This window comes from Clostridium pascui, from assembly GCF_016908015.1.
GTDB classification, from domain to species: Bacteria; Bacillota; Clostridia; order Clostridiales; family Clostridiaceae; genus Clostridium_AK; species Clostridium_AK pascui.
On sequence record NZ_JAFBDB010000006.1, the window covers coordinates 1 to 57,671 of the forward strand.

Consider the following 57,671-nt stretch of genomic DNA (forward strand, 5'->3'; position numbering starts at 1 on the left):
GAGTGAAAACAAATTAAAAGAGTGAAAACAAATTAAAAGAGTGAAAACAAATTAAAATAGTGAAAACAAATTAAAAGAGTGAAAACAAATTAAAATAGTGAAAACAAATTAAAAGAGTGAAAACAAATTAAAATAGTGAAAACAAATTAAAATAGTGAAAATAAATTAAAAGAGTGAAAACAAATTAAAAGAGTGAAATCAAATTAAAAGAGTGAAAACAAATTAAAAGAGTGAAAACAAATTAAAATAGTGAAAACAAATTAAAAGAGTGAAAATAGATTAAAAGAATGAAAATAGATTAAAAGAGTGAAAACAAATTAAAAGAGTGAAAACAAATTAAAAAAGTGAAAATAGATTAAAAGAGTGAAGACAAATTAAAAGAGTGAAAACAAATTGGAATATTAAATTATCAGCTAACTCTTTAATGATATTCTCAGTCCTCTCAAAACACGCTCATTAGATAAGAGAGGATTGATAATATGGATATTTTAGTTAATTTTGCAGTGAGTTTTGGCACTGCAATGCTATATGATTTAACAAAGTGGATATTTTTACATGTGAAGATATCTATAAAAATTAATAAATGATGGTAAAATATATAAGGGTATATATCTTGTATATTTATGGGAGAGTAATTTTGTTTCATAAAAAATAATTTCAAACTTTGATTGTAAATAGTTTGAAAAAGGGTATAGCATCTTTAGAGTGACATAATATTGTGTGAGTGTAATATTTACGTATAATAAAGAGCATTCAATTTTAAAAGATTGGGTGCTTTTTATTTTCCATTAAACTCCTTGAATAGATTTCCAGTAAAGATTAAAATAGTATTATGGAAAATTGTGCAGAAATATAAATGATGAGGGTTTATAAAAATAAAACTCTTATTTGCATAATTATTTTTTAAGAGAGATAGATGCTTATTTATAGGGGGGAAGCAAAGTGTTTAATGAAGATACGAGGGTTAAAATACCAGCAACAGTGCAATTTTTAAGGGTAGGGTATAATTATCAGTCACAAAAAGATGCTATAATAGATGAAGATACAAAGATTTTTAAAAATAGACTTAAACCTTCTTTGGAAAAGATAAATAAAAGAAAATTTACAGATGAAGAGATAAATGAAATAGTATCTAAAATATTAAGAGTAACCAAAAATAATGATTTAGGGCAAGAATTTTACAAATGGCTTGTGAATCCTGTAGATAAAGTAAAGTTGATAGACTTTGATCATATAGAAGATAATGACTTTGCGGTTGTGACTGAACTTGTTTTTGGGAAAACATTAAAAGGTTCATTTAGACCAGATATAAATATAATTATAAATGGAATACCATTAGCTTTTCTCGAAGTTAAGCCACCAAATAATGAAGGAGGTATTCAAGAAGAGTTTAAAAGAATGATAAATGATAGGTTGGAAAAGGAAGAACATAAAAAGTACTTTAATATGCTCCAATTAACTGCATTTTCAAATAATATGGAATATGAAACGGATGATACAGATGAAGATCCAAAGGCAGGTTCATTTTATACAACACCTAATGGATCCAAAACTTCTTTTAGCTTTTTTAGGGAAGAGGAAAAAGATATAATAAAATTAAAAGATATAAAAGAAGATTACATAAGATATATTTTGAAAGATAATGGGTATAGTACAACAGAATATGATAAGGAAGAATTTCAAACAAATTTAAGTCCAGAAACTCCTTGTAATAGATTTATAAACTCTGTATTTACACCTGAAAGATTAATGTATTTTTTACATTATGGAATAGTTTATGTAGATGAAACAGTACCAGAAAGGCATATAATGAGATATCCTCAATTTTTTGCAACAAGAAAAATAATAGAGAGATTAGAAGCAGGAGAAAAGGGCGGAATAATTTGGCATACTCAAGGTAGTGGGAAAACAGCATTAGCAGCTTTTAGTAATAGAATAATAAGAGACTATTATGCTAAAAAAAGAATTAATACAAGATTTTTCTTTGTAGTTGATAGATTAGATTTATTAACTCAGGCAAGTAATGAATTTACATTAAGAGGGTATAATGCAATTAATGTATCAGATAGAGAGAGTTTCGCTTCTGAATTAAATAAAGTCCTTTCTACAAATACAGATATGAAATCTTGGGGGGATTTTACAGTAGTAAATATTCACAAGTTTACAGATAAAATGCCTATGGCAAAGAATGATTATAATGCAAAAATTCAAAGAGTATTTTTTGTAGATGAGGCTCACCGTTCTTATGCAAGAACAGGAGAGTTTTTCAAGAATTTAATGTTAGTAGATAGAGATGCAGTTTTTATAGCACTTACTGGTACGCCACTGTTAAATAAAAAAGAAAGAAGTAATTTAAAGTTTGGTGATTACATACATAAGTATTTTTATGATAAAAGTATAGCAGATGGATATACATTAAGGATTAAGAAAGAGACAATTGGTACTTTGGCAAAGACAGAAATAAAAAGGAATTTAGATTTAGAAAACCCTAATGTAGATAAAGACGCAGTGTATCAATCAGATGCTTATATAGTAGCATTATGTAAATTTATTCAAGATGATTTTAAAGATTTTACATATACCAACAATGATAAAACTATTGGTGGAATGATTGTATGCAATAGTAATCCTCAAGCTAAAAAGGTACATGCTTGGTTTCAGAATAACTCAAAAGATTTAACTACTGGATTAGTTATTACTGATGACGAAATATCTACACAAGCAAATAAAGAAACACAACTTGCATTTAAAGAAACATTAGTTCCTGATATATTAGTAGTTCATCAAATGCTTACAACAGGGTATGATGTTAAGCGTTTAAAAAAGATGTACTTATTAAGAAATGCAAAGCAACATACTCTACTTCAAACAATATCAAGAGTAAATAGACCTTATACTAATAAAGAAGGAAAACATTATAAATATGGTTATATAGTGGATTTTGTTGATGTTGAAGCAGAATATGATAGAACGATAAAGCAATATCTTGAAGAATTAGAAGCGGAACTAAGCGAAGAGGGGGAAGAACATACATCATTAGATGGATTAGTTATCGATAAGGAGACAATAAATAATAAGTATCAAAGTTTAAAGAAAGAACTTGATTCTATAATACAAACATCAAATTTAGAGGAAGTATCTAAAGCACTTATAAAAATAGACAAAGAAAAACTATATAAGTTAAGAAGGGTACTAAGTAAAATTAAGGAGTGTCATACAGAATTCTTACTTTCAAGAGCAGAAGAATATGCCAAACAAATTGATACAGGTCATATAAAAAGATTATTGAAGGTGGTTCAGAATAGAATTGATTTTGTAAATCTAACAAATAGAGCAGTAGATACACTAACAATTCTTTCCAATAAAGAAGTAGTTGATATTATTTATCAGTTTATAAAAGTAAAAATTAGTATAATGGATTTAGGCAAATATCAAAATACTCAAGAAGCTGAAGACATCGTAGATAAAATAAAGAAAATACAAAAGGGAATTAAAGATAACAAGCATAAGGAAGATATAAGGATAGTTAAGTTAAATGAGTACTTGCAGAAAATATTTAATATGCTTGAAATAGTTGATTTAAATGATTTAAGTAAAATTAATGAGGAACTACTAAAAGCTTTAGAGGAAATTGAACGTATAAATAAAGAAAACGAAAGATTAGCAGCAATCTATGGAGGAAATTATGCTTTTGTAAAAACCTATAATGATTATTGTAATTTATATCCTAATTATGGTAGAGAGGATATAGAAGCAGTGCTTATATGTGTATATCATAATCTTAAAGATATAATGGAAAAGAATGCTGTTATAATACAAGGAAGAAATAATTTTATAACAAATGTTCAGCAGAAGACGACAAAGGAATTATTAAAAGCAAAGCTATATAAAAAATTAAATTTAAAAGAATGGTATACACAATTAATTGGAGATATTTATGTAAATCTTCAAATTTATAAGTAGAAGGAGAATTAAAGACGTGACAACAATATTTGAAGTTGAAAATAAGATTAAACAGATGATAGATGAATTAAAAGGTCTTTGTACTACTAATGGACTAGGTAATCAGGCATCAGAGGAAAAGGTGATTACCTCAATATTTTTATATAAATTTTTAAACGATAAATTTATGTACAACCTTCAGCAATTTGCAGAAGACCTTGAAATGACAATAGATGAAGTATTAAAAAATGAAAATGATGAATTAGATGCGTTTTATAGTATTCATTCAAAGGATGTAGCCTTTGAATATGAAGACACAATAACAAAGTTATTAGAAAAAGTATCAAGTGAAACCTTTTATCAAGAATTTGATAATGCTTTAATTAGAATCTCAAATTCTGTAAAAAATGAGATATTTGCTGTAGAAACAGCTGATAGAACAAAAAAGCCATTATTTGAGTCAATTACAGAGGTGGTTGAATCATCGGCAAGAAATAATTTTGCAAAAGCAATTTTTAGTATTATATCAAAAGAAAAGTTTGATTTTAGTGGAGCATTCGCTCATAATTTTGATTTTTATTCAGCTATTTTTGAATACTTAATAAAAGATTATAATGTAGCTAGTGGAGTATATGCAGAATATTTTACTCCTCAAGCAGTAAGTAAAATTATTGCTAAAATTCTTGTAGGAAGTACTGAAAGTGTACAAGCAGCTGAAATTTATGACCCTTCAGCTGGTTCTGGTTCACTTGTCTTACATTTAGCACATGAACTTGGAGATGATGATGGAATTAATAGGGCATTAGTTTATACCCAAGATATTTCACAAAAGTCATCAAGATTTTTGAGAATAAATATGTTATTAAATGGATTAACAGAGAGTTTGCAGAATTTAGTACAAGGGGATACATTATTAAATCCTTCTCATTATAATAGAGAGCATGATGCAACAAGTGGATTAAAAAAATTTGATTACATAACTTCAAATCCGCCTTTTAAAATGGATTTCTCAACAACAAGAGATCAAATTGAAAATAAATGGGGAGATTTTGTTGACACAGATGGTAATAAAAGATTTTTTGCTGGAATTCCAACAATACCAGCAAAAAAGAAAGAATCAATGGCAATATATTTATTGTTTTTACAACATATTATTTTCTCATTAAAAGAAAATGGGAAGGCAGCTATAGTAGTTCCAACAGGTTTTATAACTGCACAATCAGGTATTGAGAAGAAAATAAGACAGAAATTAATTGATGAGAAAATGTTAAAAGGTGTAGTTTCAATGCCTTCCAATATATTTGCCAACACAGGAACGAATGTATCTATATTATTTTTAGACAAAGCTAACAAAGATGGTGGAATAGTTCTTATGGATGCTTCTAAATTGGGAGCTAAAGTAAAGGATGGTAAAAATCAGAGAACTTCGCTTTCTCATGATGAAGAACAGAAGATTATTGACACATTTATTAAAAAAGAAGTTGTAGAAGATTTTTCAGTTGTTGTAAGTTATGAAGATATTCAGTCTAAAAACTACTCATTCTCTGCAGGGCAGTATTTTGATGTGAAAATAGAGTATGTAGAGATTACTCAAGAAGAGTTTGAAAATAAGGTTTCAGAAATAAAAGATAACTTAAGAAAATACTTCGCAGAGTCTAACCTATTAGAAGAAGAGATACTAAATGGTTTGGAGGAGTTGAAGTATGAGTAAAGCACTAAAAGATTGTTGCTCCTTTCAAGAAGGTTATGTGAACCCTTCACAAAGTAATAGTGAGTATTTTGATGGGGATATTAAATGGTTAAGAACTGTTGATTTAAATGATAGATATGTTTATGATACATCAAGAAAGCTTACAGAAAAAGGTTATAAAAGTGCTGGTAAGAGTGCTTTTATGTTCCCAAAAGATTCAATTGCTATAAGTAAATCAGGAACTATAGGAACATTGGGCATACTTAAAGATGTAATGTGTGGAAATAGAGCAGTTATAAATATTGATGTTAATAAAGAAAAAGTACCCCTTATGTATATTTTTTATTTACTAAAATATAAAAAAGCAGAGATTATAAAAAAATCAGTTGGAAGTATTCAAAAAAACTTATATGTTTCAGCTCTTGAAACAATAGAATTATGCCATAATGATAAATTTAAACAAGAAAAAATTGCAACTTGTTTAAGTAATATTGATAATAAAATAGAGCTAAATAATAAGATTATTCAAGAACTTGAAGCACTTGTAAAAACAATTTATGATTATTGGTTTCTACAATTTGATTTTCCCAATAAGGAAGGTAAGCCATATAAGTCATCTGGTGGGAAAATGACTTGGAATGAAGATTTAAAGAAACATATACCAGAAGGATGGAAGTTTGAAACATTAGATAGTAATATTGATACAATTATTGACCATAGAGGAAAAACACCAAAAAAAATGGGTGGAGATTGGGTTGAAGATGGCATTATAGCTTTATCTGCTAAGGTGGTTAAGAATGGTAGGTTAATAAATTTGGATCAAGCAAATAAAGTAAGTAGAGAGATGTATGAAAAATGGATGCCAGTTAAACTACAAGATGGGGATATTCTTATGACTTCAGAAGCACCTTTGGGTGAATTTTACTATGTTCTTGTTAAAATAGAATATTGTCTAAGTCAAAGATTGTATGCCATTAGAGCAAATAAAAGTAAGGTTTTATCTTGTTATCTATATTATGAGTTATCAAAAGGAAATGGATATTCACAAATAATAGGTAGTCAAAGTGGAAGTACTGTCTTTGGAATAAGGCAAGATGAACTTAGAAAAATAAAAATACTTGTACCGAATATGAATATTCAAAAGAAATTTGAAAATATAGTAAATCCTATGTTAGCTAATATAAAAAAGCTAGATATTCAAACTCAAGAACTTATTCAATTAAGAGATTGGCTCCTTCCGATGCTTATGAATGGGCAAGTTACATTTAAAACAGTAAATGATATAAAAGAGAAATATTTTAATACAGAACGTGTTGCTGAAACATCATCTGAATATAAAGAGTGAGTTATATCATCTTTACTAATAAAACCTCGTGAATGTATGAAAGTAATAAACAATGAGTAAAAGAGATATTTATGAGCAATTCTATATGCAACACTTTAATTGGTATAAAGTTATAGTATAAAATTAATAATCACCGATTTATTAGATTTGATGATTATATCTATATCTTTTATTAAAGTTAGCCTATAGATAGTTTTATATAGACAATGAATTTTTATGCTTTTTCACATTTTGGAATAAAAAATAATATTACATTGAGTATTGCTCATACATTACCCTTAAATCTATGGAAAGGGATATAAAAAGGTACGGTTCGTCTCCGCAATACATAAACTATAGGGAAAATAAAACTATTTTTAGTTTTATTCTTGATATAACGTAACAAATTGAGAGATTAACACTAAAAAAGATGAGTGATGGAGTAGTTATTATAAATAAAGAATTGAAAAAGATTAAAGAAATATCTATGCATCAGGGTAAGCCCCTGGTGTTTTTTATTTTTAATTTGAAGGTAAATCCCCATCTCCGTAGAATAATGAAACTATAATGGCTAATCATATATACAAACTTAAGATATGAGGTAATATACATGAACAATATAGCAAAAACTGTTATTCATAATAAAACAATTGAAAATGAACCAGCAATTGTAGAACCTAAAAATATTGATAATAATGGATATCTTATAAATAATAAGCTGATAATTAACTCTGAAAGTGGAAATTTATTAAATGAACTAAAAAGATGTTTAAATGAATGTGAAAGGTTTTATTTTAGTGTGGCTTTCATTAATTTTAGCGGGCTTCAGCTTTTGTTAGATACCTTTAAAGAATTAGAGTTAAAAGGTGTAAGGGGAAAAATAATAACTTCAACTTATTTAAACTTTACAGAGCCTAAGGCTTTAGAAAGAATTAAAGTCTTCAGCAATATAGATTTAAAGGTTTTTATTGCAGATAAGGATAAGGGCTTTCATACAAAAGCTTATATATTTGAAAATAAAGATGAATATAAAATCATTATAGGATCTTCAAACATTACTCAAAGGGCACTGAAAAGCAATATTGAATGGAATGTTAGAGTAATTTCTAAAAAGGATGATAACTTCATTGAAGATGTATTAAAAGAATATAATAATCTTTGGAACTGTACGGAAATTGTAGATGAAGAATTTATAGAAAACTATAGTAGGTTTATAAAAGAAATCAAAAAAATAGACACATCTAAAAAGGTGGAATTTGAAAACTATAAGATAATAAAACCTAATTCAATGCAAATAAAAGCTATGGATAATTTAAATAGATTAAGAGTTTCTGGAGAAGATAGAGCACTGGTTATAGCTGCAACGGGAACAGGAAAAACATATATGTCCGCCTTTGATGTTTCAAACTTTAAACCTAAAAAGATGCTGTTTATAGTTCATAGAGAAGACATATTAAAAAGTGCAGAGAGGACATTTAAAAGATTAAGTAAAAATAAATTAAAAATAACAGGTTTCTTAACCGGAGGCCAAAAGGACATTACTGCAGATTATTTATTTTCCACAATACAATCTTTAAATAATAATTTACATGAATTTAGCAGGGAAGAATTTGAATATATAATCATTGATGAAGCACATCACTCCACAAGTCCTAGCTATAAAAGGGTTATAGAATACTTTAAACCAAAGTTTTTACTAGGCATGACTGCTACACCAGAGAGAAGTGACGGGGATGGTATATTTGACTTGTTTAATAATAACATTGCTTTAGAAGTTAGGCTTCGTGAAGCTTTAAACTTGGATTTAGTTATTCCATTTCATTATTTTGGCATAACTGATATAGAAGCCATAGATTTAAGTGATGTTAATTTAAAGGATATTGATGAAGTTGCTAAAAGATTACAGGTAAATCAAAGAGTTGACCTTATAGTTGAAAAGATGAATTTCTATGGATATGATGGAGAAAAATTAAAAGCTGTAGGCTTTTGTGCAAACATAGAACATGCTGAATATATGGCATCAGAATTTAATAAAAGAGGCATAAAAAGTGTATGCTTAACAGGAAATAATTCTGTGCAGGAAAGAGAGAATTACATAAAAAGGTTAGAATCTGATGAGGATGACCTTAAGGTGATTTTTACTGTGGATATTTTTAATGAAGGTGTAGACATACCATCCATTAATCTAGTATTAATGCTTAGACCTACAAACTCACCAATAGTATTTATACAGCAATTAGGTAGAGGCTTAAGAAAACATGAAAGCAAAAGCTTTTTAACTGTACTAGATTTTATAGGAAATCATAATAAAGTTTTTTTAATTGCAATAGCCTTAAATGGTTCTAGATATTATGACAAGGATAGTTTAAGGGTAGCCGTAGCAACGGAATTTGCTAGTCTACCAGGATGCACAAATATTCAAATGGACAGAATTTCTCAAGAAAGAATATTAGAGCAATTAAGTGAAGAAAACTTTAATTCTATGAAATACTTAAAAGAAGAATATACTGAATTTAAAAGAATGAGAAACTGGGAAGTACCATATTTATTAATGGACTATGTAAAATATGATGGTTCTCCAGATCCAACTAAATTTATAAATAAGGAAAAGACCTATTTAGGATTTGTAGCAAAAGTAGAAAAGGACGAAGAGCTTCAGAACCTTCTATTAAATGATAGCTTCTTTAAAATTATTAAAGAGTTATCAAGTAGTATTCCAATAAAAAGAGTTTACGAATTTGCAATAATTAGATATTTACTAAATCATTCTGAAATAAATCTAAAGCAGGGAAAAAATGAAGTATTAAAACATATAAAGTCTGTAGATGATAAAAGTATTGAGCATGCTTTTAAATATTTAAATCAGAATTATTATGATTCATCACAGCTTAAAAGCAATGTTAAGTGTTTTAACTATGTAGATGGAGTATTAAAAAATACAGATGAATTTTTAGCTGTAATTAATAATAAAAAATATAAAGTATACATTGAAGATATTATAAACTATGGCCTTGTAAGATATGAAAAGGAATTTGGAGATACTTATTATGGCGTGCCATTTTTTAAGTTATATGAACAGTATCAAATGATAGATACAGCACTATTATCTAATTATACTAAAATCCATAGTTCTTTTAGAGGTAGCGGACTTATAACTAATGGAAAAGAGTACTTTTTATTTATAGATTTACATAAGGAAGAGGAAATTAAGGAAAGTATAAATTACCAAGATAAGTTTATAAGTAGAAAGTTTTTTCAATGGCAAAGTCCAAATAGCACAGCTCAATCATCTGATAGAGGAAAGAATATTATACGTAATAAGGAAAGGCAAATTAACTTACACTTATTTGTTAGAAAGTATAGAGAAATAGATGGAGCTGTAGAGCCTTACATTTATATAGGAAAAGGAAATACTATTAAATATGAAGGAGAAAAACCTATAACAGTTTTGCTAGAATTAGAAAATGAAATACCAAGTAGCTTGTATGTGGAATTTAATAAGAAGGTGTAGGAGATATAATTATCTTTAATTATAGTACAAAACCCAGTTTATAGAGGAATGAATAATTATAAAAATAGCATATAAGAATGGGAGATTAAAGCTTGATACTTGGTAAGATATATATTTTGTGAATTTGATGGGCCAAGAAATAGGACATTTTATATAAAAGTAATTTAATTAGAAGAGAGTTTTAAATAAAGCTCTCTTTTGTTATATGAATTTTCATTATGTGTTGTTTACGTAATGGGATATTTTATTTAAATAAAGTTATAACTTAAGAAAGAAGTAATTATATATACGAACAAATGTTTGTACAAACTCTTCTTATCTGGAAATAATAAGTAATATAAATAACTAGAAAGAAGAGATGATTATGGATTATAATAAGGTAGAGGATGCCGTCTTAAAAAAGGCAATGGAGTTCTTTAAGGATAATGCTGTGAAATTTTTTGGTATTGATACAAAGATAATTGCTCCAGCAGAAACAGAGATTAAGAATATTGATATTAAAACTAATTATACGGATTATCTATTTTATACAGAAGATGGATCGTATCTTCATTTTGAGTTTCAAACTACAAATAAAAGAGAAGATTTAAAGAGATTTTTATATTACGATGCATCGTTATTTTATAAAGAAAAAAGAAAAGTTAGGACACTTGTTATATATTCTGCTGAAATAGAGGATGTAGAAACTTACATAGATGCAGGAACAATAAAGTATAATATTCAAGCTTTTTACATGAAAAGTTTAAATGGCGATGAAAAACTAGAATATTTGAGAGAAAAGATATCAAAGGGTGGAAAGTTAACTGGAGAAGATATATTAACATTAACTTTTATACCACTTATGAATGGAAGAGATAGTAGAAGCAAGAGGACTTTAGAAAGTATAGAATTAGCAGATAAGATACCTGAAAGTAATGAAAAGTTACAATGCTTAACTTTACTGTATGCATTGTTTGATAAGTTTGGAGATGAAATATCAAAAGAAAAATTTAAGGAGGTAGTGAGCATGACTGAGATAGGTAAGATGATAAGAGATGAGGCAATTAAAGAAGGCATGGAACAATGGATAAAAGAAGGTATAAAGGAAGGAATAAAAGAAGGCAAGGCAGAAGGGAAAGCTGAAATTCTTATAAAGCAACTTATTAAAAAGTTTAAATCTATACCTCATGGATATATAGAAAAAATAAAGAAAATGCCTGAAGAAACTATAGATGTAATAGCTACGGATATTTTTGAATTGGAAAATATCAATGATTTAGAAAAATACTTTTAAATAACATAAAAGAAGCAGTAGGGGTAGTCTACTGCTTCTTTAATTTATATAATGGCAGCAACTCCTAGGGAATGGACTTACTGCCTTGCATAGATTATAAAAGGTTAATATTTTATTTCATTGGTGATAATTATAATGTTATCTCAGTTTTTTCTCTGTCTACTACATAAGCACCGCTTTTGCAGCAGTTACTGCATCTTTTATATTGTTTACTGTGATGCTGGTCTTCTTGCCCCCAACATTCACAAAGGATAAAACTAAACTTTTAGCCATAAATCATTCCTCCTTTTTATTAGCCTAAAACGCTGTCTTCTTGTTTTTTAGTATATAAAACTGGATTTTTAAGTACTGGAGATATTGCCTGTGCAACAGCATTTAAAGCATCATCAGTTGCAGCAGTTTTAATTTTAGGAAATCTTTGACTTCCAATGACATCCTTGCCCTCGTCATCAGTTCCCACTACATATTCAAGAATTAAAGACTTTTTAACCATATCAGCTGTAATAGCCATACTATCAACTCCTTTCACTATTTAATATGCAGAAAGAAGAAAAGTGAGAAAAATTAAATATTATTTTAAAGCTTCTCTAAGCATTTGCAGCACCTTTTGTATTTTGTATCTTCCCTGATGATAAGTAATTCCTTCTAGCTCCGTATATTCTTTTAGGCTTTTCTTATCAAAATACACCCATTTTATTAATTTCTTTTCTTCTTTATTTAGGAGTTTTAAGGTTTCTTTTAACCTTTCTATAGCTTCCTTTTTTACATAATCCTCTTCTAAGTTAAATTTATCTTCTATGCTGTCAGCTAGAGTTAATCCACCACCAGTTTCAAACTCCATACTGTATTCTCCGTTATGTCGAGCTTCTTGCCTTATAAGATAATAAAAGTTTCTTTTGATTGAAGCTAGAGCATAGTAATTAAAGTTTTTATTTAATGGCTTGTACATCTTTATGGCTTTCATAAGACTTACATATCCTATTTGAATTAAATCCTCTATATCATAACCCTTTACATATATGCAGTGGGCCTGCTTTACAATGTAGGGCTTAAAATATATAAATAAATCTTCTAAAGATTTTTTATTTCCTCCTTGGGCTTTAAGAGCTGATTCTTCTAAATCCATATATAAATCTCCTTATATTTATTTATTTTTTATATAAGAAAACACTTCAGGAATTAACTTAGCTTCTTCTGGATGACTTTTCTTCCATAGAAGCATTCTATAGGAGATATGTTCTCTAAATCTAGTTATTCTTTTTTTAGAAGTTTCCTCATCGATTTTTTCAACAGCTGCATAAAATTTTGTTGAAATATCTCCATAACGCAAAATAAAATTTAGTACATCCTTATCAGTACTCGTAAGTTTATTCATTACAGAAGTTGGAATAGGGTTGTAGGATATATAGTCCCATAGAGATTTTGTATAATGAGCCATTTGAGCTATTTTGTCCATATATATTTCCTGTGAATAGGAGCTCTGAAGAGGTTTATATATACGTTTGCATAATCTTAAATACAATGCTCTTTTTTTATTTTTTATAAAGTTATTAACAGCTGCCTTTGAATAGCACAATATTTCTACAAAGCTTTTAGGTTCGGTTTTATTTAGTAAACTATAAACTTTTAAATATATATCAAGTTTTAAATCCTCTTTATCATAATAAGTAAATAAATATTTAGTATATTCCCTATTAACTTTTGCATTAACAAACTCAATCATTTGCTTGGTGTAATCTAAATACTCATTTTCTTCTAATACTACTAATTCTTTTACAATTGATTCAATTTCATCATAATTCATAGTCAGCACCCCTTAGTTATAATTTTACAAATTAAAATAAAATTCTCATATATAACTATATAAGACACTTCAGCGTTAAAAAAGGGGACAGAATTTAAAAAAAAGAATAAAAAAACTTAAAAAAAGTTTTTTTTAAGTTTTTTGTCCCATTTTTTCTAAGTTAAGTGTCATATATATACAAATAGAAACAATTCAAATGGAAAAAAGCGGTGTTCAAAAATTTTAACTTTTCACAGCAATTTTCATATTACTGCATATTAAATATATAGGTAGAAATTTTTTGGAGGTGGATTACTTATGGCACTATATAGACAATTACAATTATCATTTTGGGGAGATGCTTTTGTTATGGATTTAACACCAGAGGAGAAATTTTTTTATGTGTACTTGCTTCAATGTACCAATACTAAACAATGTGGGATTTTTGAACTTCCTAAAAGAACTATTGAATATGAGACAGGCTATAATAGGGAAACTGTGAGCAAGCTTTTAGAGAGATTCATTAGCTACGGCAAAATAGAATACTGTGAGGAAACAAAGGAAATAATGATTTTAAACTGGATAAAATACAATTTTATAAACAGCAGAAACACAATAAAGTGTATAAATAAAGAAATAAAAGAAATTAAACATAGAGAATTTGTAGATAAGCTCTATAACTTATGTGAAAAATTGGGGTACCCTATACCTTTAATTTTTGATGGAGTAGAGGACTTTCAGGAAAAAATAAGGGGCTTAGAAGGGGCTTATAAGGACCTAGGGGAAGAAGAAATTAAAGAAGAAATTAAAGAAGAAATTGAAAAAGAAATTGAGGAAGTAGAAGAAAAAGAAGCAGAAGAAATAATAGGGAACTCGGCTGATGCTTATATAGATGAAGTTCATGAGGCAGAAGATACAGGTATCGGTGAAGTTGTACAGGTGTTTAATAACAATATTCACCCAATAACTCCAATAGAGTTTGAAAGTCTTAAGGATTGGAGTGAGGATATGAGCTGTGATTCTATAGTTTTGGCCATTAAAGAAGCAGCCTATCATAATGCTCGAAGTATGAAATACATAGATTCTATTTTAAATAATTGGTATAGTCTTGGCATTACAACGGGAAGTGGAGTTTTAGCTTATCAAAGGGACTGGAAGGACAAAAATAAAGATAAGTGCAGTGAAATTAAATTCGAAGGTGCTAATGCTGAAGCTTATGTATACGTAGAGTAGGGGTGACTTAGGTGGATATTAATAGATTTTATAATCTAGAGACAGAGGTGAACATTTTAGGTGCTATTCTTAAGGACAATAATGCCCTTTGCAGTGTTATTGACTTTTTAGATAGTGATGATTTTTACAATGCCAGGCATAAACTTATTTATGGGGCTATAGTGAATTTATATGAGAGGGACATTCCTATAGACCTAGTTACTATAAGTGATAAATTAGGTGAAAGTCTTCCAGAAGCAGGTGGAATAAGCTATTTAAGCGAAGTTTATACATCCTATCTGCCAGTATATAATGCAAAATATTATGGGGAAATAATAAAGGAAAAGTCCAATTTAAGAAAGATGATAAATCTCCTTGAACTTAAGAAAAAAGAGCTTCAGGATAAAGATAAAAGCTGTGATGACATTGTGGATTCATTAGAAGATGCATTTTTAAAGCTGAGAACAAAAGATAATGTTCAGGATGGAAACACAGAAGAAGCATTAATTCAAGTTACTGAAATGCTTCAGCGAAGATATGAAAATGGAGGAGATATTCCAGGCATTAGCACAGGCTATAGAGTAATTGATAAAATGCTTGGAGGACTTAACAAGGAAGAGTTTATAATACTGGCTGCAAGGCCATCCATGGGGAAAACAGCTATGTCATTAAACATTGCCTTAAATACAGCAATAAATGAAAATGCAAAGGTAGCCTTTTTTAATTTAGAAATGGGAAAAAAACAAATTATTGAAAGGGCATTATCTGCCTTAGGTGAAATAAACTGCAGCAGCATAAAAACTGGAGCCTTAAAGGATGAAGAATGGGCAAAAATTATGAAAGTATCTAATGATTTATCGAGGTCAAGTCTTTATATATATGATAAGGTGTTTACCCTTAGAAGTATCATAGCTGAATGTAAAAGATTAAAAATACAAAAGGGATTAGATATTGTTATAATAGATTATCTGCAGCTCGTAAACACTGAGGAGAGGTCAGAAAGCAGGAATTTAGATATATCTAAAATTTCAAGACAGTTAAAATTACTAGCTAAAGAGTTAGAAATCACAATAATTGCTTTATCTCAGCTTTCAAGAGCACCAGAAGCAAGAGCTAACCATAGGCCAATGCTCTCTGATCTTAGGGAATCAGGAAGTCTTGAACAGGATGCTGATGTGGTTATGTTTTTGTATAGGGATGCCTACTATAACCCAGATGCGGAGAACAAGGATATTCTTGAAAATATAGTTGCTAAAAATAGAAACGGACAAGTTGGTATTGCAAGACTTGAGTGGAAACCAGAGTACCAGAAGGTGATTTAAAAGTGCCACCCACATGGCAAGTGGCAAGATAAGCTTTTGGGGAAGTATGGTGAGTTTTTCGAATCTCTTGATAATCTTCTTGTCTAAGGTTATGGTGCATGTTACAATTAAAAAAAGTAGAAGATGACTGCGAAAAATTCAGCTATAAAAGCAACTCAAAGGTTAAACATCACCTCAGTTCCTGGCATCAATGCTGGTTAAGGAATAAGAAAAAGTATCTTACCTAAGGAATCCATTTGACCCCAGAACAAGTCAAACATATAGAACAATCTGTAGATTAAATAGCAGCTAATGAAAAGGAGATTTTCATAATGAAGAAAACATTTCTTTTAATCACACTAGTGATTATTTTATCCGGGGCACTGTTATTGATGAATATATTCATGGGAAATCCAATAAGTAAAATGAAAGCGGAAAAGGAAACAATAGAGTATTATGAGAATGCCTATAAAGAAAAATTTAATGTATATAATTCAGAATATAACCCTTTGATTCCAGCATATATATTTGACCTTGGCCCAGTTAATAATAAAAATATTAAGTTCGACACAGGTTTGTTTTGCCAGGGAATATCTGATGAATATGGCGGGATACTTGCTGCATTAAAGATTTCTGAAGATATAGGATCAATACTTCAAAAGGAATATGGGCATCTGAATTATGAAATTAGTGCTGAAGAGGAACCGCTGGCTTCCTACGCTGGAGAATCTCCGGATTATTTTGAAACTAATTCAAAGCTGCGGGTTCTCAAAAATCATTACAATGTTGTCATATCCCTGCCAGATGGCATTATAAGTGACACTGAATTGAGAGAAATATCCCCTGGTATGGTTAAGAAGATTGAAATGAAATTGCCATATCAAACACCAAATTTAAGGGTCTACATTAAATTTAAATCCCAAAAGCTCCCAGGGGAATCAGATACAAAAGTAGGAGGAACAAAGTTTTTTGAACTGTTTCCAACAACTAAGTAAGCAATTAAAAGGTGCCACCCACATGGCAAGTGGCAAGATTTAAAGTAAGGAACTAGCTGGTGGTTATTATTTTATGCCAAAATTACTGACCACACTATAAATAGCTATTTTTGAAAACTTTTGCTTGTATTTATATAAATAACTCCAGCAATTGTAACAAGGATAAATACAATGTTCACACACATTACAATAAGTTTTAAATTATCAGGCTTCAAAAGGGTAGCAATTGGAACGACTAACTGAATTAAGCCTAAAATAAAAAGAAACTTTCCCATAAATTTAGACAGTGCTTTTTCGTCTACCTTATCCTTTTGCTTTTGCGGTGCAGTATTGTATCCTGCAATTAAAAAGTTTGCTTTTCCAGTATTAATTATTAAAGCCAAAATCCATAACACAATTGGAACAATGAACAAAGTTATATTCATAGGTATGATCTCCTTAAAATATTAATATATCATGTGCCTAATATAATTATAATATAGTTCTGATGTTATTTCATTAAATATGGTATATAATATAAGTATTGGAAGAGATAAAGTTTTATTTTGCAAAGGTGATAGGCTATAAGCTTTGCAATAAGTGCTTTTGTCCGATCGCTACCATTGCTAACATCCCCATCTTCTTCAAAGTGGGGAATATTAGAACTCTTTGACTTCAGTCAGCTAGAGTTCTTATGCTGTGCATAAGCACTGATACGCACCTGGATAAGTTCTTCTAAGGTTCAGATGGAGAAGAGGTATTCCTTATAAGCAAACTCCGCCTGAACCTAAGAATCACTTGATGCTATTGAGGGTACATTATTCAAAAGTGGGTGAATTAATAAGTGGATAAAGCATATGATAAAATAGAGATAATAGAAAAGCTAAAGTCAGAAGAGGTATTTAACTTTATAAAAAAATATAATATCACAACCATGCTTATGTTTGGAAGTATTGTTAGTGATGACTTAGATAATGAGTTCAATGAGGAATCAGATGTGGACATAGCTCTTTTAGCTAGTAAATCAATAGAATTAGATAGTATTTTAGAAATAGAGTTGTTTTTCCAAAATCTTTTAAATAGAGAAATAGATGTTTTGGACCTTAGAAGTGAAAGCTTAGATATTTTTGTAAAGATAAGCATTTTAAATACTGGAAAGATTATTTATACCGAAGATAATGGAATGTCTTTAGAGGTTTTGTATAACGAAACTGATAGAATATATAGAGAAAATGAGAACTTTATGTATTTTAGAAAGGTAGATGTATTATCATGAATCAAGAAAGATTAATAAAAATTATAGAAGATATGCAGGAGTGTATTGCAGACATAGATGAGTGTTTAGACGTACTCAAGAATAAAAAAGATGATAACCTAATTATTAAGCTCGCAAAATCAAGCTTAAGACAGTTATTTGTTAGTTTCCATACTATACTAGAAGACTTTTTTTCAATACTTCTCAAAGATATGAAAAAGTATAAGATAGGAATATCAATACATGAAAGTCTAAATATCCTAAAAAAAGATGGAATAATAAACGAAGATATATATCTATTTCTCGAAAAATCAAGACTTATTAGAAATAGAATATCTCATAGGTACAAGGAACCTAAACATGAAGAACTACTTGAACATATTTTGAGATATAGGAATAACTTTGAGGATATAATTAGAATAGCTAAGTTATATATAGAATAAGGAGTTATTTGAAGGAGATTTATTAATTATGATTGATGATAATGATTTGAAACTAATTGAGGAGGCAAAACAAGTTATCAATAAAAACTTTGATGAAGTTGATGAAAATCACACAGTAGGTGCAGCATTACGTTGCAAAAATGGTAACATCTATGTTGGAGTAAACGTATATGCAGTGCATGGTTCATGTGCTGAATATATAGCAATAGGCACAGCAATTACAGCTGGGGAACGTGAATTTGATACTATTGTTGCAGTAAGGTCTCCAGAGAAAAACAATACCTTAATTTCCCCATGTGGAAATTGTAGGCAGATGCTTATGCAGTATGCCCCTGACATTAAAGTTTTAATACAAACTGAAGATGGGATACAGAAAGTCTGTATAAAAGAATTATTACCTTATTCACCATATTAAATAGGTTAAGAGAATTCATGGGTATAACATATAATGAATATAAGCGAAAAAAGTGCCACCCACATGGCAAGTGGCAAGATATAGAGCTGTGAAAATTTAGAAGAAAAAGTAATATTAATATTTAATTGTTTAGTTTTTATAGAAAGGGTGAAATCATGGAACATTCATTAAAAACTACAAAACAAGATCAGTTCATAGATATAACATCAATTGTACAGGAAGAAGTAAGTAAAAGTAATGTAAAGGATGGAATAGCTGTAGTTTTCATTCCTCATACCACCGCTGGGGTAACAATAAATGAAAATGCAGATCCAGATGTTGTACATGACATTTTATTAGGTCTGAACAAGGCTTTTCCTGAACAAAATGGATATCTACATATGGAAGGGAATTCTCATGCCCATATAAAAGCTTCATTAATGGGTTCATCATGCAGCGTAATTGTTGAAAATGGAAGATTGAAGCTTGGCACTTGGCAGGGCATATATTTTTGTGAATTTGATGGGCCAAGAAATAGAAAGTTTTATGTAAAGGTAATTTAAAAGCAACCTAAAAGAAGCACTGGATTTATCTGCAGTGGCTTTCGTTTTGAGGTACAAAACAAAAAATATCTAAAATAATAACACAAAAACAGCAATAAAATGCACAGGAATTATTGCTGTTTTTATTATATTGTATGTAAGGTCTACTTGACATTGTGTAAAGGTAATACTATACTAATAATGTAAGGTAAACATTACAGGGGTGATACTTAATGAAAAACAAAATAAAACAATTTCGTGAACATTTAGGACTAACCCAAGAACAATTGGGTGAACTTATAGGCGTATCGAGACAGGCAATTAATGCTATTGAAACAGAAAAATTTGAACCTTCTATATGGTTGGCCTACGATATTGCAAAGGTATTCCATAGTACCATAGAAGAAATTTTTCTATTTGAAGAAAGTGAAAAAAAATCAAGAGCAGAGCAAAGTAGAGGTGTAGTTTAAATGGCATTAAGGCAAATAAGGTTGTATGATGATGAAATATTAAGGAAAAAGAGTAAGGTAGTTGAAGTTGTAGATGATAAAATAAGACAAATATTAAATGATATGGCTGATACTATGTATAATACAGAAAATGGTGGTGGGTTGGCCGCCCCACAAGTAGGTATATTAAAGCGATTAGTTGTAATAGATATGGGACAAGGACTTATAAAATTAGTAAATCCAAAGATAATTAAACAAGAGGGAACGCAAGAAGTTATAGAAGGCTGTTTGAGTATTCCAAATAAATGGGGTAAGTTAATAAGACCTGCAAAAGTAACAGTACAAGCATTAAATGAAAATGGAGAGAAAATTATATTGACAAGTACAGGAGATTTAGCAAAATGCTTCTGCCATGAAATAGATCATTTGGAAGGTATTCTTTTTACTGATTTCGTTACTGAATATATAAAGTAATATCATTTAATGAATATATACATATAATTCTTGGGTTCATCTGAGCCTGTGAGAAAAGTTTGTAAAAACAGTTTTCGTTATTTTTTTCTCCTTAGAATGGGAGGAAATATAAATGATATTAATGCTATAATTATTAAAATATAATTAACATCCTTATCACCAGATATAATATGATATAAAAAAACTGCAAATAGATAAAATATAGTAGTAAAAAAAATTTCCCTTTTCATTTTTAACACCTCTTGGTATACAATGTAAATCATGGCAAATATATTATATAACAAGGAGTGGTAAAAATGAATGCAGAAGATTAAATTTATTCTATAGAATTATTTCTATTATAAATTGGACAGTTATTTTATTCATTGTTATAATCACATTTCTGGCATTGAGCCATTATATGTTCACTTTCATTCTTATGATAAGCCCCAGACCACCTACAAATACTTTGCAAAATAGGCACAACAGATTTACCCTTATCCGTTAATGAATACTCTACTTTAGGGGGAATTTCATTATATTGCTCCCGTCTTACTATGTTATCTGAAATTAAGCTTTTCAAAGTTGCCGCTAATACTGCATCCGTTATATCTGTCATTTCCTTACGAATTTCACTATAACGCAGGATATGCTTTTCAGCCAGCACACATATAATGCGTGAATTCCACTTACCGCCGAATATATCCAATCCGTACTCTAAAGGACACCTAATTTCTTTTTCTAATTTCGGTTTATACATCTGCCGTTCCTCCAATACTTTTGATATATAAATTATAATCTATTGCTATCAATTTACAAGTTACTATGAAATTTATTAGTTACTCATAAATTTGCTGATATCTTTCACTTATGTAGCTTTTTTAATAAAATTTGATTATGCAATAAAAAAATATAAGAATATTTAGGGAGGAATTTTACTATGGAAGTAAAAGCTTATCTTGAAATCACAATGAAAATCAGCAACACAAACAGAGGCGCTGCAGGAAAGATTTATGCAGATTATCGCGCTCCATTTTTAAACAACATAACTGGTGCACTTACTAAAGACCTTTTAATTCGCGATGAAGACGTTCAGGTACTTCACGGATTTGACAGCGTAGAGCATGCAAAAGCATATTTAAACAGTGAGCTATTCAAAAACGATGTTTTTGTAGGCCTCAAACCATTATGGGATGCTGACCCTGAAGTGAAGATATACAGTGTAGCATAATCTTTAATTTGTATTGATTAGCCTGGAGTTCACGAGAAGGAGGATGCAGCTTATGGCTGTCCACTTTGTAAAGGCTGATTTTGCTAACGAAGTCATCGTAAAATAAAAAGATTTGTTAGGCTGCCTTTTTCAGGCAGCTAATTTATTTATATATAGATGATAAAATCTAAATCTATACATGAGATTTCATCATTCTCCATAAAGTACTGCGGCTAATGCCAAGGCGTTCTGCAGCTTTTCCCTGATTCATATTTTCTTCAGCTAGGACGAGGCGTATAATATCATAACTAATATCGCTTAAAGGCTGGTTTAAATTAATAAGTGCAGAACCAGGAATCTTTGATAAAACTTGAGAAGGAGATTCCTTTTTTAAAATTCTATAAGTATTTTCCTTGCTTATATAAGATGTAGAAGTAATAACCACCAATTCCTGTATAATTCTTTTAAGTTGATCTAAATTGTTTTCCCAATAAAAACCTTGTAATAAAGTTATAGCTTCTGGCTCAAAACCAATAATTTGTTTTCCGAGAGAAGTGTTAAATGCATTGATGTAAAGAGTAGAAATACTTGCAATATCATCAGTTCTCTCTCTCAATGGAGGCAATTGTAATGTGAGACAGGAAAGATGATTGGTTAAATACTTGTAAATGGGATTTTCCTGTATTAAAGAATTGTTATTGTATACAAATGAAAATATTATTCTGTTTCGTTTATGGAAGTTAGTATTTTCTAAAAGATATACTAGCTTGCTAATTTGAAGGCTGCTTAGCTTATCTATATTTTTAAAATGAATAGTTGTATGAACGCTATTAAGCGGAGAATTATCGCTGCTTAGCAATGTTGACCAATGTCTATCGTTAGTTAATTCACAGTCTATAATATAAAAAGGGTTATTCTTATAAGGACCGTTTTCATAAATAATAGTAGCTGCTTTGCTTTTTCCAGTACCAATTTCGCCCATGATAAGTATAGGTAGAGTAGTATTACTATATTCCTCTATTGTGTTTTGTATATCACTATTATAATTTAGGCTATTGAAGTAATTAGTTAAATCATAACCATTTTCTTCTTTTTTATTATAAAGAGAAATACTATCATCATTTAAAATCAAGTGATTGTTTTTGAATGATATATAGATAATAATATAAAGTTCATCATCACACATTACATGTTTATTGTAAATAGTTAGAATAAAGTTCTTACACTTTTTTTCAATTCTATAATTAGTATCTTGAATAAAATTAGATAATCCTTCTTTTATCCAAGTAAGTATTTTATTATTCTCTTCTGATTCTGAAAGCGTAGAAAAACAAAGTTTTCCTGTGGCATCGTACATAACAACTTTATTATCACTTTCTTTTAATACCATTTGGTATAAATCTCTTTGTTTTTGTATGTAATGAAATCTATTTGACAATTCAATTGCCTGATTAAAAGCAGCTTCAATACTTTCTGTTCCTGAAGTAATCAGTATTGCATTCATTCCATTTTGTCTTGCTACAGTAAAACTAATTACGTCGCAAAGAACCATACCGTAACCCTTATCTTTTAAAGAAGCTAATTGGGTGTTTGCATCTAAATCTGATGTAATTGTATAAATATCAATTTTATATTGCAACAAATCACAAAGTAAATAGGCACAATTTGTGATACTGGGATAACCCACAATAGCAAATTTATCTGTATAGTTTTCAGCTAATTTAATGGCACGAAGTACATCATATACAGAAATTGAAATTTCTACGATAGGCATATCTATAGCCTTTTCAATCATTTCTGCAGTACCTCCACGAGAAATGATGATATCATAGTTGTCATCTAAAGTTTCTTGTACAATTTGCAAACCATTTTCTAAATTTCCGACTTTTACAGTAAGGCTTATATCTTCTCTATGATTAGCAATACTTAACATTGCTTCTTTCATACCTTCGTATGGAGCTATTGCTAATATTTTAGTTTTACTCATAATGGCCTCCTTATAAACTGTTCTAATATAAAACAATTATAATAAAAAGCATGTTAAAAAACAACCATTATTTTACTAAGTTTCAAATTGAAACAAAAATATGTAAAAAAGCAGTTGAATGATGTGGATGTAATCGTTAAAATTAGATATATAAACCAAATATATGAAGTGAAATGATTTATAATGAAATATCACAAAAGGGGGCCATGGAATGAAAACTTACCAAGTTCAGGTTCCACCTTATGTATATGGTGGGGAAGGATGCATTGATAGGATAAAGGAAATTATAGTTAGAGAAGCATCTAAGAGAATAATTGTTTTCACAGATAATGGAATTTGTTCTACTGGTATATTAGATATTTTACTTAGAAATTTAGATGAAATTAAAGCCCATTATAAAGTTTTTAGTAATTTAACTACAGAACCTAGTTACCGTGATATAGAAAATTTAATGAATGAAGTGGAAGATTATAATGGTGACATTATAGTTGCAATTGGAGGCGGCAGTGTTATGGACGCAGCAAAATTGTGTTCCTTATTAAACAATGCTTCCTATACAATAAAAGATTTACTTTTAGATCCAACAAAAGCTGAAAAACATATGAAATCCATAATGATTCCAACCACATGTGGAACTGGTTCTGAGGCTACATGTAATGCTATAGTTCTAGTACCAGAAGAAGATTTAAAGATTGGTATTGTAAACAGCAGTATGATTCCAGATTACGTAATTTTAGATCCTTTAATGATTAAGAAACTTCCCAAATCACTTGTTGCATCTACAGGTATTGATGCACTAGCTCATGCAGTAGAATGTTTCACATCAAAAAAAGCGACACCCTTTAGCGATACATACGCGCTAGCTTCAGCTAAATTAATTTTCCAAAACATAAGAGATGCTTATAGTAATCCAGAGAATATGGAGGCAAAAAACAACATGATGCTAGGTGCTTTTTATGGGGGACTAGCAATTACAGCCAGCGGAACAACAGCGGTACATGCATTATCTTATCCCTTAGGAGGAAAATATCATATTCCTCATGGTGTATCCAATGCAATAATGTTTGCCCATGTTATGGAGTTTAATAAAGAGGCTTGTAAAGATAGACTTGCAGATATTTATGATGTAATAAAGAAAGATGGCAATTTAAAAGAAGAAACAGAAAAAGCTCAATATGTTATAGATGAAATATCAGATATTGTTAAATTCACAAATATTCCAACAAGTCTTGAGGAATTCGGAGTAAAACCTGAAGATATAGATTTTCTAGTAAATGCAGCTGCTAAAGTGACAAGGCTTCTATCAAATAATAAAAGAGAATTAAGTTTAGAAGATATAAGGAGTATTTACAAAAAGGTATTGTAGGGTGAGGGGATAAAATGGATGATAGGAAAGTTATAGGAATTACCATGGGTGACCCAGCAAGTATAGGGCCAGAGATATCAGTTAAGGCTTTATCAAAAGAAGATATGTACAGCAGGTGCAGGCCGTTAATTATTGGTGATGCTAAAGTAATGAGGAATGCGGTAAGGCTTGTTGGGATGGAAGGTAAAATTAATATTAATGAAATAAAATCAGTAAAAGATGCTAAGTTTCAGTCAGGAACCATAGATGTTTATGACATGAATTTGGTAGACACAGATGAATTAGAACTAGGAAAAATCTCTGTTATGGGTGGAGAAGCAGCTTTTCAATATGTAAAAAAGGTAATTGAGTTAGCAATGAATGGGGAAGTGGATGCAACAGTAACTAATGCATTAAATAAAGAAGCTATTAATTTGGCTGGACATCACTACTCAGGACATACTGAAATATATGCTAAGTTTACTAAAACAGAAAAATATACTATGATGCTTGCTTATGAGAACCTAAGAGTGGTACATGTATCTACTCATGTATCTTTGAGGGAAGCATGTGATAGAGTAAAGAAACAAAGAGTGTTAGATGTGATTCGCATGGCAAACAATGCTTGTAAGTCTTTGGGAATAAGTAAACCAAGCATTGGAGTAGCGGGACTTAATCCACATTGTGGAGAAAATGGTTTGTTTGGAACAGAAGAAATAGAAGAAATTATCCCTGCTATTAAAGAAGCAATCAGTGAAGGAATTTGTGTAACAGGGCCAATACCACCTGATACAGTATTTTCTAAAGCAAGGGGCGGCTGGTATGATATTGTGGTTGCAATGTATCATGATCAAGGGCATATTCCACTTAAGGTATTAGGATTTCAATATGACAGTGAAAGTAATGAATGGAAGGCAGTTGAAGGGGTAAACCTGACCTTAGGTCTCCCAATTATCCGTACATCAGTTGATCACGGAACAGCATTTGACCATGCGGGGAAGGGCGATGCTAATGAACTAAGTTTAATGAATGCAATAGATTACGCGATTATAATGACAAAAGATAAAAAACGCGAGGATACTATATGATTAAGTTATTAATTATTGCAGACGACTTTACTGGCGCACTTGATACTGGTGTTCAATTCGTTAATAAGGGTATTGAAACAAAAATTATTACTGATATTAACTTTGATTTTAAGACAATTCCTGAAACAACCGAAGTTCTAGTTATCGATTCTGAAACAAGGCCTTTAAGCAAAGAAAAAGCTTATAACGTAGTCCATAATATAGTAAAACGTGGAATGGAAGCTGGAATTAATGTAATTTATAAGAAGACAGATTCTGCTCTAAGGGGAAATATTGGAAGTGAGCTAACAGCAGTTATAGATGCAGGAGGAGGAAGGATTTTATCCTTTATTCCAGCTTTTCCAAAAGTAAATCGAATTACCAAGGAAGGCATTCACTACTTGGGAGGTGTTCCTATCAGTGAAACTGCCTTTGGAAAAGATCCATTTGAACCAGTTACTAGTTCCTATATACCAGATATTATTAAAGTGCAAAGTAATGTAAAAGTAGCATGTATAAGGGAAGTAAGCGACTTTAAGTTAAATGATGATGATAAAAAAGTTGTTATATTTGATGCTAAGACCGATGAAGATATTATGAAAATTGCACGTAAATTAAAAGAAACCAAGACTTTAAAATTTATAGCTGGATGTGCAGGATTTGCCTCATATCTTCCAGAAATTCTAGAGTTAACGGGCACAAATAATGAAGTTTTAGAAAAAACTGAAGGAGTTTTTGTTGCTTGTGGAAGCTTAAATCCAATTACTAAAGAGCAAGTAAAATATGCATTATCTAATGGATTTAATCACATCAACTTGACACCAGAACAAAAACTAAGTACTGATTATTTCAAAAAAGAAAATGGTAAAAAAGAATTGTTACAAATAATTGAGAGCTGTAAGCAGAACAAATTGCTTGTAGTAGATACATTTGATGCAGAGAATATGGATGCTACGCTGAATTATGCTAAAGAAAATGGAATTAGAAAAAAAGATATAAGAAATAAGATATCTGACTGCCTAGGAGAAGTTGTAAAAAGTATTATGGATAGTGGAATCTCTCGAACATTTATGATTACAGGTGGGGATACTTTGATGGGACTTATGAGGCAAGTGAATTGTACTCAATTGCATCCAGTATGTGAAATTGAGCAAGGAGCAGTATTATCTTTTATGTATCTAAATGAGAAAAAACTACAGATAGTATCTAAATCTGGAGGATTTGGTGAAAAGGAAGTTATAGTAAAAATTGCACAAAAGGTTTCAAACTTATAGATGTAGTGGTGATGCAGCTTGAGTTCATAGCTAAATTTCGTTTTTGTGTTATACCCTTTTGGTATTAAGTATAATTTACTCCATCTTGAGTGGAGTTTAATTAGAAATAAATTTAAAATAATTTGGTAAAGGATGGGTTATTATGAAAATGTTTAAGACAAGAAAAGCAATTGCAATGGCTTTATCGGCAATGGTATTGTTATCATTTTCTGGTTGTGGCAGCAAAGCTAGCAGTACATCTTCTCAAACAACACCTAATTCCAATACAAGTAAAGCAGTTCACCTAGTATTTGCTACAGATGCAGTTGGTTCATCTAATTATACTATTGCCTCATCATTGTCGACAGCGTTAAAGGAATATCTTCCAGCTGGTTCAAGCATAGATGTCCAGCCAATATCTCCTGGAAATATGGGTGCAGCGTATCTTTTTGAAAATGGAACTGCAGATATCACCTTCATAAACGGTGCTCCTGCAAAAATGGCATATAATGATGGGACTCTTGGTAAGCCTAAAACACAGAAATTCAGAGCACTTGCTGGTCACCTTACAAACGTTGCAGCAGTTACTTATTTCTCAAATGCTTTTGTTAAAAAGTATGGAGTTACTACTTTAGAAGATGTTGTAGCAAAGAAGATTCCTATTAGAATAGGAACTAGTCCAAAGGGTTCAATGGATGAATGGTGTGCAAGCCTTGCTTTAAAACATCTTGGAGTTACCTACGATGATATTAAATCCTGGGGAGGAGATGTAATTAACGCTGGCGGATCTCAATTATCAAATATGTTGAAAGACGGTAAAGTAGACATGATATTAAACCATACATCACAACAATCCTCTGATGTAACTCAGGATGCAATGACTGTTCCTATTACATTTGTACAAATGGGTGATGGACTTCTTAATTATTTTGTAGCACAGGGTTTTGAAAAAATAAAATATCCTGCAGGTTTATGGAAGGGAATGGACAAAGAAAGAATTTTTGCAGGCACACCTGATTGTCTTTATGTTTCTTCAAATATGCCTGATGATATTGCATATGCTCTTACAAAAGGATTATGTGAAAAGAGAGAAGAATTAGTAAAACAATTTGCTTCAATAGCTCCTTTTGATCCTAAAACTGCATGGCAGCCAGACAAAGTAGGCGGAGTTCCACTTAGTGCTGGAGCAGAAAAGTACTATAAGGAAGCTGGTTATATAAAATAATACTGGTATGTTATAAACAGTACAGACTAAGTGCTTATAGTAAGTGTTGTATGTAGCCTAAAATTAAATGGAAACCTTTAAATAATAAACTTTTTTATAGGTTTCCATTTTACTATTAATAGTAGAGGTGAGGGAATGAAAAAAATATTTAATAAGGACAAAATGGTGGATAAAGCGATAGCAGCAGAAGAAGAATTAAAAGAAAAACCAAAAATGTCAAAACAGAGATTTGGTGTTATTGCTGTATTATCTGTCGTATTCCTGGCTTTTCAGATTTATATAGGAGCTGTAAAACCTCTGGATGCAAAAATATCAATCCCTGTTCATCTTTGTCTTGCATTGGCTATTACTTTCCTATATAAACCTTTGGCTGAAAAATTTAAGAATAAGTGGTTATGGATTATAGATTTTGCTCTTATTATAGGATTAGCAATAACGGTATTTTACTTTATTACAAATAACAATCGACTTCTTTACAGAATTATGATGGTTGATCCAATGCTTCCTATTGATTTGTTCTGTGCATATTTCTTATTGGTTGCAATTATGGAAGCAGTTCGCAGAACTCTTGGCATGAACTTGTACTTATTCATATTAGTCTTTATTGCTTATGCTTTTCTTGGTCAGCATTTATCAGGACCATTGCAATATGCAGGGATGACATGGAAGCAATTTGGTGAAATGCTAACAATGACTCAAGATGGAATATTAGGTACTCCGCTTGGAGTATCAGTTGACACTTTATTTTACTTCCTTTTGTTCGGAGCATTTTTCGCTAAATGCGGTGGTGGACAGGTGCTAATTGATCTTGGTATGAAATTGAGTGATAAGACTGTAGGCGGACCTGCCAAGGCTGCTGTAATTTCAAGTGCATTAATGGGAATGATCAGTGGTAGTGCTGTTGCTAACGTAACATCTACGGGTGTTTTTACAATTCCTCTAATGAAAAAGGCTGGGTATACTCCTGAAGAAGCAGGAGCAATTGAATCGGTTTCATCTACTGGTGGTCAAATTATGCCGCCTATTATGGGTGTTGGTGCTTTTATTATGGCAGAAATGATTGGAGTAAGCTATACAAGGATTGCATTGGCAGCATTGATACCGGCTTTAGCATATTATTTATCTGAATTTATGTTAGTGCATTTTCTTGCTAAAAAACGAAAACTTCAGAATAAAGGCATACCTGAACTAAAGTATACTTGTGCACCTGTTATACCAAGGTTATATCAATTAATTCCTATCTTAGCACTTGTGGTATTGATATTTATGGGAGAATCATTAACTCGTGCAGCATTGATTGGTACAGTGCTTGCTATCGTTGTCAGCATGTTTAGTCCTGAGACAAAAATGAATTTAAGTAGATTTACTGATTCTATGATGGATGGTATTAGACAGGCAGCAGGTATAGCAATTCCAACAGGTGCCTGCGGTATAATGATAGGTATTGTTGTACGTTCTGGCTTTGCAAATAAATTAACTAGCATTATAGCTGTTGTAGGTCAATCAAATCTGTTGGTTGCACTATTAATTGCAATGTTTGGATGCTTAATTCTCGGAATGGCTTTACCTACTGTAGCAGCTTATTTGATTGCTAATGTGTTATTCTGCCCTACAATTGTTAAACTAGGCATACCTGTATTGCCTGCCAATATGTTTATCTTTTATTTTGGAGTTATTGCACAGATTACACCGCCAGTATGTCTTGCTTCATTTACAGCAGCAGGTATTGCAGAAGGAAATTCATGGCAAACAGGTTGGAAAGCATTTATTTATGCCTTTGTATCTTTCTTAGTACCGTATGTATTTGTTTATCAGCCAGCAATTTTACTTGTTGGTAGTGTAACCAGCATAGTTACTACTACTATTTTAATGGCTATAGGTGTTACCTATTTAGCTGGGGGTGTTTCAGGATATTTCTTTATTACTTTAAATCATACTTGGGAGAAAGTTCTTATGTTTGTTATAGCAGTACTAATTATATCTCCAGAAAGAATAACTACTATGATTGGAATTGTAGCTGCTATAGCAGTTGGGGCTTCTCTATTTAGTAAGGCTAAAAAAGAAAAAAATGAAGCTTACAGTTTAAATGGTTAAAACTAAACAACACACATATTAAAACATTAATTAAAGGAGTGAGTAATATGAATATAGGTGGAATAATAGCTGCAATGGCTACTCCTATGCATGAAGATGGTACAATAAATGAGGCTGAATTAAGGAATCAAGTGAACAGACAAATAAATGCGGGAATGAATGGTATATTTTGTTTAGGGACCAATGGAGAAGCCTACATTTTAAGTAAAGAAGAGAAAATTAGAGTTATGGAGATATTTGTAGAAGAAGCAAGAGGGCGTGTACCTGTATATGCAGGTACAGGATGTGTAGGAACAAAAGATACAATTGAACTTTCTCAAAAGGCACAGGAAATAGGAGTGAGTACCCTTTCTATTATATCCCCTTACTTTGCCGCTATTAACCAGACTGAGATTTATGAACATTATGCTGCAATAGCAAAATCAGTGGATTTGCCAATTGTTATGTATAATATGCCGGCAAGAACTGGAAATAATATAGACTATACAACAGCATCTAAACTTGCAGAAAACTTTAAGAATGTTGCAGGCATTAAAGATAGTAGTGGGAACTTTGATAATATTTTAAGGTATATAGAAAGTACAGATAAGGAAACCTTCTCTGTTTTGTCTGGTAATGATTCATTAATATTATGGACATTAATGGCAGGTGGAAAAGGCGGCATTACCGGAGTTGCAAATATTTTACCAGATATTATGGTTAGCATTTATAAGCATTGGAATGAGGGAGATTTTGAGAAGGCTAAGGAGGCTCAGGATTCCATTCGACCTATAAGAGATTGTTTTAAATATGGAAACCCTAACTCAATTGTAAAGAGAGCTGCAAATTTAATTGGACAGCCGTTAGGACCATGTCGTAAACCTTTTGGGATGGTCTCCAAGGATGCAGACGAGGCTATAATTAATACAATTAAAAAATACTACTCGCAATACGCAAATATTTAAATATTAGGTGGGGATTTTTATGATTATAGCTGGATTAAATAGTCTAGCACCGTATAAGGCGATAAGTAAAAATATGGGCCTTGCTATAGAATACTTAGAGAGAGTGGACTTCCAATCATTAGAAGATGGTAAATATTCTATTGATGGTGACGACGTGTATGCCTTGGTAAGCACTTACATGACTAGAGAGCATAATGAAAGTAAGTATGAAAATCATCGTAATTATATTGATATACAATGTCTTATCTTTGGGGAAGAATTAGTTTTTTGTAATCAATCTTATACAATGGAGAGAGATGGAGATTACAATACAATAAATGATAAATTAAATTTTAAAGATCAAAGCGGTGAAATAACAATTCATTTAAAACCTGGCTTGGCTTCGATATTTTACCCTAATGATGCGCATAAGGCATGCTGCAAAAATGGTGATGAACATAAACAGGTTAGAAAGCTGTTGGTAAAAGTTAAACTATAGTAAAATCATAAGACATCAACAAGAGTTTAGAGATAAATTCAATGATAGATAAAAGTAAAACAAATAGTATGCGTTATGCAAAAAAGCCAATGCTTGCCCAGCATTGGCTTAAATTCTCTAAGTATAGATTCTTTTCATAATGATATTATAATATTGTAAAACATCGGGGGTGTACCGTATAATTAATATACATACAATTGTTAAATAAGGAGAAAAGTTATGGGCATTAAAGAAGTTATAAAAAAGATATTTAGTCCTGGCGAAGATACGAAGGAAGACACAGCAGAGGTTAGTAACCTTGAACCTGTGAGGATTTACATAAAGCAGCAGCTAAGAGAAAAGGGCTTAAAAAATAACCAGATAGAAATAGACTTTTCAAATGTTTGCACCAAGGAAGAAGTTGTAAGGGTAGCGGAAGAACTGGGATTTAATTTGGAAAGAGGGGAAAAGGAAGGCGTATGGTGGCTGTTTAGGTAGGGAAAAAAAGTGCCACCCACATGGCAAGTGGCAAGTGATAATTTTTAAATAAAAATATAACCAAGTGAATTTTCACTTGGTTACATCTTGTATAAAGATATTTAGTTACCAAATCTATTAAAATGATCACTCTTAAAGCCTTGATTTTTTATAGACTTGTGTTTTGCATTAGGATTATGGTTATGTCCTTCTTCAGTTATTGGAGTTTGATAATTACATTTTTCCATTCTTGCTACCTTATTATCTGGTTGACTATCTTTCGGCATAAGAACACCTCCTTAGCATAATATCTTTACACAGTTAGTTTGTACATCGCTACATAAATTATTCTAGCTAAATTCATGCCCTGGTATTCCATTATTAACATAAGTTTTACCATTCAATGGCTCAAATCCAGATATCTGCATGTCTGTTACAACAGGATATGCTCTATGATTATTTGGGAATGTAAAATTAAGGGTATAATTTTTTCCGTAAAAGGCAGCCTTTGTTCCATCACCTATAAAAACGGCTGTATTTGTAAGGAAAATAACTTTTTTATTTTCTGTTTTTGCATCCACTTGATATATTGTAAAATCAAAAGAATTATCCTTTACATTGGAGATGACAACTTCACAAAAACTTTCCAAAACATTATCTCCAAAACCTCTGTCATCAAAATAGATGCCTTCATATAATTTTACCTTACCGCTTATTTTAGCTGTTTGTGAAGAGGTATTATTTTTAGTTGTTTGTGCAGAAGTATTACTTTTATCTTTCTCTAATTTTTCAGTTGAATTTACTTCTTTAGAAGAATCTTTTGATGTTTCTTTTTTCTCATCCTGCGATATTGAAGAGTTTTCTTTATTGGAAGAATCAGTTGTAGAGTTATTAATAGAGCAGCCAATTAATATATTTGCAAAGAACAAGGATAAAATAACAAGAATAAATTTTTTCTTTAAAAATTTTGACTTCATTATTTAAGGATCCTTTCTTTAAATATTGTTGATTTGTCATTAAAAATATTATAGCATAAAAACATGAAATAGGGGTCAGGCCCCTGGCAAAAAAAGTAAGGGGCCTGACACCTGGGTGAAAAAGGAAAAAGTATTAAAAGAAGCAATAGATAGTCTAACGGATTTACTTTAGGGGTGCAAAAATGACTGTAAAAGTTATAGTTAAGTATATATAGTTTTGAATGTATTGGAATTATCTTTGTGATTAAGGTATAATAGCAATGAATACTTGTATTTTTTTACGAAGTAAGGATTATTTATTAAGCAGACAGATAAATGTTAACTTGTAGAGTTGAATTAAATATATCATATAGTCAAAATAATAAAATGAGGTGAATAAGATGGACAAAGAATGTAATTTTAAACATAAATGTGATGGTGAACTCTTTGAGGCTGTTGAAGGTGGTTATGTATGTAAGGCTGCAATAAACGAACAAGCTCTAAATAAATGTAAATGGTGTGGAAAGTATGGACATGAAAGTGTGATGTGCCGAATTGAGAATACTGACCTTTATGAGTGCAGGTATGGGTTTGGGTGTAAAGATTATATAGAAGAAGACCTTGAAGAAATGCTAGAAATACACCATTTCTGCTTTGGGTAATAGAAGCATGGCTTACATACAAAAACCAAAATTAATGTTAATAAATTGAATTTTATTGAGAAGTAAAAAGGCATGATAATTTCATCTAATTATCATGCTTTTTCCTTTGCAAAAACTATTATAAAAATCCCTGTAATTTTAGTTTTTGTACCTCTAAAGTAAACCCGGTATAGATAGTCTGCTGCTTCTTTATATTTTAATCCAACGTTTTGCTGAACTTTTTCATAGTAATAAAAACAATAATAAAAATTAAAAGCATTAAGGAACCAATTGGTTTTATTAAATAAGAAAAACCAACGCCCTTTACTATTATTCCTCTAAGTATTTGCAAAAAGTATGTTATAGGCAAAATATTACCCATGTAGTATACAGCTTTAGGCATAGCTTCCCTTGGGAACATAAATCCTGAAAGAAGTACACTTGGTAACAGCAATCCAATGGAGGCTTGCATGGCTTGCAATTGAGTTTTAGCTACAGTTGATATAAGCATTCCCATAGCTAAGGAGCATATCAAAAATAGTGTGCCCAATAAAATAAGCAAAAGCATACTTCCCTTTACCACAACTCCAAATATTAAATATCCTAAAGCAAGTGCTACCAGCATGTCTAGAAAACCTATAATAGTATAAGGAATCAACTTTCCTAAAATTAATTCAAGGGCTGTAACGGGAGTCATAATAAGCTGCTCTATGGTTCCCTTTTCTTTTTCTCTTACCATGGTAAAGGAGGTTAGTATCACCGTTATGTTTTGCAAAATTAATCCTATAACTCCAGGTATGTTAAAATTACTGCTTTCCATAGTTGGATTGTATAAAGTAAAAGGTTTTACATTAACTCCTTTGCCTGAGTTTATTTGTTTTAATTTAAGAGAATAGTTATTCCCAATTAATAAAGAGTAAGACAGTGCAGTTCTTGCTATGGTTGGATCTGAACCATCCACAAGCACCTGAATTTCTGAAGGGGTGTTTTTTCTAAGATTCTTTGCAAATTCAGGTGGAATTACAAGGCCAACCTTTGCTTCACCCATATCTATAGTTTCTTGTACTTCCTTTTGAGAGTTCACCATATCATATAGGGTAAAGTAATAGGAATTTGTGAACTTATTTATTAATTCTCTACTATCAGAGGTTTTATCTCCATCATAAACAACTAAGTTTACATTATTTACATCTGTGTTTACTGCAAAGCCAAATAAAAACAGCATCATAATTGGCATGACCATGGCTATGGCTAAACTAGCTTTATCTCTTCTTATATGTATAAATTCTTTTTTTGTAATAGTAAATAGTCTTTTCCACTTCATTAAATTTTCCCCCTAATCCTTTGACAGCTTTAGCTCATCAAAAGATGATATAACATCTCTATTGGAAAGTTTTTTAACATAATCAATAAATATATCCTCTAAATTATTTACTCCATGCTTTTTATATAAGTTATCCGTAGTATCAATGGTAATAAGCTTACTATTGTATATAAAAGCTGTAATGTCGCATATAGAGGCTTCATCCATATAGTGGGTGGTTACTAGGACAGTTATGCCGCCCTTAGCGAGCTCTGTTATTGTATGCCAAAATTCTCTTCTTGAAACAGGGTCAACTCCTGCAGTAGGCTCATCCAGCACTAAAAGGCTTGGACTATGTATCAGTGCACAGCCCAAAGCAAGCCTTTGCTTCCATCCACCGGATAGGGTACCTGCTAAACTTTTTTCCTTACCCTTTAAATTGGCCATTTCAATGAGTTCTGATTTTCGCATCTCTAATCTTTCTTTAGGTAACATATAGATATTACCATAGAAATCAAGATTTTCTTCCACAGTTAAGTCTTCATACAAACTAAACTTTTGAGACATATATCCTATATTTTGTTTGATTTTTTCAGATTCTTTTATAATATCATAGCCAAGTACTTTTCCTTCACCAGAGGTAGGTCTTAGCACCCCGCAAATCATTCTTATAGTGGTGGATTTTCCAGAACCATTTGGCCCTAAAAATCCAAATATTTTTCCCTTAGGTATATCAAAGGATAGGTTATCCACCGCTGTAAAGTCATTGAATTTTTTAGTTAGATGTTTTATTGAAATAGCATACTCCATAATAAACCCCCGTTATTTTAAATTTACATCAAAGAGCATTCCAGGTTTAACTATATCTAAGTTATCCATTATTTTTATTTTCACTCCATATACAAGTTTTGCTCTATCTTTCTTAGTAACTATATTCATTGGGGTGAATTCTGCCTCTGAGGAAATGTAGCTTATCTTACCTTTTATAGTTTTACCTTCAAGAAAATCACTTTTCATAGTTACCTCTTTATCTAACTTAATGCTTGGAAGTACCTTTTCTGGCACATATATTTTCACCCACATATTTTCAGTATTGAGTAATGTAACTATGGGGCTTCCTGGTGCTACGTATTCTCCTGTTTTATAATTGATAGTTTCTATAGTTCCAGAAGCTAAAGATATTACATTGCTTTTATCCAGTGCAATTTTAGAAAGTTCATAACTATTTTTAGCTTTTTCTACTTCATATGAGGCAGAGGTTTTATCCCTATTGGTAGCTCCGTTTATGAGTAAGTTTAACTTTTCTTTGGCAGCATCCAGCTGTGCTTTATAGCTATTTAGCTGAGCATTAGCGGAATTTATGGAACTATTAACACTATTTAGTGTATTGGTGGCGTTGTCAAAAAGGTTCTTAGCTGTATCCATATTGTACTTCGACTCTATTCCATCTTTATATAGAGCCGCAGTATCATCGTAAATCTTTTTTCTATAATCATAATTTTTCTTTGCAGCATCAATATTATCCTTGGCTGATTGAACGGAGGCTTCTCCCTGTGCCACTAAAGCCTGAGCCTGTCTTACTACAGCTTCTTGAGCTTTTATTTCTTCTGATCTATTTCCTTCTTGTACCTTTCCTAATTGATTTTCAGCGGTTTTTACACCAATTTCAGCACTCTGTAGTTTTATTTCATTTTCACTTGGATCTATAATTGCAACTAAACTTCCACTCTTAACCTTATTTCCTTCTTTAAATTTTAGTTCTTTAATTTTTCCATTGATTTCTGCAGAGAGGTTTATCTTATCTGCTTCTGCTGAACCATAGTATATGTATTCATCATCTTTATCCTTATTAGCATTTTTCATTATAAAAAAGGTTGAAAGACATGCTAATGCCAGTAGTGAGGCTATAATTTTGATGCTTTTCTTTTTTGCCAAAATAACCACTCCTTTTATTTCTTAGATAAGGCATATTCAAATAAATAACTAGTCAGTATGCTAGTTTATTTTGTGAACTACTTCTTCCTTGGAACCTACTAATAGCACAACTATTAGCAGAACCCAAGTCATTGTATTTCACAAAATATCCGTCGCATCTTTGACTTGTTATTTATTTTCATATGCCTAATACGCCATTAAGCAATATATCTACTATATTTTTTATATCTTCTTCTTTGCCTTCTTTTCTAGGGAAAAACTCAGGGAACATACCCGTTAGAGTTATATAGCCCATAAGCATACTAATCATTGTCCTTGTTATAACATTTGAATCTATGTCATCTCTAAAATTTCCTTTTTCTATATTTCCTTCTACAAAGGCATTTATAAAGGGGATGACCTTAGGTGCAATATCCTTTTGAATGATTTGTAATAACTCTGGGTGATACATGGCTTCCACAAAAACAGTCTTGATAAGTGGAAAGTTTTTTTCTATAAGAGTTAATCTATCTATAAATAAATCTTTTATTACCTCATCTAAAGATTTGTGTTTTTCATTTTTTATAATTGCTTCTGCAGATTTGATAACTAAGGGCCTAAAAAACTTAACAATTATAGGTAGTATAAGTCCCATAAGTAAATCCTGTTTAGTCTTGTAATACCTAAATATAGTTCCCTCTGCTACGTCTGCTTCTTTAGCAATTTCACTGGTTCTGCTTTGCCCAAAGCCCTTTTCTGAAAAAACCTTCACTGCAGCTTCGATTATCTGCCACTGTCTTTTTGTAATTTCTTCCTCAGAAAAGTTTCCTTCTAAAAATAGGCTTTCTATTAAACTTGCATTCTCATCCTTTGAAAAGTCCATAATATGCTGATTCCTCCTATAGTGAATTTATAAAAGCAAATGCTTTTTAATAATGAGTGTTTACTCATTATTAGCTTACAACATTTATATTCTTTTGTAAATGGTGAAAAAGAGTACAGATGAATTTCATTGATTTTTTATATTATTATAAATAGATAAAAAGGATACAATACTAGATATGATAATCTATTTAGACCTACGGGAAAGGAATGATAATTTATGAAAAAGTTAACTGAAAGAACATATCGTGATAAAAAGCAATTTAACACTGCATCTAAAAAGCTAGCAAAGAAAGGCTTTAAGGTTTTAAATGTATCAGAAGTAGATGGAAAGTATGTAGTAGAATATCAAACTAGACCTTAGTTAATATAAAAGACCACAGGGAAGAGTCTATACTCTTCCCTGTGGTCTTTTAATTTATAAAGATAATTTATAAAAGAAATATTAGAAATAATATTGACATACTATGAAATTTTAAATATACTTTACTAAAGCAATATCCTTATTAAACCCATAAGTTTAGTAGGAATACTAAATGAGATAATACATAGTTTTAAGCAAAATATATTTGTAGTTAATTCGTAGTAAAAAAATATTAAAAGAATCAAGAATATTAAAAATATGAAATATAGGGGGATATGTATTATGGTAAAGCTGTTTAAAATAATCTTTCAATCAAATGGAGTCATGCGATGTTGTTGTTGAAATAGTTAATACATGGCAGTTAATTAAAGTTTGAATGGAGAGATGATTGTGAATATAAAGAGAGCAATGGTATTAGGACTATCCCTGGTTTTAGTAGTAGGAACATTCATAGGTTGTGGTAAAGGTAAATCTTCATCTAATAATACCATAGAAATTACCAATGTATCCTATGACCCAACAAGAGAGCTTTATGAAGAATATAATGAAGAATTCGCAAAATATTGGAAAGAAAAGACTGGACAAAATATAGATGTTATACAGTCACATGGCGGTTCAGGTAAACAGGCACGCTCTGTAATTGAAGGAAATGAAGCAGATGTGGTAACTTTAGCCCTTGCTCATGACATTACAGCAATTGAAAATGCCGGTTTGATAGATAAAAACTGGATTAACGAATTGAACAATAATAGCGCCCCTTATACTTCCACTATCGTATTTTTAGTTCGTAAAGGAAATGAAAAGAATATTAATGATTGGGATGACTTAGTAAAAGATGGTGTCAACGTTATTACTCCAAACCCTAAATCTTCAGGGGGCGCTCGATGGAATTTCCTTGCAGCCTGGGCCTATGCAGATAAGAAATTTGGTGGAGATAAAGAAAAGGTTGAAAAGTTTGTAAGTGATCTGTACAAGAATGTGGCAGTACTTGATTCAGGAGCAAGAGCTTCAGCAACAACCTTTGTAGAAAATGGTCAAGGAGATGTTTTGATTGCATGGGAGAATGAAGCCTATCTTTCAGCAAAAGGAAATCCAGATAAATTTGAAATTATAACACCAAGCATCAGCATTTTAGCAGAGCCATCAGTTACTGTAGTAGATAAAACGGCTAAGAAAAGAGAAACTGAGGAAGTTGCAAAAGCTTATCTTGAATATTTATATTCTGATGTAGGACAAAAAATTGCAGGAGATAATTATTACAGACCTTCTAATAAGAAAATCTTACAGAAATATTCAAATGTGTTTAATCTGAATATTAAAATGGTAACTATTAACGATTTTGGTGGATGGGATAAAGCCTATAGCGATTTCTTTGAGGATGGAGCAATATTTGATAAGGTATATACAAATAAATCAAAATAACACATATTAAGGGGAGTATGGATACGGATAAATAAGCTTGTTTTATATCCGTATCTAATATAGCAGATGGAAGGAAACAGTTTCAATGGAGATAAATAAAGTTAAAAATAAAAAAAAGCGTGAGAAAAGAGTGATTCCCGGCTTTGGAATTTCTATGGGGGTAACACTGGCTTTATTAAGTTTAATTATTCTAATTCCAATGGCATCTATAATAATATCAGCTTCAGGTCTTACTTTTAATGAGTTTATAAGGATAGTGTCTGCAAAAGATGTTGTTTCAGGATATAAAGTAAGTTTTTTATGTGCTTTCATAGCTGCACTCATTAATTGTATATTTGGAATTATTTTAGCATGGGTATTGGTGAAATATGACTTCCCTCTAAAAGGTTTTATAGATGGTTTGATAGAACTTCCTTTTGCACTTCCTACATCCGTTGCAGGTATTGCCTTAACTTCATTGTATTCAGATAAGGGATGGATTGGAAGTATCTTTGCAAAAGCTGGTATTAAAATCGCGTATACAAAAATAGGAATTATAATTGCAATGATATTTATAGGAATTCCTTTTGTAGTACGAGCTATACAGCCTGTATTGGAAAAGATGGATAAACAATATGAAGAGGCAGCTGCTATGCTGGGAGCAAGTGAAAAGAGAACATTTTTTAAAGTTATATTGCCAGAGATATTTCCGGCTATGTTAACTGGTTTTGGATTAGCCTTTGCAAGGGCCATAGGCGAATATGGAAGCGTTGTGTTTATTGCAGGAAATATTCCATATGAAACACAGATTGCGCCGCTGCTTATTATGACAAAACTAGAGCAGTTTAAATATACAGATGCAACTGCAATTGCACTTGTTATGTTAGTGTCATCCTTTGCTATATTGCTGTTTGTAAATATGATACAAGTCCGTGTAAATAAAATTACAAACAATTAATAGGAGGTTAGTATGAGTAAAGCAAACTATAAAAATGGACAGAAAAATAAAAACTCGGATATTACGAAAGTCATATTAATTGTAATAAGTATTGTATTTATTATTGTCATGCTGGTAATACCAATTGTTGCTTCAATTATATATGCACTGCAAGATGGCATGGAAAGATACTTAAGGGTTGTTACGAACAAATATACATTAAAAGCATTAAAACTTACAATAATAGCTACTGTTTCAGCAGTTGCGATAAATACTTTTTTCGGGTTATTTGCAGCCTGGACAATTACAAAGTTTAAGTTCCGTGGAAAGCAATTATTGATGACCTTAATTGATATCCCCTTTGCAATATCACCTGTTATTGCAGGATTAGTGTTTATTTTGACATTTGGGAGAATTGGATGGGCATATGATTTTTTACAGAAGTATGATATTAAAATAGTCTTTGCCGTTCCAGGAATTATTTTAGCAACGGTTTTTGTTACCTTTGCTTTTGTATCAAGGGAAATAATACCTGTACTCAATGCTCAGGGAAAGGATGAAGAGGAAGCAGCAGCTCTTATGGGAGCAAGCGGGTTTAAGATATTTACAAAGATCACCTTGCCTAACATCAAATGGGCATTGATTTACGGAATTATACTATGCATAGCAAGAGCCATGGGAGAGTTTGGTGCAGTTTCAGTTATTTCGGGACATTTAAGAGGAAAGACAAATACACTTCCTCTTCATGTTGAAGTGTTATATAACGAGTTTAAGCTGACAGATGCTTTTGCAGTATCTTCAATATTGATCATTATAGCAGTAATTATATTGATTATAAGAAACATCGTAGAATATAAAGCAAAAAAGGCTGGTGAAAGATAGTGTATGTGGAATTAAAGAATATTAACAAAACATTTGGAGATTTTAAGGCATCCAATAATGTTAGCTTTGGAATAGAACAAGGAAAATTAATTGGTCTTTTAGGACCAAGTGGAAGTGGAAAAACAACAATTCTTCGTATGATTGCTGGTCTTGAAGAGCCGGATTCAGGAGATATTTTTATAGATGGTGTTCGTGTAAATGACATTCCAGCAAGCAAAAGAGGGATTGGGTTTGTATTTCAGAGCTATGCTTTGTTTCGTTACATGAGTGTATTTGATAATATAGCTTTTGGACTTGAGGTGCAGAAGAAAAGCAAAAAAGAGATAAAAGAAAAAGTGGATGAACTTATAAAATTAATTGGCCTAGAAGGGTTGGGAAAAAGGTACCCAAGCCAGCTTTCAGGGGGACAAAGGCAAAGAGTTGCATTTGCAAGGGCATTAGCTCCAAATCCGCAGCTTTTATTATTAGATGAGCCCTTTGCTGCCATTGATGCTAAAGTTAGACAGGAGCTTAGAACCTGGCTGAAAGATATGATAAATAAAGTCGGTGTAACCAGCATCTTTGTTACCCATGATCAGGATGAGGCAATTGAAGTTGCAGATGAAATTATTATTACTAATCGTGGAAATATTGAGCAGAAAGGTTCGCCTTTAGAGATTTATAAGAATCCATCAACATCTTTTGTTGCTCAGTTTGTTGGACAGTCTACTGTTATAGAAGATTATCATAAACTTAAAGGTTTTAATAAAGTGCGTGATATCCAAAAAGCAGTTATCCGTCCCGAATTTGTAAGTGTTACTAAAGTAAATGAATTAAAGCAATTTATTAGTGCGGCAGAAGATGGAATTATAGAACAAATATTATTTAGAGGAAGCTATTTAGAGTTAAAAGTAAATGTAAAAGGCATAATTTTAACTGCGCACAGATTTCTTGAAGATACTCCGGTTGAAGTTGGAGAAAGGGTAAAGGTTAAAATTTATCGTTTATATGTATTTGACGAGAAGGAAGCCTCATTGCTTAGAAATCCTGCACTGGAAGACAATAACTGGGTATTTATTTAGTAAACATTAAATTTAAAAGGAGTACTATATGAAAAAAGAAATACAAGTGAAACAGTTGGAAACAGATATATTAATCATTGGCGGAGGTACAGCAGGATGTTATGCTGCTATAACCATAAGGGAACATTCAGATGCAGAAGTATTAATTCTTGAAAAAGCCAACATTAAAAGAAGCGGCTGTTTGGCAGCGGGAGTCAATGCAATTAATGCCTATATTGTAAAAGGAAGAACTCCAGAAGATTATGTGGATTATGCAAAAAAGGACGCAGATAATATTGTAAGAGAAGATTTGCTCCTTACAATGTCCCAGGGATTGAATAAAGTAACAAAAAAGTTGGAAGATTTAGGACTTGTAATTTTAAAAGATGAAAATGGCGAGTATGTAGCCAGAGGGAATCGAAACATTAAAATTAATGGAGAAAATATAAAGCCTATTTTAGCAGATGCAGTGAAAAAACTTTCAGATGTAAAAGTTATGAATCAGGTTAATGTGATTGATTATATCGTAAAAGATAATCAGATATTAGGAGCATTTGCAATTGGAGTGGAAGAGGAAATACTTTATGAAATCAGAGCAAAAAAGGTAATTTGTGCTACTGGAGGCGCAGCGGGATTGTACAGACCCAATAATCCTGGATTTTCAAGACATAAGATGTGGTATCCGCCCTTTAATACTGGAGCAGGATATGCCATGGGAATCCGTGCAGGTGCGGAGATGACAACTTTTGAAATGCGATTTATTGCATTAAGATGCAAAGACACCATAGCCCCTACTGGAACCATTGCACAGGGTGTGGGAGCAAAGCAGGTTAATTCAAAAGGCGAAATTTATGAAACAAAGTATGGTATTACTACTTCTGAAAGGGTTTATGGAACAATAAAGGAAAATCAGGAAGGCAGGGGCCCGTGCTATTTAAGGACAGAAGGGATAAGCAATTCCCAGGATGAAGAATTGAAAAAGGCATATTTGAACATGGCGCCAAGTCAGACTCTTAAGTGGATAGAGTCAGGTAAAAATCCAAGTGAACAGAATGTGGAAATTGAAGGAACTGAACCATATATAGTAGGTGGTCACACTGCAAGCGGATATTGGATTGATACGAAACGTGAAACCACAATTAAAGGGCTTTTCGCTGCAGGTGATGTGGCTGGTGGCTGTCCACAAAAATATGTTACAGGAGCATTGGTTGAAGGCGAAATTGCAGGTATAGCTGCAGCAGAAGAATTAAAAAAGGATAAAAGGAATTCTGCCCCTTTATTAAAAGGAGAGAAAGATTCGCTTATAAAGTCTAAGAAAGAGGAAATAGAAAGCATATTGAATTTTCAAACCCCTACATTTTCTACTGAGCAGCTGGAAGAAGCAATGCAGAAGGTAATGGATACTTATGCAGGTGGAATTGGAAGTAATTATCAGTTTAACGAAAAACAGCTTGAGTTAGCAGATGAAAAAATTGAACAGATTATGAAATTAAGCAATAACCTTCATGCAGGTGATATGCATGAATTGATGTTTGTATATGAATTAAAAGAGAGACTAACTGTTTGTAAATCAGTAATTGCTCATTTAAGGGCAAGAAAAGAAACTAGATGGCATAGTTTTGCAGAAAATTTGGATTATCCAGAGAAAAGCGATAAATGGCTTAAATATGTTAATTCAAAGCTTATAGATGGAAAACTTACTATTATGTACAGAGATTTAGTTGGAAGAGGTGAGACGTATGAGCATAGTAATTAACAAGGAAAAATGTGTAGGGTGTAAAAAATGTTTGTCTGTCTGTCCTGGAAGTCTTATAAAATTTGATGACGATGGGAAGGCGTATATAAGATATCCCAAAGATTGCTGGGGATGTGCTTCCTGTGTCAAAGAATGTAATGTATGTGCAATTTCGCTGTACTTAGGAGCGGATATTGGAGGAAGAGGAAGCCGTTTAACGGTTGAAAAGGAAGCTGATATTGTCCATTGGAATATCGAGGAGAGCAATGGAGTCGTCCATTCTATTGATATAAATCCTAAAGATTCCAATAAATATTAAAAACACATCTAAAATTAAAAAAGAAATTACTATTTAAAATACAAATAAGTAGAGCAGGAGGATTTAATAATGAGTGAATTATCACATCTTGATAAGTTGGAAGCAGAAGCAATATATATTATTCGTGAAGTTGCTGCCGAATGTGAGAAACCAGTAATGTTATATTCAATAGGAAAAGACAGTTCTGTTATGCTGCACCTTGCTATGAAAGCATTCTATCCGGAGAAACCGCCATTCCCTTTCATGCATATTGATACTACATGGAAGTTTAAGGAGATGACAGAGTTTCGTGATAGAAGAGCAAAAGAATTAGGAATAGAAATGATTGTTCACAGAAACGAAGAGGGAATAAAAGATGGAATTAATCCATTTGATCATGGTTCAGCCTATACAGATATTATGAAGACTCAGGCGTTGAAAGATGGATTGAAAAAATATGGTTTTACAGCAGCTTTTGGCGGAGGACGTCGTGATGAAGAAAAGTCACGAGCAAAAGAAAGAATTTTTTCCTTCCGAAATGAAGCACAGGCATGGGATCCTAAAAACCAAAGGCCGGAAATGTGGAAACTCTACAATACCAGGATTCATAAAGGAGAGAGTATGAGGGTGTTCCCTATCTCAAATTGGACAGAAAGGGATATATGGCAATATATTAAGAGAGAAAATATTGATATTGTATCATTATATTTTGCAAAAGAACGTCCTGTAGTATATAGGGATGGAAATATTATTATGGTAGATGATGATAGAATTAAATTATTACCAGAAGAAAAGGTTGAAAACAAAAAAGTTCGTTTCAGGACTTTAGGCTGTTATCCACTGACAGGAGGAATGGAATCAGAAGCAGTAACTTTAGATGAAATCATTGATGAAACATTGAGTGCAGTATCATCTGAGAGAACCACCCGTGTTATCGATAATGAGGAAGCAGGCAGTATGGAAAGAAGAAAGAGGGAGGGGTATTTCTAAGATGAAAAGCTTATTAAAGTTTATAACATGCGGTAGTGTGGATGATGGAAAATCCACTCTAATTGGACACATTTTATATGATGCAAAGCTTTTATATGCAGATCAGAAAAAAGCTTTGGAATTAGACAGTAAAGTCGGCAGTCGTGATGGGGCGATCGATTATTCTTTATTATTAGATGGGCTTATGGCAGAACGTGAGCAGGGTATTACTATTGACGTTGCATATCGTTATTTTACAACAGATAATCGAAGCTTTATTGTGGCTGATACACCAGGCCATGAAGAATATACCAGAAACATGGCAGTTGGTGCATCCTTTACAGACCTTGCTATTATACTAATAGATGCAAAACAAGGGGTACTTGTTCAAACAAAAAGACATGCAAGAATTTGTTCTTTAATGGGTATCAAATATTTTGTGTTTGCTGTTAATAAAATGGATTTAATCGGATTTGATCAGGAAAGATTCTTGGAAATCCAAGAGGAAATTAAAAAATTAGCGAAAGAGATTTCTTTAGAAAATATTGAAATCATTCCGGTATCTGCTACAGAGGGTGACAATGTTACGAAGAAATCAGAAAATATAACATGGTATACAGGAGCACCCCTTTTAACTTATCTTGAAAATGTAGATGTTGAAGGTACTTCTGATGAGAAAGGCTTCTATATGCCTGTGCAGAGAGTGTGCAGGCCAAATCATAGCTTTAGAGGCTTTCAGGGGCAGATTGAAGCTGGCAGCATTGCTGTAGGAGATGAAATAATATCACTTCCAAGCAATGAAAAGGCGTTAGTAAAAAGCATTTATTTAACAGATAAAAATGTGCAGAGTGCAGCAAAGGACCAGCCTGTTACAATACAGCTTAATAAGGAAGTTGATGTATCTAGAGGATGTGTACTTACAAAAAATACAAATATTGTGACCAGTAAGCTGTTTACTGCAACCATTCTCTGGATGGACGATTCTGAATTAAAAGCAGGTAAAAACTATTTTGTAAAATTAGGAACTAAGCTGTTGCCTGGAGTTGTTACAGAAGTAAAATATAAAATTGATGTGAATACTGGAGAGCATTTACCAACTGGATTCGTGAAGAAAAATGAAATTGCAGTGTGTGATATTTCACTTTCTGAAAAGATTGTAGTGGACAAGTTTAATTCTCGCAAGGCACTAGGGGAATTTATACTGATTGACCGTATCAGCAATATGACATCAGCTTGCGGTGTTGTGGAAAATATTTCTGATAATGAGAGCAGTAAGGATGAGGCTTTTTCATTCCAATATAAAGGTCTAAAAGCAAGAGGAGATGTTTTTGAAGAGTTTTACTATAATACAGAAAGTTTATCTTTATCAAAATACAAATCAGTGGAACATACTTATACAGTAGGAGATGAAATCCCAGTTAAAGGTGAAAGTTATCAATATCCAGATAATATTGATATTTTAGTTCTTCGTGACTGGGTGGCAATTAAAGTCCGTGATAGGAAGATTGCTTGCATTCAGTCAATTGATGAATATAAGTACACTGGAACTCCAGTTATTAACGGCAGAGGATTTGAAATAAAAGCGAATTCGGAAGAGAAAATTTTAAACTTCCTAAATGAGTATAATCAAATGAATGATGGTAATGAAGTAGAGTTTTTAAATAAGTGGGTTAGCTTGGACACTTATCGAAGAATAATATTTCACAGCAATTTTTGGATGATATAGTTTTGAGAATTAGTTGTAACTGAAGAAATTTTAAGTAATAATTATAAATAAGAAGCTATTATAAAGTTCAGCAATGACTGAAAGGAGATAAAATGATAAGAATAACGGACGCATTGTTAGAAAGTATTGAGGAATTCAAGAATAATGTGCAGCAATTTAAAGAAGGTAAAATAGAGGCATTTAAATCTTTTGGCTCAAAGATGGGGATTTATGGTGAAAGAGGAACAGGAACATTTATGGTTAGACCAAGAATTCCAGGAGGAGTTATAACATTAGAACAATTTAAGGCAATTAGTGAAATTACTAAAAAATATCCCGGAATTATAATAAGAATAACAACAAGGCAGGATATTCAACTTCATTCTGTAAAACTAGATGACCTGGGTAATGTATTAGAGGATTTAATTAAAGCTGGATTGACTACAAAAGGTGCAGGCGGCGACGGTGTAAGAAATGTAGCTTGCTCCCCGCTGTCCGGCGTAGCAAAAAATGAGATTTTTGATGTATCACAATATGTAGAAAAGGTTACAAATCATCTTATGTCAGAGCCAGGTGCCATGAATCTTCCAAGAAAGTTAAAGATAGCATTTTCAAATACTGATGAAGACACAGCAAATGCTACAATAGCTGATTTAGGTTTCATTGCAAAAATTGTTGATGGTATGAAGGGCTTTGAAGTATACAGCGGAGGCGGCCTTGGCGGAAGCGCCAGAACAGCTTTGAAACTGGAGGATTTTATAGAAGATACTGAAGTTTTATATTATGCACAGGCTGTAAAGGAAATTTTTGAAAAAGAAGGAGATAGAACTAATAGGCATAAGGCCAGGTTGAGATTTGTTGTTAACAGATTAGGGGAAGAAGAGTATATTGAATTATTTAAAAATCAGCTTGATAAGATAAGAAGTGAAAGACAATTAAGTTTAAATTTGAACTCAAAAGAAGAAAAAACAGTAAGTTATTCAAACAGTAATTTGAATATAGATAAAAAATATGAAAGGATAGTATTCCCTCAGAAACGAGAAGGATATTATTCCGTATATATTCATCCGGAAAACGGCAGCATAGACACTGATGAATTAGATAGGTTATTGGATTTTATTGAAAGCATAGATTATAGCGTATCAATAAGATTAACTCTTACTCAAGGGTTCTTTGTGAGAGACTTGAAGGAAGAAGAATTGAAGAAATTAATATCAATTGCATCAAAGCTTATATCAACTGAGAAATTGTACAATTCCGTAGCATGTGTTGGACCAATAATTTGCAACTTTGGTCTTTGCAACTCACAGGGACTTTTGGCAGATATAAAGAAAACATTCAGGAATTCAGATTCTAACTTGCAGGAAGAACTTCCAATAATACATATTTCAGGATGCCTAAATTCCTGCGGACAGCATCAAATTGGTGAAATTGGATTCACTGGAAGGGCAAAACGTACTGAAGATGGATTTATTCCGGCTTATGCTGTTTCTTTTGGTGGAAAAGTAGGCCCTGGTGTTGTAAAGCTTGGTGAAGCTTATGGAGACATTCCAGCTAAAAAAATATCCAAGTTCTTATTAGATCTTGCTGCTTTGAAAAATGATTCTGGTTACAAAGAGTTTGATGAATTTGTAAAGGCTGAAGATGCCTCAATCAAAGAGTTGGTATTGAAATACTCTACCCTTGAGAGTTTTGCTAAAGCACCAGAGTTATATAGTGATTTTGGAACTAATGAGAAGTTTTCCGTTGGCAAAAAATAATACGGATAATTAGAAAATAAAAAGAAGGCAAAGAAAGACTTTAAATGTATCAGAAGTAGATGGAAAGTATATAGTAGAATATCAAACTAGACTATAAAAAACTAAAGGGAAGAGTCCTTTACTCTTCCCAGTTTACCTCATCCTTTAATTTATAAAGCTCTATACAAAGGGTCTATCAAAATTTTTATCATAAGCACCATTTTCTTTTAAAAATTTATTCCAGAATACTTTGTTTAAGCCTAACTTAGCAGCAAACTTCATCTTTGCAAGCTCAAATCCTTTAAGCTCATGGGGCTCTTTGAAATCCTCAATAATAGTTTTATCGAAGCTGTGAGTTTGTTCATATATTTCACCTAATTCTTTTAACGACTTAAAGAGTTTTTTTGTCATGAAGCTTGGCATCATATAAACTCCTGCGGAATTCCCTTTAATTACTGTTCCTAAATAAGTTCTATTAAGCTCCTTTGAAAGTGAACCAAAGTATTTTTCTGCATATTTGTATTGATTTGATTCAGGGAAACCACCCTGCAAAATAAAACCTATAGATTTATTTTCAGAAGGCTCTGCAGGCTCTAAGTACTCAATAAATCGCATAGTAACTCCAGGCATACTATGGATATAAAGTGGAAGTACAAAGATAATAGTATCAAAATCTTTAACATACTGTGCAAGAATTTTATGATCTTCTTTGATAATATACCTTATCTCACAGCGCGATTTCATACCGCTTATAAAATGTTTAATAAATATTTCAGAATTCCCATTTTCTCCTTTAGGAGAACCGTTAAGAATTATTGTACTCATATACCCCTCCGCTAAATTATTCCATATACTCTTCAATTTTTTTAACTGCAACATTCTTTGATTCAAACATATCAAAAGTACGATAAATATAGTCTTTTAAAATTTGCTCACCTTCATCAGTTTTAAAATTACCTTCATAATAAAATTCTATATCAGGATATTTATCATACCTGGGCACGTGTCTTGATTCACCCTTTGATACTTCAACATAAGGAATAAACAAAGGAATAATCCTATCAAAAAGGCTTTTTAAATTTCCACTTACAAAACCTTTTGTAACCTTAGAAAATATAATCACTCTGTCTGCTTCTAAGTACTTAGAATAAAATTCATCCAAATCTTTATTTATGCATCTTCCAGGGGTTTTCCACCAGCAGCTCCAGCAGCCACAGCAGTCTTTAATCCTATTTTTATTAAGGTCCAGTTCATAGATGGAATCTACTTTATAACCATCTATTTCTTTTATCACAACAGTTTTCATCATTCACCTCTTAAATATATTTACATTATATATTTATTCTTTAGGATATATAGATAAAACTGTATTTATATAAACTTTGAAGTTTTACTAATGCGGCTTATTTGTATTAGAGAAAACAGATAAAATTAAAATAGGGCTGTCGCATTAAGAAATTAGACTACAATATATTGTAGTTTTTATTCTTTGTGCGATAACCCCTTTTTGCTATTATAAAAAGGACTTAGGAGAATCCATAGTTTTCTTTTCAGTATATCTATAGGCACGTTTTGCTCCATCTCCAACATATAAAACTGGATTTAGTTCTTCACAAATTAAATTGCCTTCTTCATCTAAAAGTGAAGAATCAACAACTCTTCCCTTAATCTTTGCTAAAATATTTGTGATATGAGGATAATCATCGATTTCTATAATGTCCGTTAAGGTGCATTCAATAGATACTGGGCATTCTTCGATTATTGGTGCATTTACTAGGTCAGACTTTACTGGAGTTAAATTTACAAAATCAAACTTTTTAGTTTTATGACCTGAAATAAAGCCGCAAAAATCAATTTGCTGCATCATCTTTTTATCAGGTATGTTAATTACAAAGTCCTTCACCTTTTTAATTTGATTTATTGCATAGCCCTTTCTTCCAAAGCCTAGAGTTACCATGTCCATTAATGTGTAAGAAGAGGATAGGGTAGTGACATTAGGCACACCATTTTCATCGTAAAAGCTTATAAGAAAAATGGGGAAGCCATAATACATTTTATTAAAATTAACTCTTGTTTTCTTCATTGAAAATCACTCCATTCAGTAAATTGCTGCTTTATTTTCTTGCGACTAAAGCAAGCTTTTTAACTTATTATAGCAATTAGTAAAAAGTTGTACCGTGACTTTAATCACGAATGGGGGTAAGCCATCTAGAGTGCAATGGAAAAAAGGAGTAAAAACGTATAAATATTTGAATTGAGCACAAAGGTTTAAAACAAGTAATGTAACAGATTTTGTTAAAGAACAACATATTGATAATACTTTTTATAAATCAAAAAGCCAATGCTTAACCAAGCATTAGCTTAAATTCTCTAAGTATATATCCAAAATACCGGTACTCTAATTTTGACACCTATCCTTCGATAGGTGGGTGTCCTCACAGATGTTTCAATCGCCTTCAATGCCACATGGGGACTCACAAGAGGGTACATTTCCGCATCTAAATATTGAACTCCCGAATTTTAAATGTAGGTTCAAAATAAGAGCTTAACGAGTATTTCAGAAAGTATAGTTATTAACAAATATTCATTGTTTGCTATAAACATATAATAACATATATAAAGTTACTATACAAGAGATATCCCTATGGCAATTTAAACCAAACAATTTAGAATAAAACTATTTAATTAATTTTATTAGTAGAATTATGATGTTTTATTAAAAGGAGCATATAATTATTTAGTATAAATCTTGTACGCATTCATATTAAATCCATAATATTATTATAAAATTATCAGTTGTATTAAGAATTCCAGGGAGGTATTTAAGTGACTAAAAAGAAACATACAAAAAGAAAGAACATCTTAATAATTTCAACCCTTTGTGTGCTTATGGCTATTTTTATCATAGGCTATGGGATTGGATTAATTCTTGGTGATGGCCCTAAAAAGAGCCAGGCTGACAATGGCACAGTAGATCTTTCAAAGAAAAGCACAGAGCAAGTTTCAGGGGGAAATAATGACTTAGATAAAGCAGATAGTGAATCAAATGAGAATAATGAAAAATTAGATAAAGAAGATACTGGATCCAATGAGAATAATAAAAATTTAGATAATGAAAATAATGTATCTAACAAAGATGATAAGGATACTAAAGAGGAAAATGAAAATGATAAAGATACCAGACAAGAATCAGATGACACAAAATCTGAACAAGACCAGTCTAGTAAAGATGCTGATGCATCTAAGTTAACTACAAAGGAGATATGGGACATATATAATGAAGGTAATAGGTTATATAAACAAGGAAATTATGAGAAGGCTCTGCCAAAATTAGAGATGTCCTATAAGATTAAGCCGGATTCAAGTCTTATGCCTTGGCTTACTTATCAATTAGGTGACAGTTATAAAAAACTTAATGATAATGCTAATGCTCTAGTGTATTTTAAGAAGGTAATACAAAACTATCCAGGCTCTCAATTTGTTTCTTCTGCTGAGAGAATGATAAAGGAAATAGAAAGTAAATAAATAAAGGGCCAATGCTTAATCTCATAAGCATTGGCTTAAAATTTTCATTGGAATGGGGTGACACCCCATTCCAGGAACTAAATTAGGTCATCTAAGCCATTAACTGCAGCTTGTTCATTTTCATTAATAGGAATAACTATGCATTTTTGGCCATCAATTATTTGAGATTTTATTTCAGGTATTTTTTCAGGCTTTACTTGAAGTATAACATCATAGTCAGGAATAACTTTATTATCTTCTGAATTTGTATCTTCGCTCTCTTCTAAATTATTTTCTAAAGGCTCTTGTAAGCTAGTTTCCGAATCAGTTTCTAAGGTTTCGTCTGAATTACTTACCAAAGCTTCTTCTAAAACTGCATTATCATCATTAGCTTCTGTAGACAGGTGGGTTTCGTTATCTACAGCGGCTTCTTGTTTAATTTGCTCTAGTCTAGCTTGAAGTACTTCTACTTGCTTTTTTAGGTTTTCTTCCTTTTTTCTCTGCTCATTTGCCTTAAGTACCTTTGCATCAATTAAATTTTCTGCTACAGGAAGGTCATCACCAAAGCATTCAACATAAGATTTTTCAATTCTAGTAGTAATTTCTTCAGGGACTCCGCTTTCTATTAAAAGGGTTTGTACATCATTTTTTGTTAAGGTTATAGGCTCAGAGTCTGTATCATCATATATGGAATTGTGTTCATCTATCATAGTATTTAAGTTTTCTTGTATTTCCATAAAAATTTTATTAGCCTTTTCTTCATCAGCACTAAAGGAATCTTTAATAATTGATTGAAATGTTTCCTTTTGTATAGCAACAGTTTGTTTTGAATAACAACCTAAAGCATTTTCCATTAATTCAGGATGTATATCCTTTGGATTTTTTGTGTAATACATAATGGAGTTAACGTCTGAACTGCGCTCAATAAAGGCAGGAAACACAAATCCATTAGCTGGAGCTCCAACCACCCAATCTCTAATACGTGCTTGTATTTTGTTTTCTTCTTCAAAGTATCTAAGACCAGGATCTGAAAGTGAAACAGGGCATATGGCACATAGCACATATTCATATACCTCTTCAGATTCATCTATCTTTGCATTATCATTGGTTTTAGTAATAACGTCATAAGCGTCATGAAAAAGAAGTATTAAAAGGTTGCCAGTATAATCATAATTATCTATTATGGATTGATAAAAATCATCAAGGATAGCATCATTCTTTAATTGACTGGTTTTAAGCTGCATAAGAGAAATTTGTTTTTCATTTATAAGGTCTTCATTAACTGGGAAGTTAAGTTCTAAAATATTATTCCCAATAGTTCCAGATAGTACTTTTTTAGCAATTTCTAAGTACTTAAAGTATTCATCCTCATTTAAATTTAGAAAGGTTTCTCTAAATTTTAAAATAATATTTTTTTCTCCATTAACATAGCAGCCGCACATCTTAGTGAAGGTGCAATGATCTTTTTTAAAACGTTTTTTTAATTCAAGTATATCTTTTTTTCTCATGTCTAAAAACCCCTCAATCTAGTAATTTTTATCTATAATATATTAATTAAAATATTATCACTATTTAAGTATAATATTTTTCTAGAATTAATTAAAGATTTTATTTAACAACCAAAGAATATTCACTGTGGCCCATCGCAAAATACAAATCTCCTAAAATAGGTGAAGCAATTTATTTATATTTAATAAAGCAGTGAGCACCTAGGAGATAGAAGCATAAGATATGTGTAAGGGGTCAGGTCATTGGGAAAAATAGTAATAAGTTTGTAAGGGAGAAGTCAAGTTGAACAGATCATTGTTTGAGTTACTTAGACAGGGTGGATATATACTATATGCTAGACATGGAGAAGCAACAGTAGGGGTAGATCAGCCTAATTTTAATTTTAGAGACTGTTTTACCCAAAGAAATCTTTCTGATATGGGTAGAAGACAGGCGGTCTATTATGGACAAATTCTTCGTGATTTAGGAATTCCTATTAGTTATCCCATTCTAACTAGTCCCTTTTGTAGAACTATAGAAACTGCACAATTAGCTTTTGGAAGATCAGCTGTTCAAATAGATCCATTTTGGATTGAAATTTATAATTTAAGTAGAAATTTGCCGGCAGAAGAGCAAAAGCAAATATTAGATTCTCTTCAGTCAAGATTAGAAATTAAGCCCCCTGAAGGGAGTAATAGAGTTATTATTGCTCACAGTTTTCCAAGAGAAATTGGCTTAGGTGAAATCCCAAATATGGGAACAGTTATTATTAAGCCATTAGGAAAGGAAAGGGGATATGAAGTTCTTAATAAATTATCCCTGTCAGATTTTATGAATAGGAGAAGCATTTAATCTTATGGTGCCACCCACATGACAAGTGGCAAGTTCTATTAACTTGCCACTTGCCATGTGGGTGGCACTTTTTTTCTCCCCGCATATAATGATATATCAATAATTTTCGGAGTTGGTATATCATATTTAAAAATAATATTTTAAATAAGGTAATGGAAAAGTCACCTATTATTGAAATCAATGATAAGTCAAAGATAGTCTTAATAAGCGATTGTCATAGGGGAGATGGGAGCTTTAAAGACAACTTTCTTCCAAACTCTAATATATACATTACAGCTTTAAATTATTATTATGACAATGGATTTTCCTATATAGAAATAGGTGATGGAGATGAGCTTTGGGAAGTTAGAAAAATACAGGATATATACCAGATATATAAAGATATTTTTCATTTGCTTTTAAAATTTAAAGAACATAATAGGCTTTATATGATTTATGGTAATCATGATGAGGTGAAAAAAAGAGCCAGCTTTAGTAAGAAACTATGTAAGAAAAGAGATGAAAATGGAGGAGAAAACTGCCTCTGTAAGCTTTATAATAACTTAGATGTATATGAGGGTCTAATACTTAGATATAAAAGTGATAATAAGGATAATAAAAGTTTGGACTTTTTTGTGACTCATGGAAATCAGTTAGACTTTATAAATTATAATTTAAGTTTTATTACTAAATATGTTGTTAGATATATATGGGGTTTTTTAGAGGCCAACTTTGGCTTTAGGAATAACACCAGCCCTGCAAAAAGCAATACTAAAAGAGATAAAGTAGATAAAAAACTAGAAAAGTGGGTGAAAGAAAATAACCAGCCTATAATTACTGGTCACACTCACGGAAGTAAGTTCCCTGTTCCATCAAAGGCCCCTTACTTTAATGATGGATGCTGTGTTATGCCTTATTCTATAAGTACTATTGAAATAGAAAATGGAGAAATAGCACTTATAAAGTGGAGTATAAAAGTTATGAAGGATGGAGTGTTAGTTGTAAAGAGGGAAGTAATAGGAGGGCCGGAAAGGATAGAAAGTTACAGAGATTAAAAGTCTCCGGTTTATTTTATGTTCAGAATTAGGCTTAAGAGAAGGATATATTAAGTTTATATTGAAATTAAGTTAGCATGTGCTATAATAATACCTATATAGGGTATTGAAAAGGAATTAGATGAAAGAATAACTTTTATCTAAAGGAGGAGGAAAATATGGATTGGAAATATGAAGATGGGCGTATATACAGCATAGACGAAAAAGGTGAATTGATGGCGGAGACAACCTTTGTTCTTAAAGAAAATGGAGAGTTAGATATTGATCATTCATATGTTAATCCAGTTTTAAGAGGACAGGGTGTAGCAGGAAAGATGCTAGAAGTTGTAGCTGAATATTTAAGAGAAAAAGGCCTTAAAACTACGGCTACGTGTTCATATGCAAATACTTGGCTTAAAGGACATAAGGAATTGTATTCAGATATAATGTCCAAAGACATTGATGATGAAGCTATTGCATGTAAAATAGATGGAAAACATTAGATGGTTTTGTACAATATAATAAGCATAGATAGTTATCACAATTGTGATAGACATCTATGCTTATTTTTAGGTGTAAACTCAAATGAGGATATATCTTAATAGATTGTAATAATAAACAGTGGCTGCCGTACAAAGAATAAAAACTACAATATATTGTATTAGATTTTTAAATTCTAAAACAATATATTGAGGTTTAATTTCTTAATGCCACAGCCCTATTTATTTTATACGGTTACTAATTCATAGTCTAAAGTACCTATTCCTAATTCTTCACCATGTTTTAATCCCGTTTCCCAATTCGTATTTGAGTGAACATGACTGAATTTATCGTGACCTTCATGATAGTGCTTATCTGAAAGTATAGATCCAGTAATGATTGGAGCACTATTTACTAAATCAACGCTGGCTTTATCAAGAGCAACAGGATCAAAGGATGCAGCTATACCTATATCAGGGACAATAGGCAAATCATTTGCATTAAAACAATCGCAGTCAGGTGAAACATTCATTATAAAATTAATATGGAAAGTTTCCTTATCCTTCATAACAGCATAAGCATATTCAGCTATTTTTTCATTAGCAGTGTCTGCTGACTCATTCCAGATAACCTGTGCTGCATTAAACTGACATACTGCAACACATTGGCCGCAGCCAATACATTTACTGTAATTTATGGCAGCTATTTTATTTTCGCCTAGTTCTATAGCATTTTGAGAACAGCTTTTTATGCATTGTGAGCAAGATTTGCAGTTTTTATCCTTTATTTTAGGTTGAGAGGCTGAATGCATTTCTAGTTTTCCACCTCTTGACCCAGAACCCATGCCTAGGTTTTTTAAAGCGCCGCCAAATCCAGTCATTTCATGACCTTTAAAATGGTTCATAGAAATTACGATATCAGCATCAGCTATAGCAGAACCTATTTTTGCAGTTTTACAGTGCT

The 57,671-nt window shown here is 31.6% G+C and carries 56 protein-coding genes and 1 other RNA gene (1 of these 57 running past the window's edge); 38 read left to right on the plus strand and 19 right to left on the minus strand.

Annotated features, from left to right (window positions below; genetic code table 11):
• The first annotated feature begins 942 nt into the window (after positions 1–942).
• From JOC70_RS14205 to JOC70_RS14225, 5 genes are all read left to right on the plus strand, one after another.
• The gene (locus tag JOC70_RS14205; protein WP_204599567.1) at positions 943–3,963 is read left to right on the plus strand and encodes a DEAD/DEAH box helicase family protein; all 3,021 of its coding nucleotides are present in this window, start codon (positions 943–945) and stop codon (positions 3,961–3,963) included.
• 16 nt (positions 3,964–3,979) lie between these two features.
• The gene (locus tag JOC70_RS14210; RefSeq protein ID WP_341534905.1) at positions 3,980–5,653 is read left to right on the plus strand and encodes an HsdM family class I SAM-dependent methyltransferase; all 1,674 of its coding nucleotides are present in this window, start codon (positions 3,980–3,982) and stop codon (positions 5,651–5,653) included.
• Complete coding sequence (locus tag JOC70_RS14215; RefSeq protein ID WP_204599568.1) at positions 5,646–6,977, plus strand: restriction endonuclease subunit S; 1,332 nt, start codon at positions 5,646–5,648, stop codon at positions 6,975–6,977. Before JOC70_RS14210 ends, JOC70_RS14215 begins: the two co-directional genes overlap by 8 nt.
• 589 nt (positions 6,978–7,566) lie before the next feature.
• Complete coding sequence (locus tag JOC70_RS14220) at positions 7,567–10,467, plus strand: DEAD/DEAH box helicase (protein WP_204599569.1); 2,901 nt, start codon at positions 7,567–7,569, stop codon at positions 10,465–10,467.
• A 364-nt stretch (positions 10,468–10,831) separates the two neighbouring features.
• Positions 10,832–11,740, plus strand: coding sequence for a DUF4351 domain-containing protein (locus JOC70_RS14225; RefSeq protein WP_204599570.1), 909 nt, complete (start codon positions 10,832–10,834; stop codon positions 11,738–11,740).
• Positions 11,741–11,902: 162 nt separating this feature from the next.
• On the opposite strand, the gene JOC70_RS14230 is transcribed toward JOC70_RS14225, so the two are convergent.
• The 4 genes from JOC70_RS14230 to JOC70_RS14245 are packed head-to-tail and all read right to left on the minus strand — an operon-like array spanning position 11,903 to position 13,544.
• Entirely contained in the window at positions 11,903–12,013 is a 111-nt protein-coding gene (locus tag JOC70_RS14230; protein WP_204599571.1) for a DUF2922 family protein, read from the minus strand.
• Between the two features lie 19 nt (positions 12,014–12,032).
• Entirely contained in the window at positions 12,033–12,251 is a 219-nt protein-coding gene (locus JOC70_RS14235) for a DUF1659 domain-containing protein (protein ID WP_204599572.1), read from the minus strand.
• Between the two features lie 60 nt (positions 12,252–12,311).
• On the minus strand, positions 12,312–12,866 hold the full coding sequence (locus JOC70_RS14240; RefSeq protein WP_204599573.1) for a sigma-70 family RNA polymerase sigma factor: 555 nt from the start codon (positions 12,864–12,866) through the stop codon (positions 12,312–12,314).
• 18 nt (positions 12,867–12,884) lie between these two features.
• Positions 12,885–13,544, minus strand: a complete 660-nt coding sequence (locus tag JOC70_RS14245) for a hypothetical protein (RefSeq protein WP_204599574.1) — start codon at positions 13,542–13,544, stop codon at positions 12,885–12,887.
• A 297-nt stretch (positions 13,545–13,841) separates the two neighbouring features.
• Between JOC70_RS14245 and JOC70_RS14250 the strand changes: the two genes are divergently transcribed.
• From JOC70_RS14250 to JOC70_RS14260, 3 genes are all read left to right on the plus strand, one after another.
• Entirely contained in the window at positions 13,842–14,756 is a 915-nt protein-coding gene (locus JOC70_RS14250) for a DnaD domain-containing protein (RefSeq protein ID WP_204599575.1), read from the plus strand.
• A gap of 11 nt (positions 14,757–14,767) precedes the next feature.
• Positions 14,768–16,057: a replicative DNA helicase gene (gene dnaB / locus JOC70_RS14255; protein WP_204599576.1), complete on the plus strand. Its 1,290-nt coding sequence runs from the start codon at positions 14,768–14,770 to the stop codon at positions 16,055–16,057.
• 311 nt (positions 16,058–16,368) lie between these two features.
• Entirely contained in the window at positions 16,369–17,031 is a 663-nt protein-coding gene (locus tag JOC70_RS14260; protein WP_204599577.1) for a YfjL-like protein, read from the plus strand.
• 104 nt (positions 17,032–17,135) lie between these two features.
• Here the strand turns inward: JOC70_RS14260 and JOC70_RS14265 are convergent, their stop codons facing one another.
• Positions 17,136–17,456, minus strand: a complete 321-nt coding sequence (locus tag JOC70_RS14265; RefSeq protein ID WP_204599578.1) for a DUF3784 domain-containing protein — start codon at positions 17,454–17,456, stop codon at positions 17,136–17,138.
• Between the two features lie 398 nt (positions 17,457–17,854).
• Here JOC70_RS14265 and JOC70_RS14270 point away from each other — a divergent pair, with 398 nt between their 5' ends.
• From JOC70_RS14270 to def, 6 genes are all read left to right on the plus strand, one after another.
• Positions 17,855–18,286 carry a nucleotidyltransferase domain-containing protein gene (locus JOC70_RS14270; RefSeq protein WP_204599579.1) on the plus strand — a complete coding sequence of 144 codons (432 nt, stop codon included), beginning with the start codon at positions 17,855–17,857 and terminating at the stop codon, positions 18,284–18,286.
• Complete coding sequence (locus JOC70_RS14275) at positions 18,283–18,708, plus strand: hypothetical protein (RefSeq protein WP_204599580.1); 426 nt, start codon at positions 18,283–18,285, stop codon at positions 18,706–18,708. The genes JOC70_RS14270 and JOC70_RS14275 overlap by 4 nt, the downstream gene beginning before the upstream one ends.
• Positions 18,709–18,736: 28 nt before the next feature.
• Positions 18,737–19,123 carry a cytidine/deoxycytidylate deaminase family protein gene (locus JOC70_RS14280; RefSeq protein WP_204599581.1) on the plus strand — a complete coding sequence of 129 codons (387 nt, stop codon included), beginning with the start codon at positions 18,737–18,739 and terminating at the stop codon, positions 19,121–19,123.
• 155 nt (positions 19,124–19,278) lie between these two features.
• The gene (locus JOC70_RS14285; RefSeq protein ID WP_204599582.1) at positions 19,279–19,665 is read left to right on the plus strand and encodes a secondary thiamine-phosphate synthase enzyme YjbQ; all 387 of its coding nucleotides are present in this window, start codon (positions 19,279–19,281) and stop codon (positions 19,663–19,665) included.
• Positions 19,666–19,877: 212 nt separating this feature from the next.
• Complete coding sequence (locus JOC70_RS14290) at positions 19,878–20,114, plus strand: helix-turn-helix transcriptional regulator (protein WP_204599583.1); 237 nt, start codon at positions 19,878–19,880, stop codon at positions 20,112–20,114.
• Complete coding sequence (gene def / locus JOC70_RS14295; protein WP_204599584.1) at positions 20,115–20,567, plus strand: peptide deformylase; 453 nt, start codon at positions 20,115–20,117, stop codon at positions 20,565–20,567.
• 358 nt (positions 20,568–20,925) lie between these two features.
• Here the strand turns inward: def and JOC70_RS14300 are convergent, their stop codons facing one another.
• On the minus strand, positions 20,926–21,306 hold the full coding sequence (locus tag JOC70_RS14300) for a winged helix-turn-helix transcriptional regulator (RefSeq protein ID WP_204599585.1): 381 nt from the start codon (positions 21,304–21,306) through the stop codon (positions 20,926–20,928).
• A 180-nt stretch (positions 21,307–21,486) separates the two neighbouring features.
• On the opposite strand from JOC70_RS14300, the gene JOC70_RS14305 reads away from it, so the two are divergent.
• The gene (locus JOC70_RS14305) at positions 21,487–21,777 is read left to right on the plus strand and encodes a hypothetical protein (protein WP_204599586.1); all 291 of its coding nucleotides are present in this window, start codon (positions 21,487–21,489) and stop codon (positions 21,775–21,777) included.
• A 172-nt stretch (positions 21,778–21,949) separates the two neighbouring features.
• Here the strand turns inward: JOC70_RS14305 and JOC70_RS14310 are convergent, their stop codons facing one another.
• Entirely contained in the window at positions 21,950–23,743 is a 1,794-nt protein-coding gene (locus JOC70_RS14310) for a sigma-54-dependent transcriptional regulator (protein WP_204599587.1), read from the minus strand.
• A gap of 211 nt (positions 23,744–23,954) precedes the next feature.
• Here JOC70_RS14310 and JOC70_RS14315 point away from each other — a divergent pair, with 211 nt between their 5' ends.
• The 8 genes from JOC70_RS14315 to JOC70_RS14350 all read left to right on the plus strand — a co-directional run bounded on the left by JOC70_RS14315 (position 23,955) and on the right by JOC70_RS14350 (position 32,626).
• A complete protein-coding gene (locus JOC70_RS14315; RefSeq protein WP_204599588.1) occupies positions 23,955–25,109 on the plus strand; it encodes an iron-containing alcohol dehydrogenase in 1,155 nt (384 codons plus the stop codon).
• A gap of 14 nt (positions 25,110–25,123) precedes the next feature.
• Positions 25,124–26,176, plus strand: a complete 1,053-nt coding sequence (gene pdxA / locus JOC70_RS14320; RefSeq protein ID WP_204599589.1) for a 4-hydroxythreonine-4-phosphate dehydrogenase PdxA — start codon at positions 25,124–25,126, stop codon at positions 26,174–26,176.
• Positions 26,173–27,429 (plus strand): four-carbon acid sugar kinase family protein, encoded by a 1,257-nt coding sequence (locus tag JOC70_RS14325; protein WP_204599590.1) that lies wholly within the window; start codon positions 26,173–26,175, stop codon positions 27,427–27,429. Before pdxA ends, JOC70_RS14325 begins: the two co-directional genes overlap by 4 nt.
• A 142-nt stretch (positions 27,430–27,571) precedes the next feature.
• Positions 27,572–28,633 (plus strand): TAXI family TRAP transporter solute-binding subunit, encoded by a 1,062-nt coding sequence (locus JOC70_RS14330; RefSeq protein WP_204599591.1) that lies wholly within the window; start codon positions 27,572–27,574, stop codon positions 28,631–28,633.
• A 135-nt stretch (positions 28,634–28,768) separates the two neighbouring features.
• On the plus strand, positions 28,769–30,727 hold the full coding sequence (locus tag JOC70_RS14335) for a TRAP transporter permease (RefSeq protein ID WP_243429145.1): 1,959 nt from the start codon (positions 28,769–28,771) through the stop codon (positions 30,725–30,727).
• A 47-nt stretch (positions 30,728–30,774) separates the two neighbouring features.
• Positions 30,775–31,671 carry a 4-hydroxy-tetrahydrodipicolinate synthase gene (gene dapA / locus JOC70_RS14340; protein WP_204599592.1) on the plus strand — a complete coding sequence of 299 codons (897 nt, stop codon included), beginning with the start codon at positions 30,775–30,777 and terminating at the stop codon, positions 31,669–31,671.
• A 19-nt stretch (positions 31,672–31,690) separates the two neighbouring features.
• Positions 31,691–32,149, plus strand: coding sequence for a NanQ anomerase/TabA/YiaL family protein (locus tag JOC70_RS14345; RefSeq protein WP_204599593.1), 459 nt, complete (start codon positions 31,691–31,693; stop codon positions 32,147–32,149).
• A gap of 219 nt (positions 32,150–32,368) precedes the next feature.
• A complete protein-coding gene (locus JOC70_RS14350; protein WP_204599594.1) occupies positions 32,369–32,626 on the plus strand; it encodes a hypothetical protein in 258 nt (85 codons plus the stop codon).
• Between the two features lie 101 nt (positions 32,627–32,727).
• Here JOC70_RS14350 and JOC70_RS14355 read toward each other — a convergent pair whose 3' ends face one another.
• Both JOC70_RS14355 and JOC70_RS14360 read right to left on the minus strand, forming a co-directional pair.
• Complete coding sequence (locus JOC70_RS14355) at positions 32,728–32,892, minus strand: hypothetical protein (protein WP_204599595.1); 165 nt, start codon at positions 32,890–32,892, stop codon at positions 32,728–32,730.
• A gap of 63 nt (positions 32,893–32,955) precedes the next feature.
• Entirely contained in the window at positions 32,956–33,582 is a 627-nt protein-coding gene (locus JOC70_RS14360) for a hypothetical protein (protein ID WP_204599596.1), read from the minus strand.
• 380 nt (positions 33,583–33,962) lie between these two features.
• On the opposite strand from JOC70_RS14360, the gene JOC70_RS14365 reads away from it, so the two are divergent.
• Positions 33,963–34,223 (plus strand): hypothetical protein, encoded by a 261-nt coding sequence (locus JOC70_RS14365; protein WP_204599597.1) that lies wholly within the window; start codon positions 33,963–33,965, stop codon positions 34,221–34,223.
• 196 nt (positions 34,224–34,419) lie between these two features.
• Here JOC70_RS14365 and JOC70_RS14370 read toward each other — a convergent pair whose 3' ends face one another.
• From JOC70_RS14370 to JOC70_RS14385, 4 genes are all read right to left on the minus strand, one after another.
• The gene (locus JOC70_RS14370) at positions 34,420–35,526 is read right to left on the minus strand and encodes an ABC transporter permease (protein ID WP_204599598.1); all 1,107 of its coding nucleotides are present in this window, start codon (positions 35,524–35,526) and stop codon (positions 34,420–34,422) included.
• Positions 35,527–35,538: 12 nt separating this feature from the next.
• Positions 35,539–36,315 carry an ABC transporter ATP-binding protein gene (locus JOC70_RS14375; RefSeq protein WP_204599599.1) on the minus strand — a complete coding sequence of 259 codons (777 nt, stop codon included), beginning with the start codon at positions 36,313–36,315 and terminating at the stop codon, positions 35,539–35,541.
• Between the two features lie 12 nt (positions 36,316–36,327).
• A complete protein-coding gene (locus JOC70_RS14380) occupies positions 36,328–37,449 on the minus strand; it encodes an HlyD family secretion protein (protein WP_341534906.1) in 1,122 nt (373 codons plus the stop codon).
• Between the two features lie 169 nt (positions 37,450–37,618).
• Positions 37,619–38,302: a TetR/AcrR family transcriptional regulator gene (locus JOC70_RS14385; RefSeq protein WP_204599600.1), complete on the minus strand. Its 684-nt coding sequence runs from the start codon at positions 38,300–38,302 to the stop codon at positions 37,619–37,621.
• Positions 38,303–38,521: 219 nt separating this feature from the next.
• Here JOC70_RS14385 and JOC70_RS14390 point away from each other — a divergent pair, with 219 nt between their 5' ends.
• From JOC70_RS14390 to JOC70_RS14435, 10 genes are all read left to right on the plus strand, one after another.
• Positions 38,522–38,665 (plus strand): hypothetical protein, encoded by a 144-nt coding sequence (locus JOC70_RS14390; protein ID WP_204599601.1) that lies wholly within the window; start codon positions 38,522–38,524, stop codon positions 38,663–38,665.
• Between the two features lie 384 nt (positions 38,666–39,049).
• A complete protein-coding gene (locus tag JOC70_RS14395) occupies positions 39,050–40,087 on the plus strand; it encodes a sulfate ABC transporter substrate-binding protein (protein ID WP_243429147.1) in 1,038 nt (345 codons plus the stop codon).
• A gap of 85 nt (positions 40,088–40,172) precedes the next feature.
• A complete protein-coding gene (gene cysT, locus JOC70_RS14400) occupies positions 40,173–41,024 on the plus strand; it encodes a sulfate ABC transporter permease subunit CysT (RefSeq protein WP_204599602.1) in 852 nt (283 codons plus the stop codon).
• A 12-nt stretch (positions 41,025–41,036) separates the two neighbouring features.
• Positions 41,037–41,885: a sulfate ABC transporter permease subunit CysW gene (gene cysW / locus JOC70_RS14405; protein ID WP_204599603.1), complete on the plus strand. Its 849-nt coding sequence runs from the start codon at positions 41,037–41,039 to the stop codon at positions 41,883–41,885.
• Positions 41,885–42,946, plus strand: a complete 1,062-nt coding sequence (locus JOC70_RS14410; RefSeq protein WP_204599604.1) for a sulfate ABC transporter ATP-binding protein — start codon at positions 41,885–41,887, stop codon at positions 42,944–42,946. The genes cysW and JOC70_RS14410 overlap by 1 nt, the downstream gene beginning before the upstream one ends.
• 28 nt (positions 42,947–42,974) lie before the next feature.
• Positions 42,975–44,681, plus strand: a complete 1,707-nt coding sequence (locus tag JOC70_RS14415) for an adenylyl-sulfate reductase subunit alpha (RefSeq protein WP_204599605.1) — start codon at positions 42,975–42,977, stop codon at positions 44,679–44,681.
• A complete protein-coding gene (locus tag JOC70_RS14420) occupies positions 44,665–44,979 on the plus strand; it encodes a 4Fe-4S dicluster domain-containing protein (RefSeq protein WP_204599606.1) in 315 nt (104 codons plus the stop codon). Before JOC70_RS14415 ends, JOC70_RS14420 begins: the two co-directional genes overlap by 17 nt.
• 69 nt (positions 44,980–45,048) lie before the next feature.
• Positions 45,049–45,948 carry a sulfate adenylyltransferase subunit CysD gene (cysD, locus tag JOC70_RS14425; RefSeq protein ID WP_204599607.1) on the plus strand — a complete coding sequence of 300 codons (900 nt, stop codon included), beginning with the start codon at positions 45,049–45,051 and terminating at the stop codon, positions 45,946–45,948.
• A 1-nt stretch (position 45,949) separates the two neighbouring features.
• Complete coding sequence (locus JOC70_RS14430; RefSeq protein WP_204599608.1) at positions 45,950–47,653, plus strand: sulfate adenylyltransferase subunit 1; 1,704 nt, start codon at positions 45,950–45,952, stop codon at positions 47,651–47,653.
• 92 nt (positions 47,654–47,745) lie between these two features.
• Positions 47,746–49,392, plus strand: coding sequence for a nitrite/sulfite reductase (locus tag JOC70_RS14435; RefSeq protein WP_204599609.1), 1,647 nt, complete (start codon positions 47,746–47,748; stop codon positions 49,390–49,392).
• A gap of 159 nt (positions 49,393–49,551) precedes the next feature.
• Here the strand turns inward: JOC70_RS14435 and JOC70_RS14440 are convergent, their stop codons facing one another.
• From JOC70_RS14440 to ssrS, 4 genes are all read right to left on the minus strand, one after another.
• Positions 49,552–50,196 (minus strand): NAD(P)H-dependent oxidoreductase, encoded by a 645-nt coding sequence (locus JOC70_RS14440; protein ID WP_204599610.1) that lies wholly within the window; start codon positions 50,194–50,196, stop codon positions 49,552–49,554.
• A gap of 16 nt (positions 50,197–50,212) precedes the next feature.
• A complete protein-coding gene (locus JOC70_RS14445; RefSeq protein WP_204599611.1) occupies positions 50,213–50,677 on the minus strand; it encodes a flavodoxin family protein in 465 nt (154 codons plus the stop codon).
• Between the two features lie 207 nt (positions 50,678–50,884).
• Entirely contained in the window at positions 50,885–51,454 is a 570-nt protein-coding gene (locus JOC70_RS14450; RefSeq protein ID WP_204599612.1) for a flavin reductase family protein, read from the minus strand.
• 292 nt (positions 51,455–51,746) lie between these two features.
• A non-coding RNA gene (ssrS, locus tag JOC70_RS14455) (6S RNA) lies at positions 51,747–51,938 on the minus strand.
• A gap of 259 nt (positions 51,939–52,197) precedes the next feature.
• Between ssrS and JOC70_RS19545 the strand changes: the two genes are divergently transcribed.
• Complete coding sequence (locus tag JOC70_RS19545; RefSeq protein WP_204599613.1) at positions 52,198–52,896, plus strand: tetratricopeptide repeat protein; 699 nt, start codon at positions 52,198–52,200, stop codon at positions 52,894–52,896.
• A 77-nt stretch (positions 52,897–52,973) separates the two neighbouring features.
• On the opposite strand, the gene JOC70_RS14465 is transcribed toward JOC70_RS19545, so the two are convergent.
• Complete coding sequence (locus JOC70_RS14465) at positions 52,974–54,383, minus strand: DUF4317 domain-containing protein (RefSeq protein WP_204599614.1); 1,410 nt, start codon at positions 54,381–54,383, stop codon at positions 52,974–52,976.
• 283 nt (positions 54,384–54,666) lie between these two features.
• Between JOC70_RS14465 and JOC70_RS14470 the strand changes: the two genes are divergently transcribed.
• From JOC70_RS14470 to JOC70_RS14480, 3 genes are all read left to right on the plus strand, one after another.
• Positions 54,667–55,215: a histidine phosphatase family protein gene (locus tag JOC70_RS14470; RefSeq protein WP_204599615.1), complete on the plus strand. Its 549-nt coding sequence runs from the start codon at positions 54,667–54,669 to the stop codon at positions 55,213–55,215.
• Positions 55,216–55,367: 152 nt separating this feature from the next.
• Entirely contained in the window at positions 55,368–56,249 is an 882-nt protein-coding gene (locus JOC70_RS14475) for a metallophosphoesterase (RefSeq protein WP_204599616.1), read from the plus strand.
• Between the two features lie 158 nt (positions 56,250–56,407).
• On the plus strand, positions 56,408–56,731 hold the full coding sequence (locus JOC70_RS14480) for a GNAT family N-acetyltransferase (RefSeq protein WP_204599617.1): 324 nt from the start codon (positions 56,408–56,410) through the stop codon (positions 56,729–56,731).
• Positions 56,732–56,955: 224 nt separating this feature from the next.
• Here JOC70_RS14480 and JOC70_RS14485 read toward each other — a convergent pair whose 3' ends face one another.
• A protein-coding gene (locus JOC70_RS14485; protein ID WP_204599618.1) for a DUF362 domain-containing protein crosses the window boundary here: on the minus strand, positions 56,956–57,671 show its 3' portion. It continues 394 nt past the right edge of the window; only the last 716 of its 1,110 coding nucleotides appear in the window; its start codon lies off the right edge, out of view — the gene reads right to left on this strand; its stop codon occupies positions 56,956–56,958.

Coding starts and splice junctions, on each gene's coding strand:
- cysW (WP_204599603.1), top strand. CDS start 41,037: ATGAGTAAAGCAAACTATAAAAATGGACAGAAAAATAAAAACTCGGAT.
- JOC70_RS14450 (WP_204599612.1), bottom strand. CDS start 51,454: ATGAAGAAAACAAGAGTTAATTTTAATAAAATGTATTATGGCTTCCCC.
- JOC70_RS14335 (WP_243429145.1), top strand. CDS start 28,769: ATGAAAAAAATATTTAATAAGGACAAAATGGTGGATAAAGCGATAGCA.
- JOC70_RS14230 (WP_204599571.1), bottom strand. CDS start 12,013: ATGGCTAAAAGTTTAGTTTTATCCTTTGTGAATGTTGGGGGCAAGAAG.
- JOC70_RS14310 (WP_204599587.1), bottom strand. CDS start 23,743: ATGAGTAAAACTAAAATATTAGCAATAGCTCCATACGAAGGTATGAAA.
- cysT (WP_204599602.1), top strand. CDS start 40,173: ATGGAGATAAATAAAGTTAAAAATAAAAAAAAGCGTGAGAAAAGAGTG.
- JOC70_RS14420 (WP_204599606.1), top strand. CDS start 44,665: ATGAGCATAGTAATTAACAAGGAAAAATGTGTAGGGTGTAAAAAATGT.
- JOC70_RS14275 (WP_204599580.1), top strand. CDS start 18,283: ATGAATCAAGAAAGATTAATAAAAATTATAGAAGATATGCAGGAGTGT.
- JOC70_RS14465 (WP_204599614.1), bottom strand. CDS start 54,383: ATGAGAAAAAAAGATATACTTGAATTAAAAAAACGTTTTAAAAAAGAT.
- JOC70_RS14445 (WP_204599611.1), bottom strand. CDS start 50,677: ATGAAAACTGTTGTGATAAAAGAAATAGATGGTTATAAAGTAGATTCC.
- JOC70_RS14355 (WP_204599595.1), bottom strand. CDS start 32,892: ATGCCGAAAGATAGTCAACCAGATAATAAGGTAGCAAGAATGGAAAAA.
- JOC70_RS14265 (WP_204599578.1), bottom strand. CDS start 17,456: ATGAATATAACTTTGTTCATTGTTCCAATTGTGTTATGGATTTTGGCT.
- JOC70_RS14440 (WP_204599610.1), bottom strand. CDS start 50,196: ATGAGTACAATAATTCTTAACGGTTCTCCTAAAGGAGAAAATGGGAAT.
- JOC70_RS14395 (WP_243429147.1), top strand. CDS start 39,050: ATGATTGTGAATATAAAGAGAGCAATGGTATTAGGACTATCCCTGGTT.
- JOC70_RS14480 (WP_204599617.1), top strand. CDS start 56,408: ATGGATTGGAAATATGAAGATGGGCGTATATACAGCATAGACGAAAAA.
- JOC70_RS14350 (WP_204599594.1), top strand. CDS start 32,369: ATGGGCATTAAAGAAGTTATAAAAAAGATATTTAGTCCTGGCGAAGAT.
- JOC70_RS14375 (WP_204599599.1), bottom strand. CDS start 36,315: ATGGAGTATGCTATTTCAATAAAACATCTAACTAAAAAATTCAATGAC.
- JOC70_RS14415 (WP_204599605.1), top strand. CDS start 42,975: ATGAAAAAAGAAATACAAGTGAAACAGTTGGAAACAGATATATTAATC.
- pdxA (WP_204599589.1), top strand. CDS start 25,124: ATGGATGATAGGAAAGTTATAGGAATTACCATGGGTGACCCAGCAAGT.
- JOC70_RS14290 (WP_204599583.1), top strand. CDS start 19,878: ATGAAAAACAAAATAAAACAATTTCGTGAACATTTAGGACTAACCCAA.
- JOC70_RS14370 (WP_204599598.1), bottom strand. CDS start 35,526: ATGAAGTGGAAAAGACTATTTACTATTACAAAAAAAGAATTTATACAT.
- JOC70_RS14325 (WP_204599590.1), top strand. CDS start 26,173: ATGATTAAGTTATTAATTATTGCAGACGACTTTACTGGCGCACTTGAT.
- JOC70_RS14260 (WP_204599577.1), top strand. CDS start 16,369: ATGAAGAAAACATTTCTTTTAATCACACTAGTGATTATTTTATCCGGG.
- JOC70_RS14345 (WP_204599593.1), top strand. CDS start 31,691: ATGATTATAGCTGGATTAAATAGTCTAGCACCGTATAAGGCGATAAGT.
- cysD (WP_204599607.1), top strand. CDS start 45,049: ATGAGTGAATTATCACATCTTGATAAGTTGGAAGCAGAAGCAATATAT.
- JOC70_RS14280 (WP_204599581.1), top strand. CDS start 18,737: ATGATTGATGATAATGATTTGAAACTAATTGAGGAGGCAAAACAAGTT.
- JOC70_RS14240 (WP_204599573.1), bottom strand. CDS start 12,866: ATGGATTTAGAAGAATCAGCTCTTAAAGCCCAAGGAGGAAATAAAAAA.
- JOC70_RS14300 (WP_204599585.1), bottom strand. CDS start 21,306: ATGTATAAACCGAAATTAGAAAAAGAAATTAGGTGTCCTTTAGAGTAC.
- dapA (WP_204599592.1), top strand. CDS start 30,775: ATGAATATAGGTGGAATAATAGCTGCAATGGCTACTCCTATGCATGAA.
- JOC70_RS14215 (WP_204599568.1), top strand. CDS start 5,646: ATGAGTAAAGCACTAAAAGATTGTTGCTCCTTTCAAGAAGGTTATGTG.
- JOC70_RS14360 (WP_204599596.1), bottom strand. CDS start 33,582: ATGAAGTCAAAATTTTTAAAGAAAAAATTTATTCTTGTTATTTTATCC.
- JOC70_RS14285 (WP_204599582.1), top strand. CDS start 19,279: ATGGAACATTCATTAAAAACTACAAAACAAGATCAGTTCATAGATATA.
- JOC70_RS14365 (WP_204599597.1), top strand. CDS start 33,963: ATGGACAAAGAATGTAATTTTAAACATAAATGTGATGGTGAACTCTTT.
- JOC70_RS14225 (WP_204599570.1), top strand. CDS start 10,832: ATGGATTATAATAAGGTAGAGGATGCCGTCTTAAAAAAGGCAATGGAG.
- JOC70_RS14475 (WP_204599616.1), top strand. CDS start 55,368: ATGGAAAAGTCACCTATTATTGAAATCAATGATAAGTCAAAGATAGTC.
- JOC70_RS14390 (WP_204599601.1), top strand. CDS start 38,522: ATGAAAAAGTTAACTGAAAGAACATATCGTGATAAAAAGCAATTTAAC.
- JOC70_RS14315 (WP_204599588.1), top strand. CDS start 23,955: ATGAAAACTTACCAAGTTCAGGTTCCACCTTATGTATATGGTGGGGAA.
- JOC70_RS14235 (WP_204599572.1), bottom strand. CDS start 12,251: ATGGCTATTACAGCTGATATGGTTAAAAAGTCTTTAATTCTTGAATAT.
- JOC70_RS14305 (WP_204599586.1), top strand. CDS start 21,487: ATGGAAGTAAAAGCTTATCTTGAAATCACAATGAAAATCAGCAACACA.
- def (WP_204599584.1), top strand. CDS start 20,115: ATGGCATTAAGGCAAATAAGGTTGTATGATGATGAAATATTAAGGAAA.
- JOC70_RS14430 (WP_204599608.1), top strand. CDS start 45,950: ATGAAAAGCTTATTAAAGTTTATAACATGCGGTAGTGTGGATGATGGA.
- JOC70_RS14385 (WP_204599600.1), bottom strand. CDS start 38,302: ATGGACTTTTCAAAGGATGAGAATGCAAGTTTAATAGAAAGCCTATTT.
- JOC70_RS14245 (WP_204599574.1), bottom strand. CDS start 13,544: ATGAATTATGATGAAATTGAATCAATTGTAAAAGAATTAGTAGTATTA.
- JOC70_RS14250 (WP_204599575.1), top strand. CDS start 13,842: ATGGCACTATATAGACAATTACAATTATCATTTTGGGGAGATGCTTTT.
- JOC70_RS14435 (WP_204599609.1), top strand. CDS start 47,746: ATGATAAGAATAACGGACGCATTGTTAGAAAGTATTGAGGAATTCAAG.
- JOC70_RS14220 (WP_204599569.1), top strand. CDS start 7,567: ATGAACAATATAGCAAAAACTGTTATTCATAATAAAACAATTGAAAAT.
- JOC70_RS14330 (WP_204599591.1), top strand. CDS start 27,572: ATGAAAATGTTTAAGACAAGAAAAGCAATTGCAATGGCTTTATCGGCA.